This is a genomic window from Pseudomonas sp. NFACC56-3 (genome assembly GCF_900100025.1).
In the GTDB taxonomy this organism is placed as follows: Bacteria; Pseudomonadota; Gammaproteobacteria; order Pseudomonadales; family Pseudomonadaceae; genus Aquipseudomonas; species Aquipseudomonas fluorescens_AA.
The window spans coordinates 1-56213 of record NZ_FMTK01000026.1 but is presented as its reverse complement, the minus strand read 5'-3'; the positions used below and the strand labels follow the sequence as shown (position 1 = coordinate 56213).

53 protein-coding genes, 1 tRNA gene, 5 pseudogenes and 1 riboswitch (1 of these 60 running past the window's edge) are annotated in these 56213 nt (G+C 60.9%); of the genes and pseudogenes, 32 read left to right on the top strand and 27 right to left on the bottom strand.

The genetic code is table 11. The features are described 5' to 3' along the window. The 11 genes and pseudogenes from BLO80_RS25855 to BLO80_RS25800 form a co-directional block, all read right to left on the bottom strand. A protein-coding gene (locus tag BLO80_RS25855; protein WP_092332747.1) for an alpha/beta fold hydrolase crosses the window boundary here: on the bottom strand, positions 1 to 152 show its 5' portion. The gene continues 733 nt to the left of window position 1, outside the view; 152 of the gene's 885 nt are visible here — the first part of the coding sequence; the start codon lies at positions 150 to 152; its stop codon lies off the left edge, out of view. A 310-nt stretch (positions 153 to 462) separates the two neighbouring features. Then, positions 463 to 1155, bottom strand: a complete 693-nt coding sequence (locus tag BLO80_RS25850; protein WP_092332745.1) for a pseudouridine synthase — start codon at positions 1153 to 1155, stop codon at positions 463 to 465. A gap of 35 nt (positions 1156 to 1190) precedes the next feature. Continuing rightward, on the bottom strand, positions 1191 to 1409 hold the full coding sequence (locus BLO80_RS25845; RefSeq protein ID WP_092332743.1) for a cysteine-rich CWC family protein: 219 nt from the start codon (positions 1407 to 1409) through the stop codon (positions 1191 to 1193). After that, positions 1402 to 2019, bottom strand: a pseudogene (locus BLO80_RS25840) (GGDEF domain-containing protein); the annotation flags it as partial. The pseudogene BLO80_RS25840 and the gene BLO80_RS25845, both read right to left, overlap by 8 nt. 309 nt (positions 2020 to 2328) lie before the next feature. Beyond that, complete coding sequence (atzF, locus tag BLO80_RS25835; protein WP_092332741.1) at positions 2329 to 4107, bottom strand: allophanate hydrolase; 1779 nt, start codon at positions 4105 to 4107, stop codon at positions 2329 to 2331. A gap of 22 nt (positions 4108 to 4129) precedes the next feature. After that, a complete protein-coding gene (gene uca / locus BLO80_RS25830; protein WP_092332739.1) occupies positions 4130 to 7771 on the bottom strand; it encodes an urea carboxylase in 3642 nt (1213 codons plus the stop codon). A gap of 309 nt (positions 7772 to 8080) precedes the next feature. Then, complete coding sequence (locus tag BLO80_RS25820) at positions 8081 to 8722, bottom strand: urea amidolyase associated protein UAAP2 (protein ID WP_042732480.1); 642 nt, start codon at positions 8720 to 8722, stop codon at positions 8081 to 8083. Between the two features lie 11 nt (positions 8723 to 8733). After that, positions 8734 to 9459, bottom strand: coding sequence for an urea amidolyase associated protein UAAP1 (locus tag BLO80_RS25815; RefSeq protein ID WP_092332735.1), 726 nt, complete (start codon positions 9457 to 9459; stop codon positions 8734 to 8736). Between the two features lie 13 nt (positions 9460 to 9472). Further along, positions 9473 to 10261: an ABC transporter ATP-binding protein gene (locus tag BLO80_RS25810; protein ID WP_092332733.1), complete on the bottom strand. Its 789-nt coding sequence runs from the start codon at positions 10259 to 10261 to the stop codon at positions 9473 to 9475. Then, positions 10258 to 11073, bottom strand: coding sequence for an ABC transporter permease (locus tag BLO80_RS25805; protein WP_092332731.1), 816 nt, complete (start codon positions 11071 to 11073; stop codon positions 10258 to 10260). Before BLO80_RS25805 ends, BLO80_RS25810 begins: the two co-directional genes overlap by 4 nt. A gap of 15 nt (positions 11074 to 11088) precedes the next feature. Continuing rightward, positions 11089 to 12156 (bottom strand): putative urea ABC transporter substrate-binding protein, encoded by a 1068-nt coding sequence (locus tag BLO80_RS25800; RefSeq protein WP_092204421.1) that lies wholly within the window; start codon positions 12154 to 12156, stop codon positions 11089 to 11091. 60 nt (positions 12157 to 12216) lie between these two features. Then, a riboswitch (guanidine-I (ykkC/yxkD leader) is annotated at positions 12217 to 12318 on the bottom strand. 303 nt (positions 12319 to 12621) lie between these two features. Here BLO80_RS25800 and BLO80_RS25795 point away from each other — a divergent pair. Beyond that, positions 12622 to 13011 (top strand): hypothetical protein, encoded by a 390-nt coding sequence (locus BLO80_RS25795; protein ID WP_092332729.1) that lies wholly within the window; start codon positions 12622 to 12624, stop codon positions 13009 to 13011. Positions 13012 to 13191: 180 nt separating this feature from the next. Here the strand turns inward: BLO80_RS25795 and BLO80_RS25790 are convergent, their stop codons facing one another. Further along, positions 13192 to 14304 carry an enoyl-CoA hydratase/isomerase family protein gene (locus BLO80_RS25790; protein ID WP_092332727.1) on the bottom strand — a complete coding sequence of 371 codons (1113 nt, stop codon included), beginning with the start codon at positions 14302 to 14304 and terminating at the stop codon, positions 13192 to 13194. A gap of 132 nt (positions 14305 to 14436) precedes the next feature. Between BLO80_RS25790 and ung the strand changes: the two genes are divergently transcribed. Beyond that, on the top strand, positions 14437 to 15129 hold the full coding sequence (gene ung / locus BLO80_RS25785; RefSeq protein ID WP_092332725.1) for a uracil-DNA glycosylase: 693 nt from the start codon (positions 14437 to 14439) through the stop codon (positions 15127 to 15129). A gap of 107 nt (positions 15130 to 15236) precedes the next feature. Here ung and BLO80_RS25780 read toward each other — a convergent pair whose 3' ends face one another. From BLO80_RS25780 to BLO80_RS25765, 4 genes are read right to left on the bottom strand one after another with little or no spacing between them, the layout of a single operon-like run. Continuing rightward, positions 15237 to 16274 carry an AbrB family transcriptional regulator gene (locus BLO80_RS25780; RefSeq protein WP_092332723.1) on the bottom strand — a complete coding sequence of 346 codons (1038 nt, stop codon included), beginning with the start codon at positions 16272 to 16274 and terminating at the stop codon, positions 15237 to 15239. After that, positions 16267 to 17781 (bottom strand): tripartite tricarboxylate transporter permease, encoded by a 1515-nt coding sequence (locus BLO80_RS25775; RefSeq protein WP_092332721.1) that lies wholly within the window; start codon positions 17779 to 17781, stop codon positions 16267 to 16269. The genes BLO80_RS25780 and BLO80_RS25775 overlap by 8 nt, the downstream gene beginning before the upstream one ends. 1 nt (position 17782) lies before the next feature. Continuing rightward, positions 17783 to 18244 carry a tripartite tricarboxylate transporter TctB family protein gene (locus BLO80_RS25770; protein ID WP_092332719.1) on the bottom strand — a complete coding sequence of 154 codons (462 nt, stop codon included), beginning with the start codon at positions 18242 to 18244 and terminating at the stop codon, positions 17783 to 17785. 55 nt (positions 18245 to 18299) lie between these two features. Beyond that, complete coding sequence (locus BLO80_RS25765; RefSeq protein WP_175459551.1) at positions 18300 to 19298, bottom strand: Bug family tripartite tricarboxylate transporter substrate binding protein; 999 nt, start codon at positions 19296 to 19298, stop codon at positions 18300 to 18302. 448 nt (positions 19299 to 19746) lie between these two features. Here BLO80_RS25765 and BLO80_RS25760 point away from each other — a divergent pair, with 448 nt between their 5' ends. After that, positions 19747 to 20418, top strand: coding sequence for a response regulator (locus tag BLO80_RS25760; RefSeq protein ID WP_003198779.1), 672 nt, complete (start codon positions 19747 to 19749; stop codon positions 20416 to 20418). Further along, on the top strand, positions 20411 to 21802 hold the full coding sequence (locus BLO80_RS25755; protein WP_092332715.1) for a sensor histidine kinase: 1392 nt from the start codon (positions 20411 to 20413) through the stop codon (positions 21800 to 21802). Before BLO80_RS25760 ends, BLO80_RS25755 begins: the two co-directional genes overlap by 8 nt. A gap of 180 nt (positions 21803 to 21982) precedes the next feature. Here the strand turns inward: BLO80_RS25755 and BLO80_RS25750 are convergent, their stop codons facing one another. Further along, complete coding sequence (locus BLO80_RS25750) at positions 21983 to 22804, bottom strand: HDOD domain-containing protein (RefSeq protein WP_092332713.1); 822 nt, start codon at positions 22802 to 22804, stop codon at positions 21983 to 21985. Between the two features lie 35 nt (positions 22805 to 22839). Beyond that, a complete protein-coding gene (locus tag BLO80_RS25745) occupies positions 22840 to 23781 on the bottom strand; it encodes a CAF17-like 4Fe-4S cluster assembly/insertion protein YgfZ (RefSeq protein ID WP_092332711.1) in 942 nt (313 codons plus the stop codon). 149 nt (positions 23782 to 23930) lie between these two features. Here BLO80_RS25745 and BLO80_RS25740 point away from each other — a divergent pair, with 149 nt between their 5' ends. Together BLO80_RS25740 and BLO80_RS25735 are read left to right on the top strand one after the other, a co-directional pair. Then, a complete protein-coding gene (locus BLO80_RS25740) occupies positions 23931 to 24185 on the top strand; it encodes an FAD assembly factor SdhE (protein ID WP_003184348.1) in 255 nt (84 codons plus the stop codon). Then, positions 24169 to 24621 (top strand): protein YgfX, encoded by a 453-nt coding sequence (locus BLO80_RS25735; RefSeq protein ID WP_092332709.1) that lies wholly within the window; start codon positions 24169 to 24171, stop codon positions 24619 to 24621. Before BLO80_RS25740 ends, BLO80_RS25735 begins: the two co-directional genes overlap by 17 nt. Here the strand turns inward: BLO80_RS25735 and nadB are convergent. Then, positions 24590 to 26206, bottom strand: a complete 1617-nt coding sequence (gene nadB / locus BLO80_RS25730) for an L-aspartate oxidase (protein ID WP_092332707.1) — start codon at positions 26204 to 26206, stop codon at positions 24590 to 24592. The two genes, BLO80_RS25735 and nadB, sit on opposite strands and share 32 nt — an antisense overlap. A gap of 559 nt (positions 26207 to 26765) precedes the next feature. Between nadB and rpoE the strand changes: the two are divergent. From rpoE to BLO80_RS25710, 4 genes and pseudogenes are all read left to right on the top strand, one after another. Continuing rightward, positions 26766 to 27340 (top strand): annotated as a pseudogene (rpoE, locus tag BLO80_RS25725) (RNA polymerase sigma factor RpoE). A 31-nt stretch (positions 27341 to 27371) separates the two neighbouring features. Beyond that, positions 27372 to 27959 (top strand): sigma-E factor negative regulatory protein, encoded by a 588-nt coding sequence (locus BLO80_RS25720; protein WP_014337028.1) that lies wholly within the window; start codon positions 27372 to 27374, stop codon positions 27957 to 27959. 12 nt (positions 27960 to 27971) lie between these two features. After that, positions 27972 to 28919: a MucB/RseB C-terminal domain-containing protein gene (locus BLO80_RS25715; RefSeq protein ID WP_092332705.1), complete on the top strand. Its 948-nt coding sequence runs from the start codon at positions 27972 to 27974 to the stop codon at positions 28917 to 28919. 234 nt (positions 28920 to 29153) lie between these two features. Beyond that, on the top strand, positions 29154 to 30584 hold the full coding sequence (locus BLO80_RS25710) for a DegQ family serine endoprotease (protein ID WP_092332703.1): 1431 nt from the start codon (positions 29154 to 29156) through the stop codon (positions 30582 to 30584). A gap of 62 nt (positions 30585 to 30646) precedes the next feature. Here the strand turns inward: BLO80_RS25710 and BLO80_RS25705 are convergent, their stop codons facing one another. Next, complete coding sequence (locus tag BLO80_RS25705) at positions 30647 to 32080, bottom strand: M48 family metalloprotease (protein WP_092332701.1); 1434 nt, start codon at positions 32078 to 32080, stop codon at positions 30647 to 30649. A gap of 98 nt (positions 32081 to 32178) precedes the next feature. Between BLO80_RS25705 and BLO80_RS25700 the strand changes: the two genes are divergently transcribed. Continuing rightward, the gene (locus tag BLO80_RS25700; RefSeq protein ID WP_053120054.1) at positions 32179 to 32418 is read left to right on the top strand and encodes a sulfurtransferase TusA family protein; all 240 of its coding nucleotides are present in this window, start codon (positions 32179 to 32181) and stop codon (positions 32416 to 32418) included. A 32-nt stretch (positions 32419 to 32450) separates the two neighbouring features. Continuing rightward, positions 32451 to 33521 carry an AI-2E family transporter gene (locus BLO80_RS25695; protein ID WP_092332699.1) on the top strand — a complete coding sequence of 357 codons (1071 nt, stop codon included), beginning with the start codon at positions 32451 to 32453 and terminating at the stop codon, positions 33519 to 33521. Positions 33522 to 33652: 131 nt separating this feature from the next. On the opposite strand, the gene BLO80_RS25690 is transcribed toward BLO80_RS25695, so the two are convergent. Both BLO80_RS25690 and BLO80_RS25685 read right to left on the bottom strand, forming a co-directional pair. Continuing rightward, entirely contained in the window at positions 33653 to 34126 is a 474-nt protein-coding gene (locus BLO80_RS25690; protein ID WP_092332697.1) for a peroxiredoxin, read from the bottom strand. Between the two features lie 10 nt (positions 34127 to 34136). After that, a complete protein-coding gene (locus BLO80_RS25685; protein ID WP_003184325.1) occupies positions 34137 to 34697 on the bottom strand; it encodes a glycine cleavage system transcriptional repressor in 561 nt (186 codons plus the stop codon). Between the two features lie 315 nt (positions 34698 to 35012). Here BLO80_RS25685 and dapA point away from each other — a divergent pair, with 315 nt between their 5' ends. The 8 genes and pseudogenes from dapA (at position 35013) to BLO80_RS25645 (ending at position 41127) form a co-directional block, all read left to right on the top strand. After that, positions 35013 to 35891, top strand: a complete 879-nt coding sequence (gene dapA, locus BLO80_RS25680; protein ID WP_092332695.1) for a 4-hydroxy-tetrahydrodipicolinate synthase — start codon at positions 35013 to 35015, stop codon at positions 35889 to 35891. Positions 35892 to 35908: 17 nt separating this feature from the next. After that, the gene (gene bamC / locus BLO80_RS25675) at positions 35909 to 37024 is read left to right on the top strand and encodes an outer membrane protein assembly factor BamC (protein WP_092332693.1); all 1116 of its coding nucleotides are present in this window, start codon (positions 35909 to 35911) and stop codon (positions 37022 to 37024) included. 4 nt (positions 37025 to 37028) lie between these two features. Continuing rightward, positions 37029 to 37787, top strand: a complete 759-nt coding sequence (locus BLO80_RS25670; RefSeq protein ID WP_060738757.1) for an MBL fold metallo-hydrolase — start codon at positions 37029 to 37031, stop codon at positions 37785 to 37787. Positions 37788 to 37814: 27 nt separating this feature from the next. Then, positions 37815 to 38528 carry a phosphoribosylaminoimidazolesuccinocarboxamide synthase gene (gene purC / locus BLO80_RS25665; RefSeq protein WP_092332691.1) on the top strand — a complete coding sequence of 238 codons (714 nt, stop codon included), beginning with the start codon at positions 37815 to 37817 and terminating at the stop codon, positions 38526 to 38528. A gap of 83 nt (positions 38529 to 38611) precedes the next feature. After that, positions 38612 to 38701: transfer RNA gene (locus BLO80_RS25660), tRNA-Ser, on the top strand. Between the two features lie 315 nt (positions 38702 to 39016). Next, positions 39017 to 39301: pseudogene (locus BLO80_RS30395) on the top strand (type II toxin-antitoxin system RelE/ParE family toxin). Between the two features lie 2 nt (positions 39302 to 39303). Next, positions 39304 to 39612 (top strand): addiction module antidote protein, encoded by a 309-nt coding sequence (locus tag BLO80_RS25650; protein ID WP_092332797.1) that lies wholly within the window; start codon positions 39304 to 39306, stop codon positions 39610 to 39612. 429 nt (positions 39613 to 40041) lie between these two features. Next, positions 40042 to 41127, top strand: a complete 1086-nt coding sequence (locus BLO80_RS25645) for a type I restriction endonuclease (RefSeq protein ID WP_092332689.1) — start codon at positions 40042 to 40044, stop codon at positions 41125 to 41127. 426 nt (positions 41128 to 41553) lie between these two features. Here the strand turns inward: BLO80_RS25645 and BLO80_RS25635 are convergent, their stop codons facing one another. Further along, positions 41554 to 41820 (bottom strand): short-chain dehydrogenase, encoded by a 267-nt coding sequence (locus BLO80_RS25635; RefSeq protein WP_092332795.1) that lies wholly within the window; start codon positions 41818 to 41820, stop codon positions 41554 to 41556. Positions 41821 to 42152: 332 nt separating this feature from the next. Here BLO80_RS25635 and BLO80_RS30745 point away from each other — a divergent pair. The 3 genes and pseudogenes from BLO80_RS30745 to BLO80_RS25625 all read left to right on the top strand — a co-directional run. Continuing rightward, positions 42153 to 42929 (top strand): annotated as a pseudogene (locus tag BLO80_RS30745) (MCP four helix bundle domain-containing protein); the annotation flags it as partial. A 69-nt stretch (positions 42930 to 42998) separates the two neighbouring features. Beyond that, complete coding sequence (locus BLO80_RS30740; RefSeq protein WP_371914590.1) at positions 42999 to 43787, top strand: methyl-accepting chemotaxis protein; 789 nt, start codon at positions 42999 to 43001, stop codon at positions 43785 to 43787. Positions 43788 to 43800: 13 nt separating this feature from the next. Continuing rightward, positions 43801 to 44547: a phytanoyl-CoA dioxygenase family protein gene (locus BLO80_RS25625; RefSeq protein WP_092332683.1), complete on the top strand. Its 747-nt coding sequence runs from the start codon at positions 43801 to 43803 to the stop codon at positions 44545 to 44547. Positions 44548 to 44558: 11 nt separating this feature from the next. On the opposite strand, the gene BLO80_RS25620 is transcribed toward BLO80_RS25625, so the two are convergent. From BLO80_RS25620 to BLO80_RS25610, 3 genes are all read right to left on the bottom strand, one after another. Continuing rightward, positions 44559 to 44927, bottom strand: a complete 369-nt coding sequence (locus tag BLO80_RS25620) for a cupin domain-containing protein (protein ID WP_092204441.1) — start codon at positions 44925 to 44927, stop codon at positions 44559 to 44561. Between the two features lie 100 nt (positions 44928 to 45027). Continuing rightward, positions 45028 to 45834, bottom strand: coding sequence for an AraC family transcriptional regulator (locus tag BLO80_RS25615; RefSeq protein WP_092332681.1), 807 nt, complete (start codon positions 45832 to 45834; stop codon positions 45028 to 45030). Between the two features lie 197 nt (positions 45835 to 46031). Continuing rightward, on the bottom strand, positions 46032 to 46223 hold the full coding sequence (locus BLO80_RS25610) for a YegP family protein (protein WP_092332679.1): 192 nt from the start codon (positions 46221 to 46223) through the stop codon (positions 46032 to 46034). Positions 46224 to 46307: 84 nt separating this feature from the next. Here BLO80_RS25610 and BLO80_RS25605 point away from each other — a divergent pair. From BLO80_RS25605 to BLO80_RS25595, 3 genes and pseudogenes are all read left to right on the top strand, one after another. Further along, positions 46308 to 46532, top strand: a pseudogene (locus BLO80_RS25605) (glycosyltransferase); the annotation flags it as partial. Positions 46533 to 46754: 222 nt separating this feature from the next. After that, the gene (locus tag BLO80_RS25600) at positions 46755 to 47678 is read left to right on the top strand and encodes a LysR substrate-binding domain-containing protein (RefSeq protein WP_092332677.1); all 924 of its coding nucleotides are present in this window, start codon (positions 46755 to 46757) and stop codon (positions 47676 to 47678) included. A gap of 103 nt (positions 47679 to 47781) precedes the next feature. After that, complete coding sequence (locus BLO80_RS25595; protein WP_092332675.1) at positions 47782 to 48147, top strand: 5-carboxymethyl-2-hydroxymuconate Delta-isomerase; 366 nt, start codon at positions 47782 to 47784, stop codon at positions 48145 to 48147. Here the strand turns inward: BLO80_RS25595 and BLO80_RS25590 are convergent. Next, entirely contained in the window at positions 48141 to 49082 is a 942-nt protein-coding gene (locus BLO80_RS25590; RefSeq protein WP_092332673.1) for a LysR family transcriptional regulator, read from the bottom strand. The two genes, BLO80_RS25595 and BLO80_RS25590, sit on opposite strands and share 7 nt — an antisense overlap. 521 nt (positions 49083 to 49603) lie before the next feature. On the opposite strand from BLO80_RS25590, the gene BLO80_RS25585 reads away from it, so the two are divergent. From BLO80_RS25585 to BLO80_RS25560, 6 genes are all read left to right on the top strand, one after another. Further along, positions 49604 to 50986 (top strand): glutamine synthetase family protein, encoded by a 1383-nt coding sequence (locus BLO80_RS25585; RefSeq protein WP_092332671.1) that lies wholly within the window; start codon positions 49604 to 49606, stop codon positions 50984 to 50986. A gap of 164 nt (positions 50987 to 51150) precedes the next feature. Beyond that, positions 51151 to 52800 carry a phosphoethanolamine transferase gene (locus tag BLO80_RS25580; protein ID WP_092332669.1) on the top strand — a complete coding sequence of 550 codons (1650 nt, stop codon included), beginning with the start codon at positions 51151 to 51153 and terminating at the stop codon, positions 52798 to 52800. Between the two features lie 68 nt (positions 52801 to 52868). Then, positions 52869 to 53510 carry a class I SAM-dependent methyltransferase gene (locus BLO80_RS25575; RefSeq protein ID WP_092332667.1) on the top strand — a complete coding sequence of 214 codons (642 nt, stop codon included), beginning with the start codon at positions 52869 to 52871 and terminating at the stop codon, positions 53508 to 53510. 121 nt (positions 53511 to 53631) lie between these two features. Beyond that, on the top strand, positions 53632 to 54765 hold the full coding sequence (rnd, locus tag BLO80_RS25570; RefSeq protein WP_060738742.1) for a ribonuclease D: 1134 nt from the start codon (positions 53632 to 53634) through the stop codon (positions 54763 to 54765). After that, positions 54762 to 55055 carry a YcgL domain-containing protein gene (locus BLO80_RS25565; protein WP_092204454.1) on the top strand — a complete coding sequence of 98 codons (294 nt, stop codon included), beginning with the start codon at positions 54762 to 54764 and terminating at the stop codon, positions 55053 to 55055. The genes rnd and BLO80_RS25565 overlap by 4 nt, the downstream gene beginning before the upstream one ends. A gap of 124 nt (positions 55056 to 55179) precedes the next feature. Beyond that, the gene (locus BLO80_RS25560) at positions 55180 to 56112 is read left to right on the top strand and encodes a D-2-hydroxyacid dehydrogenase (RefSeq protein WP_092332665.1); all 933 of its coding nucleotides are present in this window, start codon (positions 55180 to 55182) and stop codon (positions 56110 to 56112) included. Positions 56113 to 56213: the final 101 nt, after the last annotated feature.

The following is a 56213-nucleotide window of genomic DNA, read 5'->3' as shown; positions in this document are numbered from 1 at the left end:
TAGAGGTTTTTGGCGGTCTGTGCAAACGACGCGGTGGTGGCCATCGATCCGTTGACCAGGATAATGGTCTTTTGTGCGGCGTCTGCGCGATAGAACTCCGTGTAAACCCGATACTGACCCTGTATATCCAGCACAGCGATTTCTGGCCTCATGTCATAAGACTCCTGGCAAGCGGGTATGCGCGCAATGAGATTGCACGGGCAATGTGACAGGTAGGCATACGCCTGGAAGATAAGGCCCATGTCGATCCAAGGAAGACGGTCGACGGGTGTTGTTATGGCGGGCAGTTTGCCGGGCGGATAAGGCGGAACCTGAGGGTTCCCGCCGGCAAAAAGTTTCTTGGAAGTATGTGGTGACTCATCGGTCACATTTCGGCCGACGGTTTGATTCAAGCAGGGGGGCGACCGTTGCGCAAGTACCTGTCGGAAAATTGTTCGACACTTCTGCCCGACGGTCATCGACTCAGATCAGGCTGACTTCCTCAGGCGTCAAGGCGCGGTACTGACCGGGCTCGAGGTTGGCGTCCAGCAGCAGTGGCCCCATGCATTCACGGTGCAGGCGCAGCACCTTGTTGTCGAAGTGGCCGAACATGCGTTTGACTTGGTGGTAGCGCCCTTCAACGATGCTCAAGCGCGCCGATTTTTCCCCCAGCAGCGTCAGTTCTGCCGGCTGGGTGGTGAGGTCTTCGAAGGCGAAATACAGGCCTTGGGCGAAGGTGTCGGCGTATTCGGCCGTGATGGCTCGCTCGGTTTCGACGTAGTAGACCTTGGGCAGCTTGGTCTGCGGTTGGGTCAGGCGCCGCGACCAGCTACCGTCATTGGTGATCAGCATTAGCCCGGTGGTGTTGAAATCCAGGCGCCCGGCGATGTGCAGGTCGTCCTTGTCCGGTTCGTCCAGCCAGTCGAGCACGGTGGGGTGTTGCGGGTCGCGAGTGGCACTGACGCAGCCGGCCGGCTTGTGCAGCATGAAGTAGCGCGCCGATCGGCCGGCTTGCAGCACTTCGTCGTCGACTTCGACGCGGCTGAACTCACGTACCGCTGCATGGGGATCGTTGACGGTCTGGCCGTCGATCCGCACCCGGCGTTCCACCAGCAACAGGCGCACTTGTTGGCGATTGAATCGCGGCAGATTGCTGAGGAAACGGTCGACGCGCATGGGCAGTTCAGGCAGGGCAGCGGAGGGTGGGCATCTTACGCGATCGGCTGGGGCTTGGCGCGCAACTGGGCTTGGACCTGGGCGCAGCGTGGGCACAGGCAGGACTGATCGCGCAGTTCGGTCGGCAATGCTTCAAGCACCGCCGGGTCGATGCTCACGCCATAACACCAGCAGGCCCGGTCGGCGGTTCGTGGGTCGGCCAGGGTGCAGTCGTTGATGCCGCCGCAGGCCGGGCAAAGGTCGGGTTTATTCATAACTGGAGTGAGGCATGTCCACGCAGGTTCGGTTGCGCCCGGTCTGCCGGGCGCGTTGCAACGCATGATCGGTCCGCGACAGCAAGCTGTGCAAGGTGTCTTTGTCCTGCAAGGTGGTGAGGCCGAGGCTGACGGTGACCAGCAATTGTTTACCACTGCAGAAATAGCGCTGCTTTTCGATGTGCTGACGAATTTTCTCCGCGATTTTCAGACCGGTCTGTCCGTCGGTGTCCTTGAGCAGGACGACAAAGGCTTCGGCGCTCCAGCGACAGACGATGTCCGAATGCCGCAGGCTCTCGGTCAGGCTGCGGGCGAACCCGGTCAACAGTTGATCGGTGGCGATATGACCGTGAGCGGTGTCCAGCCGCTTGAAGTCGTCCAATTCCACCAGCAGCGCCGTCAAGGGCCTGGGCTCGCGCTGGGCTTCGTGCAGGGCTTGCACGGCCAGCAGGTCGAAACCACGGCGGTTCGGCAGCTCGGTCAGGCTGTCGAGGGTGGCCTGGGCGTCGATGCGTTGCTGGTAGTTGTTGATCAGCCGATAAAGAATGGCCAGGACCGCCAGCGTCACGAGCAGGCCGACCAGCAGGTTCACGTACAGCGTCTTGAGAATGTGATCGCGTATCGAGGTATGGGCTGCGTAATAGCCCAACAATGAAATGATCAGGAAGCTTGTACCAAGCAACGCCACCACGACCAGCAGCGGCTTGCGCTGGGAATACAACGGCGAACGAAGCGACATGGCGATTCCCTTGGCTAGGACCCAATGGAGTCAGTTTAGTGGCCTTGTGGGAAAAGACAGTCGAATTTGCAGGTTTGTAGGACCGTGGCGAGGGAGCTTGCTCCCGCTGGGCCGAGAAGCGGCCCCAAAGCGTCTGCTTCGCAGCCGAACGGGAGCAAGCTCCCTCGCCACCCATCAGCGCTATTTCAGACTCTGTAAATAAGCCCGCCATCCCCCCAGATGACTGATGTCCCGTGCGCCTTCCAGGCCATACGACTCACAGATGAATCCGCTCTCCCAGCGCCCATCGGCCAGTTGCACCTTGCCCAGCCCCAACGGTGCGGGAATGCCCGTCAGGAACGAGCCCAGTTCACTGCTCGGCAGCTCCCAGACTTCGACCTCGATCGCCACGCCGCCTTCATGAACCCGAACCATGCCGGGTCGCAAGGGTGGGCCCCCGGCCAAGGCATGGAGGCGGTAGTCCGGCGAGCTTTGGGTGGCCTCGATCAGCCGGGCACCGCGTTGCTTGAGCTGCCAGTTCAGTGCCAACCCGTCCAGGTGTGCGCCGCACACGACCAGCCGCGCCCGGTCGTGGCGCGCCGGGTGGGCGGGCACGGGCAAGGTCTTGTCCTGTTGACGTTGCAAGGCATCGGCCAGGCTCAGGAGGTATTGATCGGTGAACGCTCGACCGAACAGCGTCACGCCCCAGGGCAAACCGTTGGCCATGAACGCGCTGGGCACGGCGACGGCGGCGTAGTCCAGCAGGTTCATGAAATTGGTGTAGTAACCCAGTTCCGAGTTGCGTAGCACCGGTTCGGCGGCCAGTTCGGCGAGGGTCACTGGCCGGCCGATGGTCGGTGTGAGTACGCAGTCAAGCGCGTCCATGTCCCGGTCGCATTGGGCTTTGAGCGCTTGCAAACGGTAGCGGGCGCGGAAGGTTTGTACGCCATCTACCGTAGGCGCTTTCGCCAGTACGGCACGGATGACGGGCAGCACGGCGTCGGGTTCGCGCTCTATCAATGGGCCGGCGACGCTGTAGCGTTCGGCCACCCACGGGCCTTCATAAAGCAGCCGTGCGGCCTCCAGGAACGGCGACAGGTCCAGCTCCACGGCTTCGCCGCCCAGACGTTCAAGTCGCTCGATGGCATTCAGAAACAGGTGCGGACCTTCAGAACAGCCGAAAAACGCCAGGTCCTGCTGGCGCGGTACGCCGAAGCGAAAGCGCCGAGGCGCGCCGAACGCAGAGCCGTCGTTCCACTGCGGGTTGTGGCGGCTGTAGTCGTCACGAGGGTCTGGACGGGCCGTCAGCGCCAATAGCTGGCTGGCTTCCTTGGCCGTCGCCGTGAAGGTCGTGACGCAGTCCAGTGTTCGACAAGCCGGGACCACGCCCGCCGTGGAGATCAACCCCAGGGTGGCTTTCAATCCCACCAGGTTGTTCAGCGCGGCTGGCACCCGGCCGGAGCCGGCGGTATCGGTGCCCAAGGCAAAACTTGCCACGCCCAGGGCCACGGCCAGCGACGAGCCGGCGCTCGAACCACCGGCCGGATAGTCGGGCAACACGCTGTTGCGGCAGGCGCCGTAGGGCGAGCGGGTGCCATTGAGCCCGGTGGCGAACTGGTCGAGGTTAGTCTTGCCCAGGGGGATCGCGCCCAGTGCCAGCAACTGCTCGACGATGGTCGCCGAGCGTGGCGGCACATAGGCAAACGCCGGGCAGGCTGCGGTGGTCGGAATGCCGGCCAGGTCGATGTTGTCCTTGATGGCAAAAGGTACGCCGTACAAGGGCAGGCTCTCCAGGTCGCGGCCTTCCAACGCGGCCAGGTAGGGCTCCAGTTCCTCGACTGTCAGCAGGTGGATGAACAGGTGATAGTCCGGGTTCAGCGCCGCGGCTTTTTCCCGCAGGTCCAACAGCAATTTGCGAGGCGTCAGTTCGCCGCTGCGGTAGGCATTGCGCAGGTCGTCCAAGCGAAGCGAAAGGTTCATGGTGTTAATCCTTTGATTGAGTTCAGTCACGTTCCAGCACCACGACGCGCTGTCCGGCGCGCACCGCCGAACCGGCCTGGACGCGCACCTCGCGCACCACGCCGGCCGAGGGCGCAAGCACCGGGATTTCCATCTTCATCGACTCCAGGATGACCAGCACATCACCGGCGGCCACCCGCGTGCCAACGTCGACCTGCACTTGCCAGAGGTTGCCAGCGATGTGGCTGTCGACGCTCAGTTGACCGTCAGTCAACTGCGCATCTTCGCTTGGCGCGATGGCCGGTTCTTCACTGTCGAAGTGCGCCTGGCCACTGGCGATCCAACGCTCGCGCTCGGCCTCGAAGGCGCCTTGTTGCTGTTGTCGGAACGCGGCGATGCTGTCGGCTTCCTGCACCAGGAAACGCTGATAGTCGGCGAGGTTGAGCTGGCTGTGCTCGATCTTCAGGTCGAAGCGGCCCAGGGGGAATTCGCGGCGGATGTGCAGCAACTCATCGGCGCTGACCGGGTAGAAGCGGATCTGATCGAAGAACCGCAGCAACCAGGGCTTGCCGTCGAATGCGGCGACATCCCGATAACGATTCCACATCTGCAACGTGCGCCCGACGAACTGATAGCCGCCAGGCCCTTCCATGCCGTACACGCACATGTAGGCACCGCCGATGCCCACCGAGTTTTCCGCGGTCCAGGTGCGGGCCGGGTTGTACTTGGTGGTCACCAGTCGATGCCGTGGATCAAGCGGTGTGGCGACCGGTGCGCCGAGGTAGACGTCCCCCAGGCCCATTACCAAGTAGCTGGCGTCAAACACCGTGCGTTGTACCGCGTCGAGGTTGGGCAGGTCGTTGATGCGTCGAATGAACTCCAGGTTGCTCGGGCACCAGGGCGCGTCCTTGCGCACGGTGGTCATGTATTTCTCGATGGCGAGTTGGCAAGCCGGATCGTCCCAGGACAGTGGCAGGTGGACGATGCGCGACGGCACTTGCAGGTCCTGCGCGGCGCACACGGCGTCCCACTCGCCGGCGACGATGCTCAGTAGATCGGCCAGGGGCAATTGTTCGGGTTGATAGTGCACTTGCAGCGAGCGAATGCCCGGCGTCAGGTCGATCACACCGTGCAATTGTTTGTGTTCCAAAGCCTGCATCAAGGCATGGGCGCGAAAGCGCAGCACCAGGTCCAGTTCGGGGGCGCCGATTTCCAGCAGCAGGTGGGTGTCGCCGGCTAATCTCGCCACCATCCGGGTGTCGTCCTGGCCGATATCCAATACCACAGGCGACACGATCCCCTGTGGGAGCGAGCTTGCTCGCGATAGCGGCGGGACATCCAGAATCGATGGGACTGACAGATCGCTATCGCGAGCAAGCTCGCTCCCACACTGATCCCATTTCAGGGCCAGTGAGCGGGCGGTCGATATATCCACCGGCACGAATCGCACCTTGTCCCCGGCCTTGAGTTGCCCCAACTGCCAGAGATCCGCTTCGATCACCGTCACCGGGCAGACGAAACCGCCCAGGCTCGGGCCGTCGGGGCCGAGGATGACGGGCATGTCGCCGGTGAAGTCCACGGCACCGATGGCGTAGGGGTTGTCATGGATGTTGGAAGGATGCAGCCCGGCCTCGCCACCGTCGGCGCGTACCCATTCAGGTTTTGGCCCGATCAGTCGGACGCCGGTGCGGCTGGAGTTGAAGTGCACTTCCCAGGCGGTGTCGAAGAACGTCTGGATGTAGCGCTCGGTGAAATATTCGGGCGCACCGTGGGGGCCGTAGATCACACGGATCTGGCGCACGCTTGGCAATTCGAGGATCGGCGCGCTGGTTGGCGGCATTGTCGTGTGCTTATCCAGCGGCGCCAGATGCAACACATCGCCGGTACACAACGCCCGTCCGCCATGGCCGCCGAACTGACCGAGGGTGAAGGTGCTTTTGCTACCCAGGTAATCCGGCACTTGTACGCCACCCTGCAAGCACAGGTAGCTGCGCGCCCCGGCACCGGAAATGTTGCCGATGGCGAGGGTGGCACCGGCAGCGATCGACAATGGGGTGTTCATCGGGACGGCTTCACCGTCGAGCGCGAGGGCAATCACCGCACCGGTCACCGCCACCCGGGCATCGCAGTTGAAACGCAGCAGCGGCCCGTTCATGGTGATTTCCAATGCCGCCGCACCTTCTTCATTGCCCAGCAGGCGATTGCCCAGGCGCAACGAACGGCTGTCCATCGGTCCTGACGGCGGCACCCCCACCGCCCAATAACCCAGGCGGCCGGGATAGTCCTGGACGCTGGTCTGGGTGCCGGGGCTGAGCACTTCAACGGTGTGGGCACGGTAGACCAACGCGTCCAGGCAGCGGGTCCAGGGCTGGCCGTTGGCAAACGGTGCATCGAGGAGAATCTGTTGCAGGTAGTCGCGATTGGTTTCGACGCCGTACAGCAGGCTTTCGTCCAGCGCTTGGTGCAAGCCCAGTCGGGCCTGTCCGCGGGTTGGCGCCCAGCGGATGACCTTGGCGATCATCGGGTCGAAATAGGGCGGGATCTGGCAACCGGCCTCGACCCAGGTGTCGATGCGCAACTGTTTGCCGTCGGCCTCGGGGAATTTCACGGCGGTCAAAAGCCCAGGGCTTGGCTGGAAGTCCCGGCCTGGATCCTCGGCATACAAGCGGGCCTGGATCGCATGGCCCTCGGCTTTTAAACCCACGCTCAACTCGTTCAGTGGCGGGAGGTCTCCGGCCGCCAGTTGCACCATCCAGCGCACCAGGTCCACGCCCCACACCTGTTCGGTGACACCGTGCTCCACTTGCAGGCGGGTGTTCACTTCCAGAAAGTAAAAGCGCCCGGCGTCGCTGTCGAACACGAATTCCACGGTGCCAGCGCTGCGGTAATTCACGGCCTGGGCCAGTTGGATCGCCGCTGCGCAGAGTTCGTCAGCCATGCCGTCGGGCAGGTTGGGGGCCGGGGTTTCCTCGAGGACTTTCTGGTTGCGCCGCTGCACCGAACAGTCGCGCACGCCCAGGGCGATCACCTGGCCCTGGCCGTCGCCGAACACCTGTACTTCCAGATGCCGCGCACGTTCGATGTACTTCTCGATGAACACCCCGGCGTCGCTGAAGTTGTTCTGGCCCAGGCGCTTGACCGCTTCGAAGGATTCGCTCAGCTCGGCGGCGCTGCGGCACACGCGCATGCCGATGCCGCCACCGCCGGCGGTACTTTTGAGCATCACCGGATAACCGATCCGGGTGCCGGCCAACAGTGCGGCGTCGAGGCTGTCCAGCAGTTCGGTGCCTTCGAGCAGGGGCACGCCGTGCTGCCGCGCCAGGTCGCGGGCGGTGTGCTTGAGACCGAACACGCGCAGTTGTTGTGGCGTCGGACCAATGAAGGCGACACCGGCCGCTTCGCAGGCTTCGGCGAAGGATGCGTTTTCCGAGAGAAAACCGTAGCCGGGATGAATCGCCGTCGCGCCGCTGCTTTTGGCGATCGCCAGGAGCTTGTCCACCGCCAGATACGTATTGGCCGCCGCGCCTTCGCCCAGGCTGTAGGCTTCGTCGGCTTGCAAGATATGCAGGCTGGCGGCGTCGGCTTGGGAATACACCGCGACGCCTTGGACCTTCAGTTCGCCCAGGGTCCGCAGGATGCGGCAAGCGATGGCGCCACGGTTGGCGATGAGGATTTTTTCGAACATGGCATTGCCCCCTCAGGCATGAGTGCTGCCTGAACTGGGATGCGGGCCGTCCCGCAGTTGTCGATGGCCGCCGGGGTCGTCCCAGGTGGCGAAATAATCAAGTTCAAAGCACCATTGATACCTGTGGGAGCGGGCTTGCTCGCGAAGACATCGGCACATCCGACATCGCCGCCAACTGACCCACCGCTTTCGCGAGCAAGCCCGCTCCCACAGGGCATTTAGGGTGTTCATGAATCTGTGTTTATTTGATGCACTGCCCCGACCGGCTCTGGCACAGCATGAACAGCCAGCGACGCAGGCGGGTGAGTTTCAGTTCCATATCAAAAGCTCCGCAGGCGTGGGGTTGTAGGCGTTGCACGGGTTATTCAGTTGCGGGCAGTTGGAGATCAACACGATCACATCCATCTCGGCTCGCAGGTCGACGTATTTGCCTGGCGCCGAGATCCCGTCTTCGAAGGTCAGGCCACCGTCGGCGGTGACCGGCACGTTCATGAAGAAGTTGATGTTCGGCCCGATATCGCCTTTGCCCAGGCGACCGTCGTGGGCGCAGGCTCGCAGGTAATTGTCACGGCAGCTGTGCATGTAGCGTTTTTCCAGGGCGTAGCGCACGGTGTTGCTTTCCTGGGCGCAGGCGCCGCCGAGGGTGTCGTGGCGTCCACAGGTGTCTTCGACGATGGTCAGCATCGGGTGGCCGAGGTTGGAATACAGCACGCTGCCGGTGCTCAGGTAAACGCTGTTTTGCCGGCGCAGGGTGCGCTGCACGTCGTAGCGTTCCTTGGGGTTGGCCAGGCTGTAGAACAGCGTATCGACCGCCTGGTTGCCTTCCAGGTCGAGGATGCGCAGGGTCTGGCCGGCCTTGACCTCCACCAGCCAGGGTTCCCCGGCGGGAATCGTGGCACGGTAGACGGCGGTATCGGGTTGCTTGTGTGCGGTGGCGATGGCGAGTGACATGGCAGCGATCCTCAGGCGAACAGGCGGTCGGTGTTGATGAAGCCGCGCTGGTTTTCCGGGCGCGAAAGGCGGCAGCGCTCGGCGACGCTGGCGTCGGCATTCATCCAGCTGAGCTTGATCGGTTGCGGGGCGTATTGCGGGTTAGGGTCCATCGGGTGTTGCAGCGCGGTCAGCACCACCAGGGTGTCCATCGGCGCGTACAGCTCGATGTAGTCGCCGGTCAGGGAGTTGCCCTCGACGAAGTGAAAATTTCCCGCCTCATCGACATCGACCCGGCTGAACAGGTTGAGGGTCATCAGCAGGTCGGACAGCCCCAGGCCCCATTTGCCCAGCTCCACCAACAGGTTGTCGGTGCCGTTGCGAAAGAAGCCGTTGCGCAGTTCCTGGTAGCGGCCCTGACCATATTTTTGCGCGACTTCCTCGGCGCAGAGCACGCCGCCCAGGCTGTCGCTCCAGCCGCAGGTGTCGGCGGTGATGGCCGCCAGCACCCGGCCCATGTCCGAGTAGAGGCAGTGGCCGGCGGTGAGCTTGGCGGTGTGTTGGCATTTGAGGCTGTCGGGCAGGTTCAAGCGTTCGGTTTTCTCGTTGGCATTGAGTAGCGTCAGGCTCACGTTGGCCCCGCCGCGCAGATCGGTCAGGCGCAGCAGCTGGCCGCGCTTGAGTACGAACGAACGGTGGCCGCCGCCGGGCAACAGTTCTTCGGCGAAGGGTGTAAACAAGCGGGTCGAGTCGGGCATGGAAAAACTCCTTTCAAGCGATACGCAAGGTGCCGGCCAGTTCGGCGGGCAGGGCGTCGACGGCGGCACGGGCGGTGCGGCGGTCGCTGTTCAATGGAATGTCGTAGGTGATGCGTGCGCCATAGGCGCCAGGGGCGTGGGGATCGACACGGACTTTGTCGAATACCAGCAGGCGGGTGCCGAGGCTGAAACCTTCGGACAGGTCATGGGTGACCATGAACACGGTCAGTCGGGTTTCGCGCCACAGCTCCAGCAACAAGGTGTGCATGTCCTTGCGAATGCCCGGGTCGAGGGCACCGAAGGGTTCGTCCAGCAACAGGACACGTGGCTTCATGATCAGTGCCTGGGCGATGGCCAGTCGCTGTTGCATGCCCCCGGACAGTTGCGCCGGGTATTTATCCTGCCCATGGCCGAGTCCGACCTTGTCCAGCAAGTGTGCGGCCTCTTCCCGGGCCTGACGCTTGGCGCTGCCGAACAGACGGCCCAGCAGCGGCGAGCGCGGCAGTTCCAGGCCCAGGGCCACATTGTCCAGCACGGTCAGGTGCGGGAACACCGAGTAACGCTGGAACACCACGCCCCGGCTGGCATCCGGCTCGCCGGCCAAGGGTTCGCCATCCAGGAGAATCTGTCCGCGACTGGCGCGTTCCTGGCCCAGCAGCAAGCGCAGGAAGGTCGACTTGCCGCAACCCGACGCCCCCACCAAGGTGCAGAACTCACCCTCGGCGACGCTCAGGTTCAAGCGCTCGAGCACCACCTGGTCGCCGTACTGTTGCCAGACGTTGTTCACGTTTATGAAACTCATACCTTCGCCCCCTCATACCAGGGGAACGCTTGGCGGGTCAGGCGCTTGAGGCCCCAGTCCATCAGCCAGGCGAGCAGGGTGATCCACACCACGTAGGGCAGAATCACGTCCATCGCCAGGTAACGGCGCACGAGGAAAATCCGATAGCCCAGCCCGTCGGTGGAGGCGATGGCTTCGGCGGCGATCAGAAACAGCCAGGCCGAACCGAGCATCAGTCGCAGGGAAATCAACAGGCGCGGCAGTAATTGCGGCAGCACCACCCGCAGCATCAGGGTCCAGGTCGAAGCGCCGAGGGTCTGGGCCTTGATCAGCAGCTCGGTGGGAATTTCCCGGGCGCGCTGTTCCAGGTCCCGGGCCAGGCACGGTGTGATGCCAATCACGATCAGCATCACTTTCGACAACTCTCCCAGGCCGAAGACGATGAACAGGATCGGCAGGATAGCCAGCGGCGGCACCATCGACACCACGGTGAGCAGCGGCGATAACGGCGCGCCCAATAGCGGCAACGTGCCGGCGGCAATGCCCAGGCACAGCCCGGCCAGGGCACTGATGCCCAAGCCGATGACCAACCGGCGCAGGCTTGAGGCGGTGTCTTGCCAGAGCAGGTATTCGCCGCTGCGGGCGTCAGCGGTAAAGGCCAGGCGCTTGACCGCATCGGCCATTTGCACGGCGCTGGGCAGCAGTTTATCGTTGGGGTTGTCCGTCAACCGTTCGGCAGAGCCCGTGAAGTAGGCGAACAACACCAGCGCGAAGGGCAGGATCACCAGCAACAAGCGGCTGGGACGATCCGGGTAGCGGTTGATCAGGCGCATGCCAGGTCCTCCGGTTTACAGCTTGGCGTCGGCGGCCAGCTGTACGTAGGTCGGGTCAAAGCGCAGCTTGAGGTTGGCCTTGTCGCCGCGGGTCACGCCATTGGCGAACGCCATGCCGACCGCGTTCGTGTCCTTGGCGCCTTCGCCCAGCAAGCCGTGCTGGAACGAGAATTCGGCCACCTTGCCCATGGTGGCGGGCAGTTGTTCGCTGGTGGCGAAACCGAGGGCTTCTTTGGGCGTGGCGAACAGCTTGGTGGTGTCCAGTTGCGCCTGGAAACCTTTGAGGTCGGTGCCCGAGGCTTTGGCCATGTGTTCCAACGCGGCCTGGCTGGCTGCGTTTTTCGCATTCATCAGCGCCACCACTTCGAACCAGGCGCCGGTCAAGGCTTTGCCCAGGGCCGGGTTGTCCTGCAGGGTCTGGGTGTTGACCACCATCATGTCCATGATCTCGCCGGGAACCTGGCTGGAATTGAACACTTCGCTCACGCCTGGCTGGGCCTTGATGTCCGAGAGCATCGGGTTCCAGGTGGTGACGGCCTTGACCTGATCGGTGTTGAACGCGGCGGAGATGTCGGCGTCGGAGGTGTTGACGACTTTCAGGTCTTTTTCGGCGAGACCCACGGAATCCAGGGCGCGGGCCAGCAGGTAATGGGACACCGACAGTTCCACCAGGTTGACGTCCATGCCCTTGAGGTCGGCCACTTTCTTGCCTTCGCCCTTGAGGACGATGCCGTCGTTGCCGTTGGAGAAATCGCTGACGATCAGCGCGGTGCTGTCCACGCCACCGGCGGCGGGAATGGTCAGGGCGTCCATGTTGGTCATGGTGCAGCCGTCGAACTGACCGGCGGTGTACTGGTTGATGGATTCGACGTAATCGTTGAGCTGCACGACATCGATCTTGATGCCGTATTTTTTCGCCCATTTGTCGACGATGCCCTGGCTGCCGGCGTATTCCCAGGGCATCCAGCCGGCGTAAATGGTCCAGCAGACGCTGAAGTGGTCTTTTTGTGCGGCGGCGGATGAAAAGCTCACGAGGGCCGAGAGGGCGGCGAGGAGCAGGGCGGACAGACGAAGCTTGAGCATGGTGGTTCTCCAGTTGATCAAGGGCGGACAGGAGCAACGCGGCACCGCGAACGGTGGCTTGTCTCCCGGGCTTTTGTCCCGCCGTGTAACCTCAACTGGAGGTCGCCAACTCTCGGACCAGCCACTCGCCAGTAGCGAGCCGGAACCCTAGTCAGCCATTGCAAATTGTGGTGCCGCGAACCTGTGATGACTCCTGCACGGAGTTTGTTAAAGCGAGAGCCGTGCCAATTCCGGCAAACGCCCGGGCCAGAGACGGCAGGTGTTGGGGAAGGAGGGCGAGAGCGGATTTGTGCTTGCTTGTGGTGCTTTCGCGCACCGGAAGAGGGCGACGAGGGACATGTTTCTAGTTGTTGCCAGGTCGCACCAGACTCCGATTTTGCTGTCTGAATATGTGTCAGTCACACAAAGTTGGCTGCCGCCCATCAGCGTCGCTGATGTGGCCCATCCGCGGTCCAGGAGGCCGCCATGTATCGACGACTGCTCCTCATTGCGTTTCTCGGTTTGACTCTTTCGGCCTGCGTGCCTTACTACGACGGAGATTCGAGCTACTACCGTTCCGAGGTCTACACCTCACCGGCGCCGGTCTATTACGGTGGCGGGAGTTATTATTCGGTTCCGCGTGGCTATTACGCCCCGCGGTATTACCAACCGGCGCCGCGCTATTACTCGCCGCCGCGTTACTACCAACAAGGCCCACGCTACTACTCGCCACCGCGAGCGGCGTACCGGTCTTATCCGAATCGGGGCGGCTGGGACGGCCGTGACCGGGGCGGTTGGAATGACGACCGAGGCGGGCGAGGCGGGCGTGATCATCGGGGACGCGGTGGTCATGACGGAAGGGGCGGTCACCGCTGATCCCGGGCTAACAGAAAGCGGCGCATATAGCGCCGCTTTTTTGTACCCGTCATAAAACCGATGGGATAGCTTTTGTGAGAGCGAGCTTGCTCGCGATGGCGTCAGGTCAGCAGCATTGATGTGTCTGATATACCGCCATCGCGAGCAAGCTCGCTCCCACAGGGAGTTGTTCCTGGCTCGTTACTCGTTGGACAAATCCGCCAGCGGATGCCGCCCTTCCCACGCCTTGTGAAAGTGTGCCTCGACCGCCGCTTCGGGCACGTGATTGATGTCCGGCCAGTGCCAGCGCGGCTTGTGGTCCTTGTCGATCAATCGCGCCCGCACGCCTTCGCTGAATTCGGGATGACGGCAGCAGTTGAGGCTCAAGGTGTATTCCATCCGGAACACACCGGCCAGGGACAAATGCCGAGCCCGGGTGATCTGCTCCCAGACCAGATGAGCGGTCAACGGCGAGCCTTCGGTCATGGTCTTGGCGGCCCGGGCGATCAGTGGATCAGGGTGGTCCACCAACAGGCTGAGGGCTTTCCAGGCGCAACGCACATCGCTGACATCCAGCCACTCGTCGATTTTCGGCCGCCGCGGCAGCCATTGGGCTTCGGGCAGTTGGGCGATAGCTTCCTGCTGCAAGGCCTTGAGCAAACTGTTGAGCTGCATCTCGGTCTGCTCTTGCCAGTTGAGTTGCAGCAGGCCTTCGATCAGGTCGTCCTGTTGTTCATCCAGCAAGAAGCGGTCGGCCAAGCCCAGGTCGATGGCGTCCCGGGCATTCAGGTGGGCGCCGGTCAGGCCGAGAAACAGCCCGAGCTTGCCGGGCAGGCGTGACAAGAACCAACTGGCGCCGACATCCGGGTACAGGCCGATGCTGATTTCCGGCATGGCCAGGCGGCTGCTTGGCGTGACGATGCGGGTACTGGCGCCTTGCAGCAGCCCCATGCCACCGCCCAGTACATAACCGTGGCCCCAGCACAGCAAGGGTTTGGGGTAGGTGTGCAGGTTGAAGTCCAAGCGGTATTCCGCCGCGAAGAATTGTGCCGCCAACGGCGGTACTTCGCCGGGATGAGCGCGGCAGGCCTCCACCAGGCTGCGCACTTCACCGCCGGCGCAGAAGGCCTTGGCGCCATTGCCCCGCAACAGCACACAAACGACCTGCGGTTCCCGGGCCCAGGCATCGAGGCGATCGCGCAAGGCGTTGATCATCGGCAGGGACAGGGCGTTCAGGGATTTTTCGGCATCCAGGGTGGCGATGCCGATGCGGGCACCGTCGATGCCGGTGAGCTCTTCGAAGTGCAGATTCATCGTGACCTCGATCAGAAATTTGAATGTTCAGTATGACCGCTATGTAGGAAAGTGCCGGTTCTGCGTCAGATCAATTGACAAGCCCTGTAGGCTTTCCTAGGGTGCGCCCATTGTTTTTTACCGGATGCAACCATGACTGCTGACGACCGTATCAAACTCGAACCGAGCTGGAAGCAGGCACTGCGTGCCGAGTTCGACCAGCCCTACATGGCGGAGTTGCGTGAGTTCCTACGCAGTGAATACGCTGCTGGCAAGGAGATCTATCCACCGGCTCCACTGATTTTCAACGCCCTCAATTCCACGCCGCTGGATAAGGTCAAGGTGGTGATTCTCGGCCAGGACCCTTACCACGGTCCAGGGCAGGCCCATGGCTTGTGCTTCTCGGTACAGCCGGGCGTGCCGACACCGCCGTCCCTGGTGAACATCTACAAGGAATTGAAGCGCGACCTGAACATCGACATCCCCAATCACGGCTACCTGCAAAGCTGGGCCGACCAGGGCGTGTTGCTACTCAACACGACCCTGACCGTGGAGCGCGCCAATGCCAACGCCCACGCCAAAAAAGGCTGGCAGCACTTTACCGACAGGATCATTGAAGTCGTCAGTGAACACCAGCCGCACTTGGTGTTCCTGTTGTGGGGCGCCCATGCCCAAAGCAAGCAGAGGCTGATCGATGCGACCAAGCATTTGGTGCTGACTTCGGTCCACCCGTCACCGCTGTCGGCCCACCGAGGTTTCATCGGCTGCGGGCACTTCAGCCGGACCAACAAGTTTCTCCAGCAGCATGGCGAGACGCCGATCGATTGGCGGTTGCCGCCGCTTTAAGGGGGCGGCAGTCAGGGGGCCATCGCGAGCAAGCTCGCTCCCACAGGGATTGTGTTGCCCTGAACCTGTGGGAGCGAGCTTGCTCGCGATGAAGGCGCCCCGGACGATCAGGGCGAACTTGGCTGGCGCATCCAATACCTGAACAACGGCTCCGCCAGAAACAGCACGAACAGCAACCGCATCACCTGCAACGCCGTCACCAATGGCACCGACAGTTGCAGCGTCTCCGCCGTCAGGCTCATTTCCGCGATGCCGCCGGGCATCATGCCCAGCGTCAACGAACGCAAATCCAGATGGGTCAAGGTGCTCAAGCCTAGGGCTGCAAGCGTGGCGATCAGCATCGTCAACACCGTGCCAACCAATGTGCGGCCCATGAACGACGGTGCCCGACGAAAGAACTGCCGGTTGAAATGACAACCCAACCCGCTGCCGATCAGCCACTGGCCGATCTGGCTGGCGCCGTTGGGCAGGCCGATGTGCAGGTCCCAACCGATGCTCACCGCCGCGCTCACCAGCAACGGCCCGAACAACCAGGGATTGGGTTGGCGCAAGCGCTCCCAGACCCAGGCGAGCAGGGCGCCCGCTGGAAACAGGAGCGCCAGCCACAGCCAGTCCACCGTCGTGGCATGTTGCACCGGCGCACCTTCGCCCAACAGGTACTTGAAGGCCGCCGGCACGCACAGCACCACCACCAGCACCCGCAAGCTCTGGCCTGCTGCGACACGGCTCAGGTCCGCGCCGTTGCGGGCGCCGAGGTTGACCATTTCGCCGGAGCCGCCGGGCATGCTCGAGAAAAACGCGGTAGCACGGTCCTCGCCGGTGCGACGCATCAGCCAGACACTTACCACGCTGGACACGCTGGTGATCAGCGCGCCGAAAAAGATCAGGCCGAAGTGGCTCAGGACCTGTTCCATCACCACCGGGGTGAAATGCAGGCCGATGCCGATGCCCACCACCCATTGGCCGCATTTGCGGCCGCCGGGGATTTCCGCCAATTGCCACGGCGTCAGGCAGCGCACCAGGATGATCGCCAGCAACGAGCCGACCATCCAGGGCAAAGGCCAGCCGATCAGGCTGGCCAGGTAACCGCCGGCCAGGCCGACCAGCGGTGTTCCCCACCATTGTCTGAAAGTCGCCTCAGACATTGGCCAGGGCGCGACGTTGGGCGGCGCGGCGACGCCAGATCCGTAGCAATGGCAACAACAGCATGACCGTCGTCAGCGCCCAGCAACCCAAGGTGATCGGGCTCGACCAGAGGATGTCCAGCGCACCGTTGGAAATCGACAGCGCACGACGCAGGTTCTGCTCCATCAGGCCGCCAAGGATGAAACCCAGCAGGATCGGCGACAACGGGAAGTCGAGCTTGCGCAGGATGTAGCCGAAGATGCCGATGCCGACCATCAGGAACAGGTCGAACGTGGTGGCGTGCACGGCGAAGACACCGATCCCGGTAATGATGGCGATGAAAGGCACCAGCGCCCAGTTTGGCACCGACAGGATGCGGGTGAAAATGCGGATCATCGGGATGTTGAGGATCACCAGCATGATGTTGGCGATGAACAACGAGGCGATCAGGCCCCAGACGATGTCCGGCTGTTGCTGGAACAGCAACGGACCCGGGGTGATGTTGTACAGCGACAATGCGCCGATCATCACCGCCGTGGTGCCCGAGCCGGGAACCCCGAGCGTCAGCATCGGCACCAGCGCGCCGCAGGCTTCGCCACCGATGGCGGTTTCCGGGGCGGCAAGGCCGCGCTTGTCGCCCTGGCCGAACGTGCCACTGGCACCGGCAATGCGTTTTTCAGTCATGTAGGCCACGGCACTGGCCAGGGTCGCGCCGGCACCCGGCAACACGCCCATGAAGAACCCGAGCACGCCGCACCGCAGGTTGACGGCAAACACGGATGCCGCCTCCTTGAAGTTGAACATCATCCGCCCGGTGGCTTTCACCGCTTCCTGGCCGCGGTGGGTCTTCTCCAACAGCAACAGGATTTCGCTGACGGAAAACAGGCCCAGCACCAGTACGACGAATTGAATACCGTCAGCCAGATGGACGTTATCGCCAGTAAAACGGTACACACCACTGTTGGCGTCGATCCCGACGGCGGACAGGAACAATCCGATCAATGCCGCGATGAACGTCTTGAGCGGTCGATCGCCGGCCATGCCACCGAGGCAGACAATGGCGAACACCATCAGTCCGAAGTATTCCGCCGGCCCGAAGGCTACCGCCCATTTGGCTAGAATCGGGGCAAAAAGCACCATGCCACAGGTGGCGATGAACGCGCCGATGAACGAGCTCCATGCCGACAGCGACAGCGCCACCCCGGCCAGGCCCTGACGGGCCATGGGGTAACCGTCGAGGGCGGTCATCACTGTGGAGGCTTCGCCCGGAATATTGAGCAGGATCGAACTGATGCGTCCGCCGTATTCGCAACCCAGATACACCGCCGCCAGCAGGATCAGTGCGGATTCCGGCGGCAAGCCCAGGGCGAACGCAATCGGGATCAGCAATGCGACTCCGTTGATTGGCCCCAGGCCCGGGAGCAGGCCAACGACGGTGCCAATCAAGGTGCCGCACAGTGCGGTGAACAGGTTGTAGGGGGTCAGTGCAACGCCGAAACCCTGGCTGAGGTAACTTAGGGTATCCATATCAATTCTCCAGGATGCCGAGCAGGCCCAGGGGCAGTGGCACGTCCATCACTTTGTCGAACAACAGATAAAGACCGATGGCCATCAGGGTGCTGACCACGATGCTGGGCACCCAGCGGCCGCCATACAGACGTGCCATCGGCACGCCGATCAGCGTGCCGGCGAGAATGAATCCCAGGGGCTCGAAGGTGCCGGCAAATACCAGCAACAGCCCCACGCAGATGGCGATTTTCTGCAGCGTTGCGCGGTCCAGTTGCGGCTCGTCGTCGCTGTGTACGATCGGCGTGGGACGCAGCAGCATGTATAGCAGCGCCAGGCCCATCAGTCCCAGGATCAGCAGGGGAAAGGCGCGCGGGCCGACTGGCTCGTAGGAAAAAGCTGCCTGATACGGCCAGGCCATCAGCGCGAGGCCGATGCAAACCAGCAGCAGCACCGCAGCAAAAATACGTTGGATGGTGAGCATGACTAACTCCTGGGCGGCGCCGGTGATGCCAGCGCCGCCACGCGAACAGAGACGGTTACTGGATCAGGCCGAACTCTTTGGCCAGCACCTTGTAATCAGCCACTTGTTTCTTCACGTAGGTGTCCAGCTCCGGGCCGGTCATGGCAAATGGGAACAGCTCGCGCTGGTCACGCAGTTTGGCGAACTCCTCCGAAGCCAGCAGCTTGTCGAACGCGTCTTTCCACCAGGCGTAGTCTTCATCGCTGACTTTTGGCCCGAGGTAGAAGCCGCGGACCACCGGCCAGACGATGTCATAGCCTTGCTCGCGGGCGGTGGGGATGTTTTTCATCTCCGGCTCGTCGATGCGCTTCTCGGCAAACACCGCCAACAGGCGCATGTCACCGCTCTGGATGTGGGGCATGGAGTCGGAAATGTCGGTACTGCCGACCTGAATGTGGCCGCCGAGCAGCGCCGTGGCGATCTCGCCGCCGCCTTCGAGGGCTACGTAACGCAGGTCGCGGGGGTTGATGCCGGCGGCCTTGGCGATCAGGGCGGTCTGCATCCAGTCCTGGCTGCCGACGGTGCCGCCGGAACCGATCACCACCGAGCCCGGATCTTTCTTCAGGGCCTGTACGAGATCGTCGAGGTTCTTGTAGGGCGAATCGCTTTTCACCGCGATGGCGCCATAGCTGGTGCCAACGGCGGCCAGCCAGCGCACGGCGCTTTCATCGAAACGACCGAACTTGCCCTGGGCCAGGTTCAGCAACGAGCCGCTGGACCAGGCCACCAGCGTGCCGGCGTCGGCCGGGCGCTGGGCGACCACTGCGTTATAAGCCACCGCGCCGACACCACCGGGCATGTAGGTGACGCGCATCGGCTTGCTCAACAGCTTCTGGTTGACCAGCGCGCTTTGCACCAGCTTGCACGTCAGGTCGAAGCCGCCGCCAGGGGAAGCCGGGGCGATGCATTCGGGGCGCTTGGGTTCTTTGGCCGGATCAGCGGCGAGCAACTGCCCGGCGAACATCAGGCATCCGGCGGCCAAGGCTACTTTACGCAGTGATAGGTTCATCGTTATCTCCACAGGAGTTGTTGTTGTGTGTGGTGTAGATTCGGTGTTGCTGGCCCCTGGCCGTCGCGTCGCGGAGGGCGGGCGCAGGTCGTTGCCGAACGTATCGGGATTGAAGGCGCGGAAGGGCCTCAGACCGAGGCGTGATGGCGCTGGCCAGGGTGGTCTGATTGATGCGGGAAAGGCGGGCAGGCATTGGGGCCTGGAGCTGTAGAGACAGCATGTGATAACTCCGCTTTTATTGTTTTTATTCGGCGAAAACGCTTCGAGGCGTTTTTCGTTCGCGATGTGCGTCGCGGCGGGCAGTCGAAACCGTCCGTGGGAGGACTCTAACGGCCCAACCTTTCGCTAACCTTTCAAAAGCTTTCAACGTGTTTTTGGCTTCACAGTGGCGGATGCGGCTGTAAACTCCGCGCCAAAGAATGGCGTCGACCATCCCTGAATCGAGGAATAACCCATGCGTGTTCTGCTCGTCGAAGACCATCTGCAGCTCGCCGAAAGCGTTGCCCAGGCGCTCAAGAGCACCGGTTTGACCGTGGATGTGCTGCACGACGGTGTCGCGGCCGACCTGGCCTTGAGCAGCGAGGAATACGCCGTGGCGGTGCTTGATGTCGGGCTGCCGCGCATGGACGGTTTCGAGGTGCTGGCGCGCCTGCGGGCTCGCGGCAAGACTTTGCCAGTGCTGATGTTGACCGCCCGCAGCGACGTCAAGGACCGCGTCCATGGCCTCAACCTCGGTGCCGACGACTACCTGGCCAAGCCATTCGAGCTCACTGAACTGGAGGCCCGGGTCAAGGCCCTGTTGCGCCGCAGCGTACTGGGCGGCGAACGCCAGCAGCGCTGTGGCGGGCTGGTCTACGACCTGGATACCCGGCGTTTCACCCTCGACGATGAATTGCTGACCCTGACCTCCCGCGAGCAGGCCGTGCTGGAAGCGTTGATTGCCCGGCCAGGGCGGGTGATGAGCAAGGAGCAACTGGCGGCCCAGGTGTTCGGGCTGGACGAAGAAGCCAGCCCGGACGCCATCGAAATCTACGTCCATCGCCTGCGCAAGAAGCTCGACGGCCATGCGGTCGCGATCGTGACGTTCCGCGGCTTGGGCTACCTGCTGGAAAATCGCAATGCATAAGCCCGACAGCCTGCGTTGGCGGCTGCTCTGGAACCTGGCGTTGCTGCTGGTGGTGCTGATGCTCGCCAGCGGCCTGAGCGCCTATTGGAACGGCCGCGAAGCGGCGGACACCGCCTATGACCGGACCCTGCTGGCCTCGGCCCGGACCATCGCCGCGGGCCTGTCCCAGCGCGACGGCAGCCTCAGCGCGGATGTGCCCTACGTGGCCCTGGACACCTTTGCCTACGACAGTGCCGGACGCATTTATTACCAAGTCAATGACATCGACAAGAAGTTGATTTCCGGTTACGAAAACCTTCCCGGCCCGCCGCCCGGGACGCCTCGCACGGACGATTACCCGGCCCTGGCGCGCTTCTATAACGCCCAATACCAGGGGCAGAGCGTGCGGGTGGTGAGCCTGCTCAAGGCGGTGAGCGAGCCGAACATGAATGGCATGGCGGAAATTCGCGTGGCCGAGACCGAAGAGGCGCGGGTCAGCATGGCCCGTGGCCTGATGGCCGACACCCTGTTGCGCCTGGGCATGCTGGCCGTGGGCGCGCTGCTGTTGGTGTGGTTTGCGGTCAGTGCGGCGTTGCGCCCGTTGGAGCGCTTGCGCACGGCGGTGGAGGAGCGCCAGCCGGACGATCTGCGGCCGTTGCCGCTGGTGGAGGTGCAGCACGAATTATGGCCGCTGGTGCGGGCCCTCAACCATTTCACCGAGCGCCTGCGCGGGCAATTCGAGCGGCAGGCTCAGTTCATCGCCGATGCCGCCCATGAACTGCGTACGCCGCTGGCCGCGCTCAAGGCGCGCCTGGAGCTGGGTTTGCGCGCCAGCGAGCCGGCGACCTGGCGTGACACCCTGGAGACCGCGGCTCAGGGGACCGATCGACTGACTCACCTGGCCAACCAGTTGCTGTCCCTGGCGCGGGTGGAAAATGGCGCCCGGGCCATTGCCGAAGGCGGCGCTCAGTTGCTCGATCTCAGCCAGTTGGCCCGTGAGCTGGGCATGGCCATGGCCCCGCTGGCCCATGCCCGAGGCGTGGCGCTGGCCCTGGAAGCCGACGAGCCGGTATGGCTGCGGGGCGAGCCGACCTTGTTGAACGAGCTGTTGAGCAACCTGGTGGACAACGCCCTGGCCCACACGCCGTCCGGCGGCAACGTGATCCTGCGGGTCATCGCACCGGCGGTCCTGGAAGTCGAGGACGACGGGCCAGGCATTCCGCTGCATGAGCGGGAGCGGGTGTTCGAGCGCTTCTATCGACGCAACCAGCAAGTGGCCGGTTCCGGATTGGGGTTGGCGATCGTCGGCGAAATCTGCCGCGCGCACCTGGCGCAGATCACCTTGCATGACGGGCAGGAACGCGGGCTGAAGGTGCGGGTGAGCTTTATTCCAGGTTCAGATTAAGTCAGGGGCGGGTGCTGTTGTGGCGAGGGGATTTATCCCCGCTGGGGCGCGAAGCGCCCCTCGCAGTCTGTTTGAATAGGCTGCAATCGCCAGTTGGGGCCGCTTCGCCGCCCAGCGGGGATAAATCCCCTCGCCACAGGTCAGCGCTTGATCCAGGTTTCGTGGCTGTCAGCCTGGAACTCAATAAAACATCGACCGCGCTTCTTCGATATCCGCACACCGGGCCTTGTTCTCCGGGTCGATGCCCAGTTTCTTGAAGGCTGGGACGCCAAATACATCAATCTTGCTCAGGGGATGGTCGGTGTCCTTGTAGCAATACAGCGCAGCGACCTGCACCAGGTCGATATAATCGAGTTGCTTGGAGTCGCGGTTGAAGTCCAGATACAGCCCCGGCAGTTTCACCAAGCGCTCCGGAAATTCCCAGACGCTGAGCAATTTATCCCCTAGCACCGGGTGAATCGTCTCGATGACATGGTTGAGGCTGACCGGGTCCGACAGCAGTTCGTTATTGTCCTGTGCGTACGTAAGGATCGGCAGCACGCCGATCTGATGCACCAGCCCACCCAACGCGGCCTGGTCCGGCTTGAGTTGGGTGTAGCTGCGACACAACGCATAGCTGACGCCGGCGATCTCCAGGCTTTTGCGCCAGACTTCGCGCATCTTCAGTTCCACCACCTCGGAGCGGGCATGGAAAATCTGCTCCATCACCAGGCCAATGGCCAAGTTGCTGCTGTAGTTGACGCCCAGTCGAGTGATGGCCGTGTGCAGGTCAGTGACTTCCTGGGTGGCCCGCAACAGCGGGCTGTTGACCACTTTTATCAGGCGTGCCGAGAGGGCCGTATCGCGGCCGATCACTTTGCTCAGGTTGCTGACGCTGATTTCCGGGTCTTCGGCGGCCCGGCGAATCTGCATGGCCACTTCCGGTAATGTTGGCAGAACCAGGTCATCGTTATCGATGGCCTGCACCAAATCCCGTTGGACCTTATCCGCCAAATCGCTCATTTCGGTTCTCTAGGGTATTGCGACAAATGCTGCGATCAGCGCTGGATTTCGCGGTCGCGGTCCAGTTCGTAAGGCAGGTCCAACAATTGAAGGCGAGGGCCTTCCAAGGCACCGAGGTGCAGATTGTCATCTTCTGCAGCTTCGGCCTGTAATACCGCCAGCAGTTCAATGTTTCCTTCGCCGCGGGCGGCAATCACCACTTCGCCGATGGAACTGCCGTGAGTGGGAGAGAACAGCGCCGTGCCGGGTTCCGGCAGTTCACTGGCGTCCAGTTGCAGGCGATACAGGCGCCGCTTGAGCTTGCCCAGGTATTGCATGCGGGCGACGATTTCCTGGCCGGTGTAGCAGCCTTTCTTGAAGCTGACGCCGCCGACGGCTTGCAGGTTGAGCATCTGTGGGATGAACAGTTCTCGGGTGGTCGGCATGACTTGGCCGATCCCGGCACGGACCTGGCCCAGCAGCCAGGGGTTCAGGTCCGCCTCGGCCAGTTCTGCGCCCAGGCGGGTTCGCAGTGCCTGTGCCTGTTCGGCGGGTGCCCACAACTCGGCGCGGCCGGGAGACACGCGGATGGCGATCAGGGCTTCATGGCGCGCCACGCTGTCGGTGTCGCTCGGCAGTTCGAGGCCCAGCCCAGCCAGTGCATCGTCGGCATTTTCCAGGCCGAAGCGAATCCAGGCGGCGCTTTCGTCGGTGAGCTTGGATTTGGAGAACACGGCGTATTTTTTCAGGTCCGCCAATTGCGGTTCGAGCAGTTCGGTGGCCATGGCCATCAACACACCGTCGCCTTCGAGCAGGATGCGGAAGCTCGATTGCATCCGGCCTTTCTGCGTGCAGCGGGCGCCGAGGCTGGCCCGGTTGTCGCTCAGGTAGTCGAGGTTGCAGGTCAATTGGCCTTGCAGGAATTTGCTGGCATCCACGCCGCGGACCGCAAGGACGCCTTCGTGGGACAGGGTGCAGAAAAAAGCGAAATCAGCCATGGGTCATCGCAGGGTAAAAAGTCTGGTAGACATCATAAGGGGACGCCCTTGAAATGGGTAGTTCACAAAGGATCGGTGGTGCCTGACCAAAGCCGTCTGTTGCGCTGTGGCGAGGCCTGTATACTTGCGCTCTATTTGAGGAGCGCTCCATGGTCGAAGATGTTGAACTGAATCGCCTCTACTGGCACAGCCGCCGCGGCATGCTTGAGCTGGACGTGTTGCTGGTGCCGTTCGTGAAAGAGGTTTACCCCCATCTCAATGAAGTGGACCGTGCGTGCTACGTCCGCCTGCTCGAATGCGAGGATCAGGACATGTTCGGCTGGTTCATGGAGCGCAGCGAATCCGAAGACCCCGAGCTGCAGCGCATGGTCCGGATGATCCTGGACCGTGTCCAACCCAAGTAATCGCTTCGAATGCCGCTGGCAGGCCTCTGGGCAACTGCTGGCGGCCTATCTGCTGGCCCAGGTGTTCGCCCTGGGTTCGTTGTTTCTGTTGTCCATCGCGTCCTGGTGCGCCGCGCTTGGCGTTATCGTGTGCCTGGCCCATGGTGCCTGGGTGATCCCCCGACATGTGGTGTTGACCCATCGCCGGGCCTTTTGCGGGTTGCGTCGCAATGCCGCTGGCTGGCAGCTCTGGAGCCGGGCCGATGGCTGGCGGGCTGTGCAGTTGCGCCCCGATAGCCTGGCGCTGCCGCTGATCATCGTGCTGCGTTTCCGATTGCAGGGCGAGCGGCGGGTCCGATCACTGTGCGTGCTCCGCGACGCGCTGGCGCCGGATGTCCACCGGCGCCTGCGGGTGCGGCTCAGGTTCAGTCGGCGTAGGTGGGCGGCACCAGGATAGTGTCCAGTGCCTCGGGCAGCAGGTTCGGGTAGTCGAGGGTGTAGTGCAGCCCCCGGCTTTCCTTGCGTTCCATGGCCGAGCGAATCATCAGTTCCGCCACCTGGGCCAGGTTGCGCAGTTCGATCAGGTCGCGGCTGACTTTGTAGTTGCTGTAGAACTCGTCGATCTCATCCAGCAGCAAGCGCACCCGGTGCTGTGCCCGTTGCAGGCGCTTGTTGGTGCGCACGATGCCCACGTAGTCCCACATGAAGCGCCGCAGTTCATCCCAGTTGTGGGCAATGATCACGTCTTCGTCCGAGTCGGTGACCTGGCTGGCGTCCCACGAGGGCAGGGCGACCGGAATGGCGATCCGCGGCAATTGCTCGAGAATGTCCGCCGCCGCCGAGCGGGCGTAGACGAAACATTCCAGCAGCGAATTGCTGGCCATGCGATTGGCGCCGTGCAGGCCGGTGAAGCTGGTTTCGCCAATGGCATACAGGCCAGGCACGTCGGTGCGGCCGTGTTGGTCGACCATCACGCCACCGCAGGTATAGTGCGCCGCCGGCACCACCGGGATCGGTTGTTTGGTGATGTCGATGGAAAACTCCAGGCAGCGCTCATACACCGTCGGGAAGTGGCTCTTGATGAACGCTTCGGGCTTGTGGCTGATGTCCAGGTAGACGCAATCGATACCCAGGCGCTTCATCTCGTGGTCGATGGCCCGGGCGACGATGTCACGCGGCGCCAGTTCGGCGCGCGGATCGAAGCGTTGCATGAAGCGTTCGCCGTTGGGGAGCTTCAAATGGGCCCCTTCGCCACGCAGGGCCTCGGTCACCAGAAAGCTCTTGGCCAGCGGGTGATAGAGGCAGGTGGGGTGGAACTGGTTGAACTCCAGGTTCGCCACCCGGCAACCCGAACGCCAGGCCATGGCGATGCCGTCGCCGCAAGCGCCGTCGGGGTTGCTGGTATACAGGTAGACTTTCGCCGCGCCACCGGACGCCAGGACGACGAAGCGCGCGCCGTAGGTGTCGACTTCGCCGGTGCCGCGATTGAGCACGTAGGCGCCGAGGCAGCGGTCACCGTCCAGGCCCAGGCGTTTTTGGGTGATCAGGTCGACCGCGACGCGCTGTTCCAGCAATTCGATGTTCGGCCGTAATCGCGCCTGGGCGAGCAGGGTCTTGAAGATCGCCGCGCCCGTGGCGTCGGCCGCGTGGATGATGCGCCGATGGCTATGGCCGCCTTCGCGGGTCAGATGGAACTCGAAACCGCCGTCTTCGGTGCCCGATTGTTCGTCACGGGTAAACGGCACGCCCTGGTCGATCAGCCATTGGATGGCTTCCCGGCTGTGTTCGACGGTGAAACGCACCGCTTGCGGATCGCAAAGGCCACCGCCGGCGTTGAGGGTGTCGTCGACATGGGATTCAATAGTGTCGGTATCGTCCAGCACGGCGGCGACACCGCCCTGGGCCCAGAAGGTCGAACCGTTGGCCAGGTCGCCCTTGCTCAGCACTGCGATGCGCAAATGCGCAGGCAAGGTCAGCGCCAGGCTCAATCCGGCGGCTCCGCTGCCGATTACCAGAACATCGTGTTGAAACTGTTGGCTCATTCGAATGGTTTCCGCTCAAGGCGACCCGGGTCGGGGTTGGCGCCAGACACCGCTTCAACGGGTCGGGCAGCCACGCAGCCCACTAGTATATAGAGGGGGGGATCGGCACAATAGCCGGGCATTCATGGCAATGTGAAACCAGCGTGACAGAAAAGCGACACGCTTCGTCGGATCATCCGCTTGGCTTTGAGTCGACAAAGGCGGCCGTTTCGAGGATAGAACGCTGTTTATCACGTCATGGGGGCCTGATATTCAATACATGGTGATGTAAATAGCGGGAACTTTTGCCAAGCGCCTACGTTCAATAGACGGTTGTCTGCAAAAGGGAGCAGCGTCGGGTTGGTGCAAGATTTCGATTGGAATCTCTGCCGACAGACCCGATGACAGATTATTCGCGCAGCCGGGGAATCTCCTGCTGCGTTTTTCGTGCGTGCCGAGATCAGAGCGCGCCGGAAACTTGCTTGGAAGGGGGAGAACTTTTGCGAAAAGCCCGAGTCTATGTTTGCAAGCCCGGTCAATTAGTAATGCAAGCCTCCTTCGAGCTTATCGAGGAGTGTTCATGCTAACCCAGGAAGAGGATCAGCAGCTGGTCGAGCGGGTCCAACGCGGCGACAAGCGAGCTTTCGATCTGCTAGTGCTGAAATACCAGCACAAAATTCTCGGGTTGATCGTGCGTTTCGTGCACGACACCCATGAAGCGCAGGATGTCGCTCAGGAAGCCTTCATCAAGGCCTACCGCGCACTTGGTAATTTCCGCGGGGACAGCGCGTTTTATACGTGGCTTTACCGCATCGCCATTAACACGGCGAAAAACTATCTGGTTTCACGCGGCCGCCGGATAGTGACGTAAGTTCTGAAGATGCCGAGTTCTATGATGGCGATCATGGCCTCAAGGATCTCGAATCACCGGAACGTGCGTTGCTGCGGGATGAGATTGAAGGCACCGTCCATCGAACCATCCAGCAACTGCCTGAAGATTTGCGTACAGCTTTAACTTTACGTGAATTCGACGGTCTGAGTTACGAAGACATTGCGAGCGTCATGCAATGTCCTGTGGGCACCGTGCGCTCCCGGATTTTCCGCGCTCGGGAGGCCATCGATAAAGCCCTGCAACCTTTGTTGCAGGAAAACTAGAGACAGCGGCGACAGCCAAGAGAGGAACGCCATGAGTCGTGAAGCCCTGCAGGAATCGCTGTCCGCAGTTATGGACAACGAAGCGGACGAACTTGAATTACGTCGGGTACTGAATGCCTTTGACGATGTTGAAACACGTGAGACCTGGGCTCGTTACCAGATCGCCCGGGCTGTCATGCACAAGGATTTGCTGCTTCCACGCCTGGACATCGCCGCGGCCGTTTCTGCTGCATTGGCTGACGAAGCCGTACCGGCAAAAGCTTCACGCGGACCATGGCGCAGCCTGGGTCGTCTGGCGGTAGCCGCGTCGGTCACCGTTGCCGTATTGGCCGGTGTGCGCCTGTACAACCAGGATGAGATTGCCGGCGTGCAAATGGCGCAGCAGTCCAACCAGCCTGGCTTGGCCGCTCCGCAGGTCAAGGGTCCGGCGGTATTGGCCGGTTACAGCGAAGGTTCGGAAACCGCAGGCCCGATGGTCAACGGTGTTCTGCAAGGCCAGCCCGGCTGGCATGATCAGCGTCTGCCCAACTACCTGCGTCAGCATGCCCAGCAAGCTGCACTGAAAGGTACCGAAAGCGCGCTGCCTTACGCCCGTGCCGCCAGCCTGGAAAACCGTTAATAAGGAAAACCATTGCGCGCCATACCTCTATTCACGCTTCTGCTTGGTGGCTGGTGTGCGATTCCAGCCCATGCCGATGAGGCTCAGGACTGGTTGAGCCGCCTGAGTCAAGCCGAGCAAAAGCAGAGCTTCCAGGGCACTTTCGTTTACGAGCGCAACGGTAGTTTTTCTACGCATAACATCTGGCATCGCGTCCAGGATGGCAAGGTCCGCGAGCGGTTACTCCAGCTCGACGGCTCGGCACAGGAAGTCGTGCGCATTGATGGGCATACTCAATGCGTCAGCGGCTCCTTGATCGCGGGGCTGGGCAATACGCCGGACAGCTCTTCACGTGCGCTCGATCCGCAAAAACTCAAGAATTGGTATGACCTTGCGGTCATAGGCAAGTCGCGCGTGGCCGGGCGTCAAGCGGTCATCGTGGCGTTGACGCCCAAGGACCAGCATCGTTATGGCTTCGAGCTGCACCTGGACAAAGAGACCGGCCTGCCGCTCAAGTCCTTGTTGCTCAATGACAAGGGCCAGTTGCTCGAACGTTTCCAGTTCACCCGCTTGAACGTCGCCGCGCCCACGGACGGTGACCTGCAAGCCAGCGCCGAATGCAAGGCTGTCGCGCAGGATCCCGCCAAGGCCGTTGCGGTGAAAGCCGCCTGGCACTCGGACTGGTTGCCGCCCGGCTTTGAACTGACCAGCAGTGCCATGCGCAAGGACCCGGACACCCAGGTCCAGGTCAGCAGTTTGATGTACGACGATGGCCTGGCGCGCTTCTCGGTGTTCCTGGAGCCGTTGAACGGTGCCAACGCCACCGATACCCGTACTCAACTCGGTCCGACGGCTGCCGTCTCCCGCAGGCTCACGACACCCCAGGGCGAAATGATGGTCACGGTGGTCGGTGAGATTCCTATCGGTACGGCGGAACGGATCGCGCTTTCCATGCGCTCCGACGTCACCGCGACTCAATAGTCGGTTGACGGCGCGGGTGGTTCGATTGCGCGAGAGGCTGATGACGCCAGGGCTTGATCGAAATGCCGAAACTTCCTGTCAGCATTTTCATTTGCAAAAAAACAGCTTTTTTTCTATAGGTCAGAGCCGCTCGGCTCTGGCCTTGTCTGTTCCCGGAACAAAAATACCGGCGTATCTTTCCCTGGTATTCCTTGCTCCATATCGCTTAACCATGCTCGTCGTAACGGGAGCCGTATGTCGATACCACGCTTGAAAACCTATCTCTCCATTTTTGCCACCGTGCTTGTGCTCGGTCAGGCCGTTCCTGCCGTGGCGGTCGAATTGCCTGATTTCACGCAACTGGTCGAGCAGGCTTCACCCGCCGTGGTGAACATCAGCACGACCCAGAAGCTGCCGGATCGCCGTGTATCGGACCAGCAGATGCCGGACCTGGAAGGCTTGCCGCCGATGCTGCGGGAGTTCTTCGAGCGTGGCATGCCACAACAACCCCGTTCGCCCGGCGGTGGCCGTCAGCGCGAAGCCCAATCCCTTGGGTCGGGCTTCATCATTTCGTCTGACGGCTACATCCTGACCAACAACCATGTGATCGCCGATGCCGACGAAATCCTGGTTCGCCTGGCCGACCGCAGCGAGCTCAAGGCCAAGCTGATCGGCACCGACCCACGTTCCGACGTGGCGCTGTTGAAAATCGAGGCCAAGGACCTGCCGGTGCTCAAACTGGGCAAATCCCAGGACCTGAAAGCCGGCCAATGGGTCGTTGCCATCGGTTCGCCGTTCGGCTTCGACCACACCGTGACCCAAGGTATTGTCAGCGCCATCGGTCGCAGCCTGCCGAACGAAAACTATGTACCGTTTATCCAGACCGACGTACCGATCAACCCGGGTAACTCCGGTGGCCCGCTATTCAACCTCAACGGTGAAGTGGTCGGCATCAATTCCCAGATTTACACCCGTTCGGGCGGATTCATGGGCGTGTCGTTCGCGATTCCGATCGACGTTGCCCTGGACGTGTCCAACCAACTGAAGAGCGAAGGCAAGGTCAGCCGTGGCTGGTTGGGTGTGGTGATCCAGGAAGTGAACAAGGACCTGGCCGAGTCGTTCGGGCTGGATAAACCTGCCGGTGCGCTGGTGGCGCAGATCCAGGAAGGTGGCCCGGCTGCCAAGGGCGGTCTGCAAGTGGGTGACGTGATTCTGAGCATGAATGGTCAGCCGATCGTCATGTCCGCCGACCTGCCGCACCTGGTGGGGGCCCTCAAGGCTGGCGCCAAGGCCAATCTGGAAGTGATCCGCGAGGGCAAGCGCAAGAACGTCGAGTTGACCGTCGGGGCCATTCCTGAAGAGGGCAAGGAACTGGATTCGCTGGCCAAGTCCGGCGTCGAGCGCAGCAGCAATCGCCTGGGCGTGGCCGTGGCCGAGCTGACCGAAGAGCAGAAGCGCACCCTGGAGCTCCAGGGCGGCGTGGTGATCAAGGAAGTGCAGGACGGTCCTGCCGCGTTGATCGGTCTCCAGCCGGGCGACATCATCACGCACCTGAACAACCAGGCCATCGGTTCGGCCAAGGAATTCACCGACATTGCCAAGGCATTGCCGAAGAATCGTTCGGTGTCGATGCGGGTCCTGCGTCAGGGGCGTGCGAGCTTCATCACCTTCAAGCTGGCCGAATGATCGGTTAGCCGCTGAAAAAAAACCGCCTCGAAAGAGGCGGTTTTTTTATGCCTGGCGAATGCTCAGCCCATCATGTCCTTGACCATGCGTTCCTGCTCCATGAGTTCCCGCTGGCGGGCATCGATGCGCGACGACAGGGGGAAATTGGTGCCGGCGCGCCGTTTGGCGAAGTCCAGTTGCTGAATGGCCTGACGGTAGTCGCCCACCAGGGCGAAATACTCGGCACGGGCCTGGTGCAGGCCAATGATGTTGCCTGACAGCCCGCGGGTCTCGGCCACCATGTACCAGATGTCCGGATCGTCCGGGCGCGACTTGAGCAAGGTTTCCAGGGCTTTCTCGGCATCGGCGGGACGGTTCTGCTTGAGCAGCAGGTCGACGCGGACCTGGTTCAGCGGATAGTTGCCCGGGTACTGGCTCAGCATCCGGTCGACGCGGGATTGAGCGTCGGCCAGTTTGTTGCTGGTGATGTCCAGGTCTACCTGGGCGAGGTTGTAGATGATCTCGTTGGGCGATTTGGCCAGCAGCGGCTTGAGATTCTCCCGGGCGTCATTCAACTGGCCGCCCTTGATCTGCGCGATCGCCAGGCCATAGCGGGCCACGTCGTTATTCGGGTTCTCATCCAGCTGTGCCCGGAAGCGCTTGGCGCCCAGGCCCGGGGTTTCTTCGTAGGTCAGCTGGACCCGCGCGCGAATCAGTTGATAGCGCACACTGTCTTCGATGCCGCCCGGCTTCGCCTGCTCTGCGCGGTTGCGGGTGTCGGCGATCCGCGATTCGGTCACCGGGTGAGTCAGCAGGAATTCCGGAGGCCTGGCGTCGAACCGGTATTGGCGCATCAGGCGCTCGAACATGGTCGGCATGGACCGCGGGTCGTAGCCGGCTTTCTCCAGGTTCAGGATGCCGATGCGGTCGGCTTCCTGTTCGTTCTGGCGCGAGAAGCGCCGTTGTTCCTGGATGGCGGCGGCCTGGGTCCCGGCGATGGCCGCGATCCCGGCGTCACCGCCACCGGCGGCGGCAATCACGATGCCAGCCAGCAGCGCCGCCATCATCGGCACCTGCATGCGTTGCTGGGCTTCGACGCCGCGGGCGAAGTGGCGTTGTGACAAGTGCGCCAGTTCGTGGGCCATGACCGAGGCGTATTCGCCTTCGGTCTGTGCGTTGAGGAACAGGCCGCCGTTGACCCCGACGATGCCGCCCGGTGCGGCGAAGGCGTTGAGCTGCGGGCTGTTGATCAAGATGAACTCCAGGCGCCGGTCGTTGACCTGGCTGGTTTCCACCAGCTTGTACACGCTGGTTTCGACGTAGTCCTTGAGCTGTGGATCGTTGAGCTGTGAAACCTGGCTGCGCAGCAGGGCCAGCCAGGCGCGGCCCAGTTGGTGCTCCTGTTCTGGCGAGACGATGGCAGAACTGGCATCGCCAAGTGACGGCAAGTCGTCGGCGAAGCCCGGTGAGGCAAGCAGGCAAGCGAGCGTCAGCAGGGTGGGGCGCAGAAATGTCATGCACGAAGCCTTAGTTGACAAAGACCCTACTGTAGCCGGACACCGGGCCCGGGACCAGATATTCTAGGCCGCTCAACGACCTGCCGCGGAGCGAGCCCATGACTGATGCTGTAGCCCACGATGCCGAACTGGACGCCAGCGGCCTGAATTGTCCGTTGCCGTTGCTCAAGGCCAAGCTGGAACTCAACCGCCTGGCCAGCGGCAGTGTGCTCAAGGTGATCGCCACGGATGCGGGCTCGCAACGTGACTTTCGCACCTTCGCCCGATTGGCCGGTCATACGCTGCTGCGTGAAGAAGACGAAAACGGCGTCTACCGTTACTGGCTGAAAAAGGCCTGAAAAAAACCGATAGCGCCTCTTAAGGATTTTTAATGTTCAAAGTGTTACGCGATTGGATTCAGCGCTACTTCTCCGATGAAGAGGCGGTGGTTCTGGCAGTGCTGCTGTTCCTGGCGTTTACCGCCGTGCTGACCCTGGGCGGCATGCTGGCACCGGTGCTGGCGGGAATGGTGCTGGCGTATCTCATGCAGGGGCTGGTCACGACGCTGGAGCGTTTGCGGCTGCCCGGCACTGTGGCAGTCGGGCTGGTGTTTGCCCTGTTCATGGGCGTGCTGGTGGTGTTTGTCGTGGTGATCGTGCCGTTGCTCTGGCACCAGTTGGTGACCTTGTTCAACGAGTTGCCGGGGATGCTCGCCAAGTGGCAATCCCTGCTATTGCTGCTGCCTGAGCGTTATCCGCACCTGGTGTCCGATGAGCAGGTGTTGCAGACCATCGAAGTGGTGCGCGGCGAGATCGGCAAGTTCGGCCAATGGGCGCTGACGTTCTCGCTGTCCAGCCTGCCACTTCTGGTCAACATCATGATCTACCTGGTGCTGGTACCGATCCTGGTGTTCTTCTTCCTCAAGGACCGGGAAATGATCGGGCGTTGGGTGCGTGGCTACCTGCCTCGTGAGCGGGCGCTGATCACCCGAGTGGCCCAGGAGATGAATCGGCAGATCGCCAATTACATTCGCGGAAAAGTCATCGAGATTTTCATCTGCGGCGGCGTGACCTATATCGGTTTCGTGACCATGGGGCTCAATTACGCCGCCCTGCTGGCGCTGCTGGTGGGCATTTCAGTGGTGGTGCCTTACGTCGGCACCGTGGTGGTGACCGTGCCGGTGGCCTTGATTGCGCTGTTCCAGTGGGGCTGGAGCGATCAGTTCATCTACCTGATGGCGGTCTACGGGATCATCCAGACCCTGGACGGTAATGTGCTGGTCCCGCTGCTGTTCTCCGAGGCGGTGAACCTGCATCCGGTAGCGATCATCTGTGCGGTGCTGCTGTTTGGCGGGCTGTGGGGATTCTGGGGGGTGTTCTTTGCGATTCCCCTGGCGACACTGTTCAAGGCAGTGCTGGATGCGTGGCCGAGCAAGGAGCCGGTTGTAGCGCCGTTGTTGTAGCTTTGACCGATGGGGTGAGGCGGATGGCCTCATCGCGAGCAAGCTCGCTCACACACTGGATTGAGTAACACCACTTATCCCGTGTGGGAGCGAGCTTGCTCGCGATAGCGCCAGTACAGGCAGCGAAAGTTTCAGCCCTTGTCGAGGGCCTGGGCCGCCGCCAACACCGCATCTACATGCCCCGGCACCTTCACGCCACGCCATTCCTGGCGCAGCACGCCGTTCTTGTCGATCAGGGAGGTGCTGCGGTCAACGCCCAGGTATTCCTTGCCGTAGAGCTTTTTCAGCTTGATCACGTCGAACAGCTGGCAGACCGCCTCGTCCTTGTCGCTGATCAGTTCGAACGGGAACTCCTGCTTGCACTTGAAGTTCTCGTGGGACTTGAGGCTGTCCCGGGAGACGCCGAACACTTCGGTGTTGGCGGCCTGGAATTGCGCGTACTGATCGCGAAAGCCCTGGCCTTCGGTGGTGCAGCCGGGGGTGCTGTCCTTGGGGTAGAAATAGATCACCACCTGCCTGCCCTTGAGGGCGGCGAGGCTGATGGTCTGCCCGCTGGTGGCGGGCGCCTGGAAATCGGTAACCGGCTGGTCGACGGCAACGGCCATGAACGCTTCCTTACATTGGGTTTTGTGGGCGCCACGGTTCGATCAGGGCATCCAGGTTCATCGCATCGGCGAAGTCCAGGAACTGATCGCGCAGCCAGCTGATCTGGGTGCCGGCGGGCAGGGTCACGGTGAACGTGGCGTTGAGCATGGTGCCGCCGGTCTGTGGGGCCTGATAGGTGTCGCAGGTCAGGTTCTCCAGCTCGACGTGGTGGTCCATGAAGAACTGACACAGCTCATTGATGATGTCCGGACGGTAGGCCGAGCTCACGTAGGCCACATAAGGCAGGGCCTGGGGACGGTTCTCCAGGGCGGCGCTGCGCACGACGTTGACGGTAAAGGCATGCTTCTTGGCCAGCACCGGCAGGCTGCCTTCCAGGCGCGCCAGGGCGTCCCAGCTGCCGGAGATCTCGAGCACGAGTGCACTGCATTCGCCATGGCGGGTCAGGCGTGAGGTCACGACGGCGCAGCGATTTTCATGGCTGGCGCGGCACAGGACGTTAGTCAGCTCCATGGGGTTGGCGCCAAGGGCACTGATAACAAGGAATTGTTCGCGGACTGTGGGGGTGGACATGCAGCATTCCTAAAGCGATGAGCGGTCGGTACCTTTGCCGCTCGACACGGCGCCCGGCCCGGGAAAACGAACGGCTCAAGCCTTGTGCCCGGGGTTGCGCTGCATTCCGCGACAGCGGGAATGCACCAGGACAAACCCGGGATTGGGGCTCGTGGCGTCGAAAACGGAGGCTGGAAACCGGCGTATGAGCTTGTCGGTACCGATCAAAGCCTGAAGGGTAGCGAAAACCATCGCCCAGGGGAATGGTAGTTCGCTTGTACAAGCATCTTGGCGCCAGTACCATTACCGCTCTCTTTTTCCGGCAGGAGCGGTTTCATGATTGCGGGCAGTATGGTGGCACTGGTCACACCCATGGATGCACAAGGGCATCTTGACTGGGCCAGCCTCAGCAAACTCGTGGACTTCCACCTTGAGAACGGCACCCATGCCATTGTCGCCGTCGGTACCACCGGCGAGTCGGCAACCCTCGACGTCAATGAACACATCGAAGTCATCCGTGCCGTGGTCAAGCAGGTCAACGGTCGCATCCCCGTCATCGCCGGTACTGGCGCCAACTCGACTCGCGAAGCCGTCGAGCTGACCCGCAACGCCAAGGAGGCCGGTGCCGACGCCTGCCTGCTGGTCGTCCCGTACTACAACAAGCCGACCCAGGAAGGCTTGTACCAGCACTTCAAGCACGTCGCCGAAGCCGTCGACATCCCGCAGATTCTCTATAACGTTCCTGGCCGCACCTCCTGCGACATGCAGGCCGAGACCGTGATCCGCCTGTCCACCGTGCCGAACATCATCGGCATCAAGGAAGCCACCGGCGACATGAAGCGCGCCAAGGCCATCCTCGATAGCGTGAGCAAGGACTTCATCGTGCTGTCCGGGGATGATCCGACAGCGGTCGAGCTGATCCTGCTGGGCGGCAAGGGCAACATCTCCGTCACCGCCAACGTTGCCCCGCGCGAAATGGCCGACCTGTGCGAGGCCGCGCTCAAGGGCGACGCCGAGACCGCTCGGGCCATCAACGAAAAACTGATGCCGCTGCACAAGGACCTGTTCATCGAGGCCAACCCGATTCCGGTGAAATGGGCCTTGGTCGAAATGGGCCTGATGCACGAAGGTATCCGCCTGCCACTGACCTGGCTGAGCACTCCCTGTCACGAACCGCTGCGGCAGGCCCTGCGCCAGTCCGGCGTCCTGGTTTAATTGAGGAAGTACAACGCATGAAGCGAATGGCCGGACTTTCCGCACTTGCCTTGATTATCTCCAGCACCAGCGGCTGCGGATGGATCTGGGGGCCGGAAGGTTACTTCCGCGACCGTGGTAGCGATTACCTGCAAGCGCAACAGACTGCACCGATGCAACTGCCGCAAGACGTCCACGTCGCCAAGCGCCTGGATCCGCTGCTGCCGATTCCGCGCAACGTCGCGGACGACAGCGTCAAGGGCGAATACGTCGTCCCTCGTCCACAGCCGCTGTCGGCCGTGGCCGACGCCAGCGACTACACCCTGCAGAAGAGTGGCGATTCCAGCTGGGTCATGGGCCAGCATCCGCCAGCCGAAGTCTGGCCGGTGGCGATCCAGTTCTTCCAGGACAACGGTTTCCGCCTGGACGAACAGCGCCCGCAGACCGGCGAGTTCACCACCACCTGGCAGCGTTCCGATGAACTGTCTGCCGCCATGGCCAAGCGCTTGAGCGCCGCCGGTGTCGCGGCTGACAGCGAAACCCGCGTGCGGGTGCGTATCGAGCCGGGCGTGCAGCGCAACACCAGTGAAATCTACGTGGTCAGCGCCGAGCGTCCTGCCGGCAGCACCGCCGACGTGGCCTTCACCAACCGTTCGGTCAACACCGGCCTCGACGCTGCGCTGGTGGACGACATGCTCGCCAGCATGAGCCGTACGGCAGAGCAGGGTGGTTCGGTCTCGATGCTGGCGTCCAAGGAATTCGATGCGCCGAGCCGCGTCAGCCTGAGCGAAGACGGCAGCGGCAACCCGGTGCTCAACGTCGGCTCCGACCTGGACCGTGCCTGGTCGAGCGTTGGCCGTGCGTTGGAACAGGGTGAGTGGCGCGTTGAGGACATCAACCGCAGCCTGGGCCTGTATTACATCAACCTCGCCGAGAAGGCCGAGAAGAAAGACGACAAGCCTGGCTTCTTCAGTGGCTTGTTCGGCAGCAAGCCGGACAAGGAAGAGATCGAAGCCCGCGCCGAGCGTTATCAGGTTCGCCTGAGCAAGGTCGGCGAAAGCGTCCAGGTCACTGTCGAGAAGAACATCAACACCGTGGCGCCGGCCGATGTGGCCCGCAAGGTATTGAGCTTGATTCAGGATAACCTGGGCTGATCCGATGCGTTTTGCCGTTCTCGGCAGCGGTAGCCAGGGCAACGGCACGCTGGTCGCCAGTGCTGGCACGTACGTGTTGGTCGATTGTGGTTTCTCCCTGCGGGAAACCGAGAAACGCCTGTTGCGCCTGGGTGTGCACCCGGCGCAACTGAGCGCGATACTCGTGACCCACGAACATGCCGACCACGTGCATGGCGTGGGTTTGCTGTCTCGGCGCTACAATCTGCCGGTGTACCTGAGCCGTGGGACACTGGCAGGCCTGCGCAAGCCCATCGAGCCAGCCGGCTTCGTGGTCGGTGGCGAGCAACTGCGTATCGGTAGCCTGGACATCAGCGTGGTCAGCGTGGCGCACGATGCCCGGGAACCGACGCAATATGTGTTCAGCGACGGCGAGCGGCGCTTCGGACTGCTCACCGACCTGGGGTCGTATTGCGACAGGGTAATGGACAGTTACCGGGACCTCGATGCGTTGATGATCGAGTCCAACCACTGCCGTGACATGCTGGCCCGTGGTTACTACCCGTACTTCCTCAAGCAACGGGTAGGCGGGGAGCACGGACATTTGAACAACCACCAGGCCGCGTTCCTGGTGGCCGAGTTGGGCTGGCAAGGCTTGCAACACCTGGTCCTGGCCCATCTGAGCAGCAAGAACAACCTGCCGCAGCTGGCCCGGCAATGTTTCGTCGACACCCTCGGGTGCGACCCGGACTGGCTGCAACTGGCCGATCAAGATTCAGGGCTCGACTGGCGACATATCGCCTAGCCCACTACTTAGCAAGCGGAGCCCATCATGGAAAAACGTGAAGAACTCTACCGCGGCAAAGCCAAGTCGGTTTACAAGACCGACGACGCTGACCGCTTGATCCTGCTGTTTCGCAACGACACCTCGGCGTTCGACGGCAAGCGCATCGAACAGCTGGACCGCAAGGGCATGGTGAACAACAAGTTCAACGCCTTCATCATGCAAAAACTCGAAGCCGCCGGCGTGCCGACCCAGTTCGACAAGCTGCTGGGCGACAACGAATGCCTGGTCAAGAAGCTGGACATGATCCCGGTCGAATGCGTCGTGCGTAACTATGCCGCCGGCAGCCTGGTCAAGCGCCTGGGCGTGGAAGAGGGCATGAAGCTCAACCCTTACACTTTCGAGCTGTTCCTGAAGGACGACGCCAAGGGCGACCCGTTCATCAACGAATCCCACGTCGTGGCATTCGGTTGGGGCACCGCCGAGCAACTGACCCGCATGAAGGAATTGTCCCTCAAGGTCAATGACGTGCTGACCAAGCTGTTCGACGACGCCGGCTTGCTGTTGGTGGACTTCAAGCTTGAGTTCGGCGTGTTCAGCGACGGTTCCATCGTCCTGGGTGACGAATTCAGCCCGGACGGCTGCCGTCTGTGGGACAAGGACACCAAGAAGAAGATGGACAAGGACCGCTTCCGCCAGGGCCTCGGTGACGTCATCGAAGCCTACGAAGAGGTCGCCCAGCGCCTGGGTGTACCGCTGTAATCGACGCAAGCATCTGATAGCACGGAAAAAATTTCGCTCGGGGGTTCGCTTCCGGCGAATGTGCTGGTATGATGCGCGCCACTGGAGAGATGCCGGAGTGGCCGAACGGGACGGATTCGAAATCCGTTGTACTGGCGACAGTACCTAGGGTTCAAATCCCTATCTCTCCGCCATTATTGAATACGACTAAGCCCCTGAAATGGTTGAACATTTCAGGGGCTTTTTCGTTTCTGGTGTTTTGTCGCGTATGGCGAACGCGGCGACATGAATTGTGCGGCAGTACCGCGAGCGTGAACGTCGGGGCGCGGATCGCCTGACCTGTGATTTGCGCCGCGATTAAAGACTGGGACAGGCCACAGGTTTGAGTTCACTCATCATCAGATCGTGATCTGTTCCCATTTCTTCCCCTCCGTCCCGGATTGAGAATACGGAGGGATGATCGGCATCAGCATCTTGACTGCTAGTATCCAACTGGATACGGTTTGCCCATGAATTATCTCATTCAGCAAACGCAGACGTTTACTGCTTGGCATTCATCGGTTCGTGATCTGCGAGCAAAAATCGCTATCGCCCGCCCGTGCCGCAGCAGGTAACCTGGGCGATGTGAAACCTGTCGGTGATGGTGTTTCAGAGTTGCGTGTGGATGTAGGCGCTGGCTACCGGGTCTATTCATAATGCGCGGTGGAGTGGTCATCGTGCTACTGGCTGGGGGCGACAAGTCTTCACAGAGTGCTGATATCCGGCGAGCGAAGAAATTGGCAAAGGAGATTTGAGCATCAGCCAACACCTGACGAAATTTGACATGGCGGCACTACTCGATAGCGACGAAGCGATCAGTGAATACCTTTCCCAGGTGTTGGCTGATGGTGACAGCGAGGAGTTTCTCCGAGCGATCGGCTATGTAGCCAAGGCTCGAGGCATGGCGCAGATCGCTAAAGACTCCGGCATGGGACGAGAAAGCTTGTACAAGGCGTTCGCCCCCGGATCAAAACCGAGATTCGATACCGTACTCAAGGTCATTCATGCGCTAGGCATCGATCTTCATGCGCAGCCTGGGCATGTGGCTAATCATTCACCTGTCTGAAGAGTGGATTAGAGCGGAGACTGGGAACAGGCCACGATCGTGTGTTTATCTGTAATCAGCCTGCCTCTAATCGTGGTCTGTCCCCGCTTTCTTGCCGCTTTCCTCAGTGGGTTACCAAGCCCTGTCGCTGAATGTTCAGCAACATTCAGAACGTAACTCGACAGAAAATCTCCGGCGAGAGGCTTAGGGCCAGAATAGTTCTTTTGGTGCGGGTTGCAGAAGTTTCTACGTGAGGACTGAATGGTCGGATAGGGTATGGCATCGGAACGCTCAGCGTTGCCTGGGTTTAATCCTTGCCTGGCTCTCCTTATTAATTTCAAACTGTTTGGGTATCCAGCATGGACGAAAATCCAGTATCGAGACAACCTAACAAGTAGTAGCGTTAAGCCTCTATTGGCCCATTCGGGAAAATGGCTACGGAGCTAGGAAATGGAATTTATAGAACGCTTGAACGCAATGTCGGCGAAGGTGAATCAGTTAGCATCAACAATCCAAACCGAGGAAGCAACTAAGACTGCTTTTGTAATGCCATTCATTCACACCGTGCTTGGCTATGACGTTTTCGACCCATCCGAAGTCGTGCCCGAATATATATGTGATATTGGTACAAAAAAAGGCGAAAAAATTGACTACGCGATCCTGAAAAACGGCCAGATTCAGATTCTTATTGAGACTAAAAAAATTGGCGAATCGCTAAATATAAATCATGCGAGCCAGTTATTCAGATATTTCCACGTCACTACCGCAAGAATATCAATCTTAACAAACGGCAGGTTCTACAGATTCTTCACCGATTTAGACGCTCCAAACAAAATGGATGAAAAGCCATTTTTGGAGATAGACCTTTTAGATATCGACGAACACGTGATACCTGAGCTGCAAAAGCTTACAAAGTCAGCATTTGACGTTGAATCAATCATTAACGCGGCAGGTGAATTAAAGTACGTAGGACAGATAAAAAGGGAAATGGCTTCCCAGTTTACCCAGCCCGACGATGATTTTGTGCGGTTCTTTGCTTCTCGAATCTATGAAGGTGTGATCACTCAAAAAGTAAGAGAGCAGTTCGCGCTTCTCACCAAAAAAGCTGCATCTCAGTTCCTAAACGACCAAATTAACGATCGCCTGAAGTCCGCAATCAGCGGCGTTCCGCTGCTGACTCCAGCGGAACGGGTTGTATCCGAGAGCCAGCCCGAAACAAATGATGCGCCTGAGGATCGAGTCCTTACTACGATGGAGGAGTTGGAGGGTTTTCATATCATAAAAGCGATAGTGCGCACAGTAATCGACTCGAAACGGATCGCACACAGAGACACTCAGAGCTACTTTGGGATCTTATTGGACGATAACAATCGAAAGCCAATCGCCAGACTCCACTTCAATAGAAGCCAAAAATATTTAGGTGTTTTTGATAGGGACAAAAATGAAACTCGACATCCTATTGCTTCACTCGATCAAATTTATGACTTTTCGGACTCCTTAAAAGAGACGATTACTTATTATCACGGGCAGGCTTGAGGTAATAAATTCCAGTCTTTTGCCTAAAGCCAAGGACTGGAATATACGATTTACGCCGATGACTGTTTGAGGAACAGGCACATAGCTGTGGTCGGTCCCCGTTTTCCATTTTTTCAAAAAAAGCAGAAGTTTTTACGGGTGGTAACCAGGCCTTTGTATAGGAAGCTTGCCAGTGATTACAAATTTATTGAACACTTGTTGACCATCATGTGCAGCTTGTCGAACGTCAAGAAATGTCAGCTCATCGTGAGTGACTTTCTTGTGTGGTTTATCGACTTTTTTGTGGTAGCCATCGGGGCCTCCGAGGTGTGTGTATTCATGCTGATCATGCTTATGTGATTAATCGAGTCCGGGCAAACCGGAGGGGTTTGGTGCCATCGAACCATGCTCGTCTCGACGAATGGGCCTCGTGAGAGGCCCTTTGAACTAGACCGGCTCCGCATCCAAGCGCCGAGCTATGACATCGAGTACGTCGCAGCCATCCCTCAAAGGAATGCAGCACAGCTGTGCAAAATCCTGGAGGACCACTGAGTCACTCGGAATGTCCCCTCGCATGGCGAGGTTCTCTAAAAGCTGGGTGACCGCGCGAATTCTATAACCCGCCGTGTCGAGCAGGATGTGCAAAGGCGCAGAGGTATCGACGAAGAGGGGTTGATCGTCGGCATTGCTGGTAAGAGCCATGTATCTATTCATTTCAAACTCCGCTTGATTGAGGGCTTTCTTACCATTTGTCATTGAGTCGCCAAACCCAAGCCGCTCTTACGAACGACGCTTGGACTATAGAGCCCTTCCGGAGAAATCATCAATCAGATGATGAGTCAGAAAACTCCCTAAATTATGTGGGCGGAAAATGTCAGAAAACTCCCCGCAGCTATTGCCTCCCCCCGCCTTTTTTATCCCGCCCGCCCCTCTGCGCAACCTGCATGATCACAGCCCAAGGCTTTGTAACAATTGGACTAATGGTCTATAGCTCAAGGCATGGCTGCCGATAGGTAAGTTAATCCCCATGAAAGGAGTGACACCCCATGCTGCGGTTTTTTGCCGATCTGGGCTTTCGCTGGAAAATCACTCTGCCCATTGCGTTCCTGGCGCTGTTGTTGGTGCTGATGGGGTGGACGGGCATGCGTGGCATCGGTCAGGTGACTGAGTCCAGCACGCAATTGACCAAACGTAATCTGCCGGCCATCAGCCTGTTGCTCAATGCCGATCGCGATCTTTATCAGGCTTTCGTCGCCGAGCGCAGCCTGCTGGATGGTCATGCGAATGAGCATATTCAAGCGCTGAGCACCAGTCACAGCGAGAATGCGAAGCAGGCTTATGACCGCGTGCAGCAATATGCCGCGATGCAGCCCGGTGCCGAGGCGCAGGCGTTGGTCAGTCAGTTCAATGACAGCTTCGGGAAATGGATGCAGGTTTCGCGGCGGGTCCTCGAGCAGTCTGTAAGCGATCCGCAGGGCGCCAGCGCCCTGAGCTTCGGTGACAGTGAACGCCTGTTCGAAACCATGCGGGACTCCATCGACAAGCTGGGTGACCTTGAAGATGCGGCGTCGCATCGCGAAGGCGACGCAGCGATTGAAAACGGCGAGGCCGTCGGTGTGCAACAGGGTGTGATTCTGTTGATCGGCCTGCTCTGTTGCGTCCTTGTGCTTATTGTCTTGCCGTTGGTGGTGCTGAGCCCTATGCGTCGATTGCTGCACCGCGTCGAGCAGATTGCCGAGGGCGGCGGCGATTTGAAAGGGCGTCTCGAAGTACGCTCCGCTGACGAGTTGGGCCAATTGGGCGGTGCCTTCAATCGTTTTCTCGACAAATTGCAGCCGTTGATTGCCGAGGTTGGACGGGTGACCGGGGAGGTGGACTCCGCGGCGCGCGCCATGGCCGATATGGCCGCGACGAATGACCGCTTGATCAGCAGCGAACATGCGGCGCTCGATCAGGTCAGTACCGCCGCCACCCAGATGAGCGCGGCGGTGCATGAAGTTGCGCATAACGCGGTGAGCGCCTCGGATGCCGCGCAACAGGCGAGCAGTCAGTCTCGGGACGGTGCCGAGGTGGTCAGCAGCACCATCGAGTCGATTCGCCAGTTGGCCCAGGAGGTCGAAACCGCCTCGGGTACGATTGAGGCATTGGCCCAGGAAACGTCCAGCATCGGTGCGGTGCTCGAGGTGATTCGGGGGATCGCCGAACAAACCAACCTGCTCGCGCTGAACGCGGCCATCGAGGCGGCACGGGCGGGTGAGCAAGGCCGTGGTTTCGCTGTCGTGGCCGACGAAGTCAGGGCCCTGGCGGCCCGCACCCAGGACTCGACCAAGGACATTCAGGTGCGCATCGAGCGCTTGCAAAGCGGGGTCGCCAAGGCTGTACAAGCCATGCATGTGGGCAGCAGCAAAGCCCGGGACAGCGTCGAGCGCGCCGCGGGGGTCGATGAGGTGCTCAGCGGTACCAGCGGCTCTATCCAGCGAATCAATGACATGGCTGCACAGATCGCCAACGCGTGTGAAGAGCAGAGCAGCGTCACCGAAGAGATTGCCCGCAACATCTCCGACATTCGCGACTTGTCCAACGAAGCGGCATCCAATTCCGCCCAGAGCATGCAGGCCAGTCAGCAGCTTTCGAGCCTGTCGAGAAACCTGGCGGAACTGACCGGCCGCTTCCGTACCTGAAGTCGGTGGTGTCGTGTCTACTGACGACCTTCTGAGAGCCCTGCATCAGCAGGGCTTTGTCCTGATGCCCGGTGTATTGAATGCCGGGCAGATCGCCAACCTGCGCCATGCCATCGACCAGTTGAAGCCCCGGCATTGGGACTACAGCGGCGTGATCGATCATTACAAATGTGTGTTCAATCGCGACCCGTTCTGGCTGCCGTTCCTGGATGTGGCCGGTGTGATCGAGCTGGCCGAGGCTGCCCTGGGCGATGACTGTCATGTCATTGGCCAGACGGCCTGGCGTTGCCATCCGGGCTTTAAGGGGGCGCCGTTGCACCTGGATTACCTGGTGATGGCGTTGCCGCCAGACCTGTTGGCCGATCCGGCCTTTGACCTGCCGATGCAGGTGTTCACCGCGCAGTTTTACCTGGATGACCTCGATGCCGACTTGAGCCCGACCCAGGTGATTCCTGGCAGCCACAAGGCCGGTCGGGCGCCAGTAGCGGGCGAAACGCAATGGCAAGGGCGCCCCGCGCAGCCAATACTGTGCAGGGCGGGCGATGTGCTGATTCTGCGCAGCGAACTATGGCACGCCGGCAGTGACAACCGGACCGCCGACCGCACGCGGTACATGCTCCAGGTGCACTATGGCCGGCGCATGGTTGCACAGAAGTTCTCACCCTATCTGCACTGGCAGTTCAATCCTGAGGTCCTGTCGGCTGCGACACCTCGCCAGCGGCGGTTGCTGGGCGACCACCAGGAAGCCGAATACGATTGAGCCTGGCTCAGTCAGATCCAGACATCGTTGACCGCCGTTCGCTCATTGGTTTCTTCGCCGGTATTGATCACGCCGCGAGGCTCGATCAACAGCAGTTTCACTTCCCGGGCGGCGCTGGGCTTATGCTCCACACCTTTTTTGACCACGTACATCTCGCCCGGGCCAATCGTCACTGCGCCGTCGCGAAAGTCGATACGCAGCTCGCCCTCCAGCACGATGAAGGTTTCATCCGTATCGGCGTGGGCATGCCAGATGAAGTCGCCTTCGAGCCGGGCGAGCTTGAATTGGTAGTCGTTCATTTCGGCCACGACTTTCGGCGTCCACTGTTCCTGGAACAGGGTGTATTTCTGGGCGAAGTTGATGGGGGCGTAACGGGTCATCGAGGCATCTCCTTGGTGGGGTGGTGCGTCCTACTTTATTGTTCGAGCCAGCGTGCGTATTGGATGATCGTGCAGCTTTTTGCGCTGCCAAGTCGCTGCCTTAGCGCAGCATGTTCAGCCAGCGTGCCGGTGAAATACCGAAGGCCTGGGTATGCAACCGGGTCATGTGGCTCTGATCGAAAAAACCACAGGCCAGGGCCACTTCGCTCAATGGCGTACCGTGGAAGGCCAGGCGCCGGGCTTCGCTCAAGCGGCGCTGGGTGATGTAGCGATAGGGGCTGGTGCCGTACAGCGCCCGGAAATCCCGGGACAGACCCCATCGGTCCCTGCCGCTTGCCTGCACCAGATCGTCCAGGGTAATCACCTGGTCGAGGGTATCGTGGATGAACAGACGGGCACGCTCTGCAGCGGGGTAGTCGATCAGCCGCCGTCCACGCCTGTTGCCCGCCGCAATGTCGAGGGCCTGGGCCACATCGTAGATGGCATCCTCTTCCTCCAGCGGGTCAAGGGGATGGTCCAGGCTGTTCAACAATCGACGGGTCGCGATGTTGAGGCGGGGATCGCTGGACAATCCACCTTCGATGAAAGGCAGCGGCTTGCCCCCCAACACCTGCTGGATCACCGACGGTTCTATGTAGAACATCCGGTAGCGAAAGCCATCGCGGGTCCCTGCTTCGCCATCGTGCAGTTCGTCCGGGTGCAGGACGATGGTGCCGCCGGGTTGGCTATGACGCTTGCTGTGGCGATAGTTGAAGCTCTGGACGCCGGCAAGCGTGATGCCGATGGCGTAGGTGTCATGGCGATGAGTGGTGTAGCCGTGCCCACTGAAGTAAGCCTCGATGCGTTCCATTTTCCTCGATTCGGGAGCCCGCACCAGCCAGTCGCGGTTGTGGGTGGATCGAGTCATTTGCGCCGGCCTCCTGCTTTTGTCCGTATACCCTACCTGCCTGGAGACCATCGTCACAGAAAAAAGCAGAACCGGTGTAGGCGCTGTCGAGTGCAACGAGACTGCGATCTTTCTCCAGACACTTGAGTCTCAAGCGAAAGATCAGGATCAACAGATCGCAGGCCTCGCCAGCTCCTACGGACCCCGCCTGGCGCTGTTCAGATTTCTTTTACGGGCGTCTCGTCATGGACGTTCTTGATCAATCTGACGGCGTGAAGGCAATCACTCTTGTTCACATACGATTCGCCACTGGCGATCGTTTCGTGGTTGCCGGCTCTCAAGCGCCAGCGCCATTGGCCTTTTCCGCTGCTCGGGGTGCCTCGGGTCTGTCGATAGATTTCAAAATACATCGGTTCGCTCCCTGCGATTCATTCACTCAAGACATGCGTTGAACATGTGGCTGCAAGCCTAGCCGAGTGGTCGGTTTTGGCTATGGGAAATTCGTTTCCATTGGTTATCAGATATTGCTTGCGTTCGCTATGTTCATCGTGTTGCGGACCCTGATTTCCTATGCCTCGCTGGTGGTCGCGGTCACGTTCCTGGGCGGACTGCAACTGATCGGTATCGGCGTACTGGGGGAATACCTGGGCCGCACCTATATCGAATCCAAGCGTCGGCCGGTTTTCCTGGTGTGGCGCATCTATGACCCCAAGGACTGACCATGGAGTAGGAACTGTCGAGTGCAACGAGGCTGCGATCTTTCCCAAGACGCTTGAGTCTCAAGCAAAAGATCGCAGCCTTGCAGTTCCTACAGCCCCGCGTGGAATCAAGGACCAATTCTTTGGCTGGTATTGCGCAGGTGTTTCGCCTTTTTGCGCATAGACGCACAGCCCCCGGCGTTTCTACACTGCATCCAGTCGAGGAATCGGGGGGGGCAGGGGATGAACCGCAACGAATTGCGCAAGACCGACATCAACCTGATGGTGGTTTTCGAAACGTTGATGCTTGAGCGCAACGTGACGCGGGTGGCGGAAAAACTGTTCCTGGGCCAGCCGACCATCAGCTCGGCCCTCAATCGCTTGCGCAAGATGTTCAACGACCCGCTGTTCATTCGCGTCGGCCACCGCATGGAGCCGACGGCCCGGGCCGAGGAAATCATCCAGCATCTCTCGCCGGCGCTCGATTCGCTGTCGGTGGCTTTGAGCCTGACCCACGATTTCGATCCCGCCAACAGCACCATGACGTTTCGCATCGGCCTGTCGGACGACGTCGAGTTCGGCCTGTTGCCACCGCTGTTGAGCAGCCTGCGGCAAGAGGCGCCGCAAATCGTGTTCGTGGTCCAGCATGTCGATTACTGGCGCATCCCTGATTTGCTGGCGTCAGGCGACATCACCGTGGGCATCAGCCAGACGCGCGGCCTGCCGGCCAACGCCAAGCGCAAACTGTTGCGACACATTCAACCGCGCGTATTGCGTGCCGATGCATCGGACACGCCGCTGACCCTGGACGAGTACTGCTCGCGACCTCATGTGCTGGTGTCCCATACCGCCAACGTCGCCGGGTTCGCTGATGAATGGCTGGCCGAGATCGGACGCACGCGCAAGGTCGTGCTGTCGGTGCCGCAATACAGCGCATTGCCGGCGTTGCTGGCCGGCACCGACTTGATCGCCAGCCTGCCGGACTATACCGCCGTCGCCATGGCCGCTTCGGGGCACCTGTTCAACGAACCCTTTCCCTTCAAGACCCCGAACCTGGATTTGTCCATGGTCTGGCTGAGCCATGTCGACAGTGACCCGGCCGAGCGCTGGTTGCGGTCGCGGCTGGAGGCCTTCATGGGCGAACGCGTGCCCCTGACAGAGCCCTGACACCGGCCTGGGGCGAAACAAAACCTGCCTGAACGAATAAAGTCGAGGTAAGGTTATGACGGCTGAAACCCCCTCGTCATATTTTCGAATCGGAGTCGAACACATGCCTCACCTGCACATGGAGTACACCGCCAACCTGCCCGAGCTGAAAGCCGAGGTCGCACTGCTGCGAATGAACAATGCACTGGTGGCCTCCGGTCAATTTTCCGCCGAGCACGACATCAAGAGCCGGGCCGTGAAGCTCGAGACTTTTCGAGTGGGCACAGGGATCGGCGAGCAGGGTTTCGTGCACGTGAAACTGGCCTTGATCAGCGGACGCTCGCCGGAAATCAAGAAACAATTGTCCGATAGCCTGCTGGCGGTGGTCCAGGACCTGGGGCCATGGCCGGCCGGGGTCAGCGTGCAGCTGTGCGTGGAGATCCTCGACATCGATCGGGAGTCGTATGCCAAGTCCTTGATCGGTCAATGACGATCAGGCATCGTTTGGGCGCAGGCCTTGACGATCTGTTCGCGTAGCCAGGCGTTGGCACTGTCCTGATCGAGGGCCAGGCTCCACTGCATGTTCAAGGTAAACCCTGGCAGCCCCCTGGGCGCTTCGTGGTGATTGAAAATCGCCTCGTTGGCCAGCAGTTTCTGGATGCGGCGGGGCAGGGTCAGGATGAAGTCGGTGCCTGTGATCATCTTCAGTGCGGCACTGTAGCTGTTGGCGCGAGCGGCGATTTGCCGGTGATGCGCCTGCTGCGACAGCCAGCCATCCACCATGTTGGTCGCTGACGCCCAGGGCGTCGGAAACACGTGTCGGCGCTGTACGAACGATTGAAGGCTCAGTTGCGTCTCAAGCGGCGTCGCCCGTTTATCCACGACGCAGACCAGGTCCTCCTGCAACAGCTGCCGGGATTTGAAATCGGTATGGTTGCTGTGGAAGTTCGGGCCGAAGCAGATCACCAGGTCCAGGCTGCCGTCGCGTAGCTCTTCGGCGGGAATGTCGGCTTCGAGCTTGTGCACGTTTACCACTACCGGCAGATTGGCGTAATCGAAGTCTTGCAGCAGTTGCGGCAGGATCAGGTGTTCGAAATATTCCGGTGCGCAGATATTGAAGGTAATGGCTTGCCGGGTCGGATCAAAGGTTGGCCTGCCGGCATGGCACAGGTTGATGCTTTGCAAAATGCCGCGCACATGATCGTACATGCCCTCGGCCTTGTAGGTGGGGCGCATGCCGGTGCGGGTGTTGATAAACAGTTCATCTTCGAAGCAGGTTCGCAGTTTCTTGAGGCAATAACTGACGGTTGACTGGCTGACACACAATGCCTCGGACACGCCGGTGACACTGCTTTGCTCGTACACGGCGCTAAACACCATGAGGTCCTGCATGTCGAGCTTTCTGAGGGCGTTACTGTTCAGCATCCGTTCTGTCTCTCGCTGTGCTCCTTGCGCGGATCTTGCGCAAACCAGGCTGACGATCCTAACGGAACGATGGTGCCAAGAGAATGCTAGGCAGGCGCTTTCATGGTCGGGAACGGGACAGATAATGTAGGGAACACGACGTGCCGATCAACGACCGATTCGTTTGCCTATGTTTAGTTTGCGCCGATCCAAGCTCCATCAAATCCAGGTTTAACCCTCCAGGGTGCCGTGGGACGCTTGCCCGATGTGTTTCCTGTGATGCGCTCATGGACGGTTCGCCCCTGGCATTCCAATACCCTTCATACGCCGCGGTCGATCCGGTCGGCCGGTTCGCGCCTGCCATGGCCCCGGCCCTTGGTGCGTTGCCTTCCGAGCTGGCCTTTTGGGCACTCTGGCATTGTCGTCATGCGCGCCCTCCAGATACTCGTATTTCCTGTTGATCACTGATCGTGCTCGCACAACGCCGAGCACGCATTGACGGTGCTTTGTCGCCCGTCCGACATGGAAATACGAGCCTTCTCATGAGCCTTGCGAAAACTTCTTTTGCACCCGTGCAAGACGCCCTGGCGTTCCTTGCACAGAATCCCGATATCGAGCTGTTCGAGTTGTTCATCCTCGATAACAACGGCGTGCCTCGGGGCAAGTTGTTGCATCGGGACGAGTTGCTGGCGGTCTACGAAAGTGGCCGGCCACTGCCCAGTACGATTCTCGGGCTGACCATCAATGGCGACGATGTGGAAAACTCCGGGCTGGTGTGGGACGTCGGAGACATCGATTGCCGCGCCTATCCCATCAGTGGCAGCTTGCAACGCATGCCGTGGCGGTTGATTCCCACGGCTGCGGTGCAGGTCAGCATGCATCCCCAGGAAGGTGGACCGGCGACCATCGCCGATCCGCGTTATTTGCTCAGCCAGGTGATCGAGGCCCTGCAGGCCGACGGTTATTACCCGGTGATGGCGGCGGAACTGGAGTTTTATCTGCTGGATGCGCAACGCGACGACCAAGGCCGGCCGCAGCCAGCGCGGGACGCCGACGGTGGACGACCGCATGCCACACAGGTCTATGGTTTGCGCGAACTGGAGCAGATCGAGCCGTTCCTGGCCGACCTGTACGCCGCCTGCAAACTGCAAGGCATCCCGGCCCGGACCGCCATTTCCGAATACGCACCAGGGCAAGTGGAAATCACCCTCGAACATCGCAGCGATGCCTTGCAAGCCATGGATGAAGCGGTGCGCTACAAACGACTGGTCAAGGGCGTGGCCCACAAGCACGGCATACAGGCGTGTTTCATGGCCAAGCCGTTCGATCACTTGGCGGGCTCCGGCATGCACATGCATGTCAGTCTGGCGGACCGCGAGGGCCACAACCTGTTTGCCAGTGAAGCCGGCGACGGCACGCCGCTGCTGCGCCATGCGGTGGGCGGGATGCTCGACACCTTGCTCGATTCGCTGTTGATGTTCTGCCCGAACGCCAATTCCTACCGGCGATTCCAAAGCAACAGCTACGCGCCGCTGGCGGCGACCTGGGGCGTGGACAACCGCACCGTGAGCCTGAGGGTGCCGGGTGGCCCGGCATTCTCGCGGCACATCGAGCATCGTATCTGCGGCGCCGATGCCAACCCTTACCTGGCTGCGGCGGCGATATTGGGCGGTATCCATCACGGGATCCGTGAACAGTGCGATCCCGGGAAACCTGTGGAAGGCAACGGCTATGCCCAGGTGATCGAACCGCTGCCCACCGACTGGCTCACCACCCTGCGTGCGCTCGAGGCTTCGGCCTGGGCACGGCAAGCGTTTGGCGAGGCGTTCCTGGGTGTTTATCTGGCGGTCAAGCGCGCCGAATACCGTCAGTTCATGGGCGAAGTCGGAGAACAGGATTGGCGCTGGTATCTGCATCAGGCCTGAAACAGGTGCCTGGCGGGTTCCTTAAATAATTATTTAATAGCAACTTTTTCACGAAAAATTGATGGTGGGCTACCTAAAGTTTGTGTTGCCGTAGAAAACGATTTTTTCATGTTTGCTGCGGCACTTCTTTTTCAAAGAGCAACTTCAGGAAGCCGTCAACCATCATGCTGACCATTAAAGCCGTGCGCCCCGAGTGGGTGACGCTGGCCGCCAGTGCCTTTTTGTTAGTGGGCTTCAACATCGTGCTCTGGCAACACTTGCTGGCGATCACCACGGCTGACGCTCGGGGCATGCTGATGTGCGCGGCGTTTGGCGTGATGATTTTCTGCGCGTTCAACCTGGTGTTGACACTCGTGGCCTTCCGTCCGCTGCTCAAGCCCGTGCTGATGCTGCTATTCCTGATCAGCGCTGGCGTGGCATATTTCATGGCCCAATACGGCGTACTGATCGACGCCGGCATGTTGCGCAACTTCGCCGAAACCAATGCCACGGAAGTCCGTGATCTGTTGTCGCTGAAGTTGTTTGCCTATATCGGCTTATTGGGTGCCTTGCCAGGCTGGTTGTTGTTCAAGACCCCGATCAACTACCGTAGTTGGCCCAGAGAATTATTAAGTAAGTTGCTGGTTGGCGTGGCCTCGGCCGCCGTGATCGGCCTGGTCGCCCTGGCCAACTACCAAGGCCTGTCTTCGCTGTTTCGTAACCACCACGAACTGCGCTTGATGGTCGTACCGAGCAACTACATCGGTGCTTCATTCGGGTACTTGCGTGAGCAGGTCGCGTCGGCCAAGCAGCCGTTCATCACCGTGGGCGAAGATGCGAGCCGCAACCCGGCCTGGCAAACCCACGGCCGCAAATCCCTGACTGTCCTGGTGGTGGGCGAGAGTGCCCGGGCCGAGAACTTCGGCATCCTCGGTTATAACCGCGACACCACGCCGACACTGGACAAAGAGGCCGGCCTGATCGCCTTCACCGACGTGCATTCCTGCGGCACCGAAACCGCCGTGTCGGTGCCCTGCATGTTTTCCAACATGGGACGCAAAAACTACGACGCCAGCAAGGCCAGGAATGAAGAGGGCTTGCTGGATGTGCTCAAGCGCGCCGGGCTGGAGGTGATCTGGCGGGACAACCAGTCCGGCTGCAAGGGCACCTGCGATCGGGTCACGCTGCAGGATGTCAGCAATCTCAAGGACCCGGCCCTGTGCGCCAACAGTGAGTGCCGCGACGAGATCCTGCTCCAAGGCCTGCAGCACTTCATCGACACGCTCGACAAGGACACGGTACTGGTGCTGCACCAGATGGGCAGTCACGGACCGGAGTACTTCAAGCGCTATCCCAAGGAGTACGAGCATTTCACCCCGGTGTGCGAAAGCAACGCGCTGAACAATTGCAGCCGCGAGAGCATCGTCAATGGCTACGACAACACGCTGGTGTACACCGATCACGTGCTGTCGACCCTGATCGACCTGCTGCGGGCCAACCAGGACAAGGTCGACACGGCCATGCTGTACCTGTCGGACCATGGCGAGTCCCTGGGTGAATACAACCTGTTTCTCCATGGCACGCCCTACATGCTCGCCCCGGAGCAACAGAAACACGTGGCGATGCTGGCCTGGTTCTCCGACAGCTATCAGAAGTCTTTTTCGGTCGATACCCATTGCCTGCAACTGAGCCGGGAAAAGCCCTTGAGCCAAGACAACCTGTTTCACTCGATGCTCGGGCTGCTGGAAGTCAACAGCCAGGTCTACAACCGGGACCTGGACCTGTTCGCCAACTGCCGCGGCGCGGTCATCGACGGAGTGCTCGCCCGGGAATGATCGCCTCCACCTTTTTTTCACGCCGGGTTGTTTAACCTGTCCCCATTCATTCCCCAAGAGCCGTTTGTATGTCCGGGCAGCCCCCTTCCACCGTCGAGCTTGAGTTCGCCAGGCAACACGACCGGGAACACGCGCAAATGTGCTGCCAGCCGGCGCCTCGGCGCTTGCGCCTGGCGTTCTGGCGTAACGAGCACATGGTGCGCAATGCCCTGAAGGTGGCGGGTGAGCCGGGACTGGTGCTGGATGTGGCCTGTGGGGCGGGGCGGTTCTGGCCGGTACTGGCCGAGCACGCCAACCGGGTGATTCTGGCGGCGGACCCGTCGCCGGACATGCTCGAACATGCGCTCACCCACCATGGCGGCGCGTTGCTCCAGCGGGTCAAGACCTTCCCGAGTTCGGCCTTCACCCTCGGGCTGTCGGCCAACGCGGTGGACTGTATTCTCTGTCTGCAGCTGTTTCGCCACGTCAGTGCCAGCGAGCATCGCCTGGCGCTGTTGCGCGAGTTTCATCGGGTCAGTCGCGACACGGTGATCGTTTCGGTGCAAATCGAAGGACGCCTCAAGATCGGCCAGGCCCCGCAACGGAGCCTGGCCGACAAGGCTGATGTCGAAGCCGAGTTCCGCCAGGCCGGTTTCAGCGTGCTTTGGTACCAGGATTTCCTGCCCGGTTTCGCGTTGACGCGAGTTTATGTGTTGCGTAAGACCGGTTAATTCTTGATGTAGGACTATTCTTGCTTTTTCGCAGGCGATTTCTCTCAGGCGGCCGCTCTATGGATGCTCGCAATCGCCAGCGGCGATATATACTGCGCGCCATTCTTCAAGGGAGAGCCGTGTGGCCATCGATATTCACTGGATTCGCGACAACGATAGCCTCGGTCAGTTTTGCGCCGAGTGGCAGCAATTGCCATTCGTCGCCCTCGACACCGAATTCATGCGGGTCGACACCTTTTATCCCATTGCCGGTTTGCTGCAGATCGGCGACGGCAAGCGTGCCTACCTGATCGACCCCTTGACCATCGACAATTGGCAGCCCTTGGCCGCCCTGCTGGAAAACCCGGCGGTGCTCAAGGTGCTGCACGCCTGTAGCGAAGACCTTGAAGTGCTGCTGCGCCTCACTGGCAGCCTGCCCGCGCCGCTGTTCGATACTCAACTGGCCGCCGCCTACCTGAACCTGGGTTTCTCCATGGGCTATTCGCGGCTGGTGCAGGAAGTGCTGGGCATCGAGTTGCCCAAGGGCGAGACGCGTTCCGACTGGTTGCAACGGCCCCTGTCCGAGACGCAGATCAGCTACGCGGCAGAGGATGCCGTGCATCTGGCAGAGGTTTTCGTACAACTGCGCCCGAAGCTTTCCGACGAAAAATACCGCTGGGTCCTGGAGGATGGCGCCGAACTGGTGGCCAACCTGCGTCGCGAAGTCGACCCGTACGAGGTCTACCGCGAGGCCAAGCTGGCCTGGAAACTGTCCCGCGCTCAATTGGCCGTGCTGCGCGAGTTGTGCGCCTGGCGCGAACGCGAGGCGCGGGCCCGTGACCTGCCGCGTAACCGCATCATCCGCGAGCATTCGCTGTGGCCCCTGGCCCGCACCCAGCCGGATAACCTCGGCGCACTGGCGAAGATCGAAGACATGCACCCGCGTACCGTGCGCCAGGATGGCCAGTTTCTGCTGGACTTGATCCAGCGCGCCGCCAGCATTCCGCCCGAGCAATGGCCGCCGGCCGTGGCCGAGCCGTTGCCCATCGAGGCCTCGGCCCTGGTCAAGCGCCTGCGGGCGTTGGGACAGGCTGAAGCCGAGCGCCTGGAGATTGCTCCGGAGCTGATGCTGCGCAAGAAAACCCTCGAAGCGCTGATCAAGAGCGGCTTTCCCGAGGGCCCTTATCAATTGCCCGATTCGCTGCGTGGCTGGCGTCGCGAATTGATGGGCCAGGCGCTGCTCGACAGCCTGGCCACTGCCGGAGAACAGCCTTGAAACGTATCTGCTCCATCTACCGCAGCTCGAAGAAAAACGAGATGTACCTGTATGTGCTCAAGAGCGATGCCTTGAAGCGTGTTCCCGAGCCGTTGATGGCCGCCTTTGGCAAGGCGATCCATGCCTTCGACCTGGTGCTGAGTCCCGAGCGGGAGCTGTCCCGGGAAGACATCGGCAAGGTGTTGGAAAACCTCGACACCCAGGGCTATCACTTGCAGATGCCGCCGGCCGAAGATGAGTACATCGAGCATTTGCCCGAAGAGTTGTTGCGCCGCAACGACCCGGTCTGACGGCAGTGGGGGCATCTGTCCTGGGTGCCTTTTGTAATACTGGAATGGTTTATTGACGACGATCGCAGGGATGGAGCGACACTCTGCCGGCGCTCGTCTGCACTGTTTTTGAAAGGTTTGATTCATGCGCGTTCTGATTGCCGAACACGATCACTCGGTGTATGCCCAGCTTCTGCGCCAGGCTGCACCCGATATTGAAGTCCTGACCAGCGGCGATTCCGCCGAACTGTCGCGACTGGCCGCCGATTGTCCGGTCTGGCTCGGCCAGCCTGATCTGCTGGCCACCCTGTTGCGTCAGGGCCACCAGCCCCGTTGGCTGCAATCGACCTGGGCGGGCATCACGCCGTTGCTGGCCGATGGCTTGAGCCGCGATTACCGCCTGACGCGTGCGGTGGGCATTTTTGGCCAGGTGATGGCCGAGTACGTGCTCACCTACATGCTCGGCCATGAGCGCGAGGTGCTGGCCCGGTTGGTCAGCCAGGTCGAGCGCAAGTGGGACAACCGCCAGGGGCAAGGCCTGGCCGGGCGCAAGGTGTTGATCGTCGGCACGGGGGACATCGGCCAGCGTGTGGCGCAGTTCCTGGTACCGTTCGGCGTGCAGCTGTATGGCATCGCCAGCGAAGCCAGGACGTTGGCACCGTTTATCGAAGTCGGGGCGTTGAAGGACTTGCCTCGTCTGGTGGGCGAAATGGATTACGTGATCAATTTGCTGCCCAATACGCCGGATACCCATGACATCTACGACGCGGCGCTGTTCAAGCAATTCAAGCCGAGCGGGTTGTTCATCAACGTCGGTCGCGGCGTGGCGGTGGTGGATGCGGACTTGGTGCAAGCCCTGAAGGACGGGCACCTGGCCGGTGCGGTGATCGATGTCTGCCGCCAGGAGCCATTGCCACAGCGCCATCCGTTCTGGACTGCCTGGGGGCTGCTGCTGACCGGCCACAGCTCGGCACCGACCTCGCCACCGATGATGGTGCAATTGTTCCTGGAAAACCTGCGGGCCTACCAGGCGGACGAAGCGCTGCGCGGGGAAGTGGATTTCAGCCGGGGTTACTGAAGCCCATTTTCAGTGCTCACAAAAAATGAGTTCGCCACAGAGCAAAATGTGGGAGCGAGCTTGCTCGCGATAGCGGTGTTTCAGTCAACATCAAAGTGGCT

Coding starts and splice junctions, on each gene's coding strand:
- BLO80_RS25590 (WP_092332673.1), bottom strand. CDS start 49,082: ATGCTGAACAGTAACGCCCTCAGAAAGCTCGACATGCAGGACCTCATG.
- BLO80_RS25740 (WP_003184348.1), top strand. CDS start 23,931: ATGGTCGAAGATGTTGAACTGAATCGCCTCTACTGGCACAGCCGCCGC.
- BLO80_RS25810 (WP_092332733.1), bottom strand. CDS start 10,261: ATGAGTTTCATAAACGTGAACAACGTCTGGCAACAGTACGGCGACCAG.
- BLO80_RS25685 (WP_003184325.1), bottom strand. CDS start 34,697: ATGTCCACCCCCACAGTCCGCGAACAATTCCTTGTTATCAGTGCCCTT.
- BLO80_RS25585 (WP_092332671.1), top strand. CDS start 49,604: ATGAGCCTTGCGAAAACTTCTTTTGCACCCGTGCAAGACGCCCTGGCG.
- BLO80_RS25775 (WP_092332721.1), bottom strand. CDS start 17,781: ATGGATACCCTAAGTTACCTCAGCCAGGGTTTCGGCGTTGCACTGACC.
- BLO80_RS25620 (WP_092204441.1), bottom strand. CDS start 44,927: ATGACCCGTTACGCCCCCATCAACTTCGCCCAGAAATACACCCTGTTC.
- BLO80_RS25745 (WP_092332711.1), bottom strand. CDS start 23,781: ATGGCTGATTTCGCTTTTTTCTGCACCCTGTCCCACGAAGGCGTCCTT.
- BLO80_RS25815 (WP_092332735.1), bottom strand. CDS start 9,459: ATGCCCGACTCGACCCGCTTGTTTACACCCTTCGCCGAAGAACTGTTG.
- BLO80_RS25700 (WP_053120054.1), top strand. CDS start 32,179: ATGACTGATGCTGTAGCCCACGATGCCGAACTGGACGCCAGCGGCCTG.
- BLO80_RS25560 (WP_092332665.1), top strand. CDS start 55,180: ATGCGCGTTCTGATTGCCGAACACGATCACTCGGTGTATGCCCAGCTT.
- nadB (WP_092332707.1), bottom strand. CDS start 26,206: ATGAGCCAACAGTTTCAACACGATGTTCTGGTAATCGGCAGCGGAGCC.
- BLO80_RS25780 (WP_092332723.1), bottom strand. CDS start 16,274: ATGTCTGAGGCGACTTTCAGACAATGGTGGGGAACACCGCTGGTCGGC.
- BLO80_RS25610 (WP_092332679.1), bottom strand. CDS start 46,223: ATGTATTTTGAAATCTATCGACAGACCCGAGGCACCCCGAGCAGCGGA.
- BLO80_RS25645 (WP_092332689.1), top strand. CDS start 40,042: ATGGAATTTATAGAACGCTTGAACGCAATGTCGGCGAAGGTGAATCAG.
- BLO80_RS25670 (WP_060738757.1), top strand. CDS start 37,029: ATGCGTTTTGCCGTTCTCGGCAGCGGTAGCCAGGGCAACGGCACGCTG.
- BLO80_RS25790 (WP_092332727.1), bottom strand. CDS start 14,304: ATGAATCTGCACTTCGAAGAGCTCACCGGCATCGACGGTGCCCGCATC.
- BLO80_RS25800 (WP_092204421.1), bottom strand. CDS start 12,156: ATGCTCAAGCTTCGTCTGTCCGCCCTGCTCCTCGCCGCCCTCTCGGCC.
- ung (WP_092332725.1), top strand. CDS start 14,437: ATGACTGCTGACGACCGTATCAAACTCGAACCGAGCTGGAAGCAGGCA.
- purC (WP_092332691.1), top strand. CDS start 37,815: ATGGAAAAACGTGAAGAACTCTACCGCGGCAAAGCCAAGTCGGTTTAC.
- BLO80_RS25710 (WP_092332703.1), top strand. CDS start 29,154: ATGTCGATACCACGCTTGAAAACCTATCTCTCCATTTTTGCCACCGTG.
- BLO80_RS25615 (WP_092332681.1), bottom strand. CDS start 45,834: ATGACTCGATCCACCCACAACCGCGACTGGCTGGTGCGGGCTCCCGAA.
- BLO80_RS25850 (WP_092332745.1), bottom strand. CDS start 1,155: ATGCGCGTCGACCGTTTCCTCAGCAATCTGCCGCGATTCAATCGCCAA.
- BLO80_RS25635 (WP_092332795.1), bottom strand. CDS start 41,820: ATGAATAGATACATGGCTCTTACCAGCAATGCCGACGATCAACCCCTC.
- BLO80_RS25720 (WP_014337028.1), top strand. CDS start 27,372: ATGAGTCGTGAAGCCCTGCAGGAATCGCTGTCCGCAGTTATGGACAAC.
- uca (WP_092332739.1), bottom strand. CDS start 7,771: ATGTTCGAAAAAATCCTCATCGCCAACCGTGGCGCCATCGCTTGCCGC.
- BLO80_RS25580 (WP_092332669.1), top strand. CDS start 51,151: ATGCTGACCATTAAAGCCGTGCGCCCCGAGTGGGTGACGCTGGCCGCC.
- BLO80_RS25705 (WP_092332701.1), bottom strand. CDS start 32,080: ATGACATTTCTGCGCCCCACCCTGCTGACGCTCGCTTGCCTGCTTGCC.
- BLO80_RS25755 (WP_092332715.1), top strand. CDS start 20,411: ATGCATAAGCCCGACAGCCTGCGTTGGCGGCTGCTCTGGAACCTGGCG.
- BLO80_RS25600 (WP_092332677.1), top strand. CDS start 46,755: ATGAACCGCAACGAATTGCGCAAGACCGACATCAACCTGATGGTGGTT.
- BLO80_RS25595 (WP_092332675.1), top strand. CDS start 47,782: ATGCCTCACCTGCACATGGAGTACACCGCCAACCTGCCCGAGCTGAAA.
- BLO80_RS25760 (WP_003198779.1), top strand. CDS start 19,747: ATGCGTGTTCTGCTCGTCGAAGACCATCTGCAGCTCGCCGAAAGCGTT.
- atzF (WP_092332741.1), bottom strand. CDS start 4,107: ATGAACCTTTCGCTTCGCTTGGACGACCTGCGCAATGCCTACCGCAGC.
- bamC (WP_092332693.1), top strand. CDS start 35,909: ATGAAGCGAATGGCCGGACTTTCCGCACTTGCCTTGATTATCTCCAGC.
- BLO80_RS25575 (WP_092332667.1), top strand. CDS start 52,869: ATGTCCGGGCAGCCCCCTTCCACCGTCGAGCTTGAGTTCGCCAGGCAA.
- BLO80_RS25845 (WP_092332743.1), bottom strand. CDS start 1,409: ATGAATAAACCCGACCTTTGCCCGGCCTGCGGCGGCATCAACGACTGC.
- dapA (WP_092332695.1), top strand. CDS start 35,013: ATGATTGCGGGCAGTATGGTGGCACTGGTCACACCCATGGATGCACAA.
- BLO80_RS25805 (WP_092332731.1), bottom strand. CDS start 11,073: ATGCGCCTGATCAACCGCTACCCGGATCGTCCCAGCCGCTTGTTGCTG.
- BLO80_RS25820 (WP_042732480.1), bottom strand. CDS start 8,722: ATGTCACTCGCCATCGCCACCGCACACAAGCAACCCGATACCGCCGTC.
- BLO80_RS25750 (WP_092332713.1), bottom strand. CDS start 22,804: ATGAGCGATTTGGCGGATAAGGTCCAACGGGATTTGGTGCAGGCCATC.
- BLO80_RS25690 (WP_092332697.1), bottom strand. CDS start 34,126: ATGGCCGTTGCCGTCGACCAGCCGGTTACCGATTTCCAGGCGCCCGCC.
- BLO80_RS30740 (WP_371914590.1), top strand. CDS start 42,999: ATGGCCGATATGGCCGCGACGAATGACCGCTTGATCAGCAGCGAACAT.
- BLO80_RS25695 (WP_092332699.1), top strand. CDS start 32,451: ATGTTCAAAGTGTTACGCGATTGGATTCAGCGCTACTTCTCCGATGAA.
- BLO80_RS25795 (WP_092332729.1), top strand. CDS start 12,622: ATGTATCGACGACTGCTCCTCATTGCGTTTCTCGGTTTGACTCTTTCG.
- BLO80_RS25770 (WP_092332719.1), bottom strand. CDS start 18,244: ATGCTCACCATCCAACGTATTTTTGCTGCGGTGCTGCTGCTGGTTTGC.